General features: G+C 69.5%; 53 protein-coding genes (2 of these 53 only partly in view). 25 read left to right on the forward strand and 28 right to left on the reverse strand.

Annotation, left to right across the window (positions count from 1 at the left end):
* Window positions 1–380 carry the 3' portion of a flavin reductase family protein gene (locus AC2IPW_RS21920; protein WP_289379326.1) on the forward strand. It extends 808 nt beyond the left edge of the window, so 380 of the gene's 1,188 nt are visible here — the last part of the coding sequence; its start codon lies off the left edge, out of view; it ends in the stop codon at window positions 378–380.
* Window positions 381–424: 44 nt separating this feature from the next.
* Here AC2IPW_RS21920 and AC2IPW_RS21925 read toward each other — a convergent pair whose 3' ends face one another.
* From AC2IPW_RS21925 to AC2IPW_RS21935, 3 genes are all read right to left on the reverse strand, one after another.
* Window positions 425–913, reverse strand: a complete 489-nt coding sequence (locus AC2IPW_RS21925; protein WP_003934831.1) for a hypothetical protein — start codon at window positions 911–913, stop codon at window positions 425–427.
* The gene (locus AC2IPW_RS21930; protein ID WP_486375677.1) at window positions 910–3,378 is read right to left on the reverse strand and encodes a molybdopterin oxidoreductase family protein; all 2,469 of its coding nucleotides are present in this window, start codon (window positions 3,376–3,378) and stop codon (window positions 910–912) included. The genes AC2IPW_RS21925 and AC2IPW_RS21930 overlap by 4 nt, the downstream gene beginning before the upstream one ends.
* A gap of 62 nt (window positions 3,379–3,440) precedes the next feature.
* Window positions 3,441–3,884, reverse strand: a complete 444-nt coding sequence (locus tag AC2IPW_RS21935) for a response regulator (protein WP_003934832.1) — start codon at window positions 3,882–3,884, stop codon at window positions 3,441–3,443.
* Between the two features lie 146 nt (window positions 3,885–4,030).
* Between AC2IPW_RS21935 and AC2IPW_RS21940 the strand changes: the two genes are divergently transcribed.
* Complete coding sequence (locus AC2IPW_RS21940) at window positions 4,031–4,405, forward strand: DUF1330 domain-containing protein (RefSeq protein ID WP_289379315.1); 375 nt, start codon at window positions 4,031–4,033, stop codon at window positions 4,403–4,405.
* 9 nt (window positions 4,406–4,414) lie between these two features.
* Here AC2IPW_RS21940 and AC2IPW_RS21945 read toward each other — a convergent pair whose 3' ends face one another.
* The gene (locus AC2IPW_RS21945; RefSeq protein WP_486375678.1) at window positions 4,415–5,506 is read right to left on the reverse strand and encodes an Rv2629 family ribosome hibernation factor; all 1,092 of its coding nucleotides are present in this window, start codon (window positions 5,504–5,506) and stop codon (window positions 4,415–4,417) included.
* 299 nt (window positions 5,507–5,805) lie between these two features.
* Between AC2IPW_RS21945 and AC2IPW_RS21950 the strand changes: the two genes are divergently transcribed.
* The 3 genes from AC2IPW_RS21950 (at window position 5,806) to AC2IPW_RS21960 (ending at window position 10,613) form a co-directional block, all read left to right on the forward strand.
* Window positions 5,806–7,026, forward strand: a complete 1,221-nt coding sequence (locus tag AC2IPW_RS21950; RefSeq protein WP_486375679.1) for a glycosyltransferase — start codon at window positions 5,806–5,808, stop codon at window positions 7,024–7,026.
* A gap of 523 nt (window positions 7,027–7,549) precedes the next feature.
* The gene (locus AC2IPW_RS21955; RefSeq protein WP_486375680.1) at window positions 7,550–9,037 is read left to right on the forward strand and encodes a flavin-containing monooxygenase; all 1,488 of its coding nucleotides are present in this window, start codon (window positions 7,550–7,552) and stop codon (window positions 9,035–9,037) included.
* A gap of 154 nt (window positions 9,038–9,191) precedes the next feature.
* Window positions 9,192–10,613 carry a serine/threonine-protein kinase gene (locus AC2IPW_RS21960; protein WP_486375681.1) on the forward strand — a complete coding sequence of 474 codons (1,422 nt, stop codon included), beginning with the start codon at window positions 9,192–9,194 and terminating at the stop codon, window positions 10,611–10,613.
* A gap of 51 nt (window positions 10,614–10,664) precedes the next feature.
* Here the strand turns inward: AC2IPW_RS21960 and AC2IPW_RS21965 are convergent, their stop codons facing one another.
* Both AC2IPW_RS21965 and AC2IPW_RS21970 read right to left on the reverse strand, forming a co-directional pair.
* Entirely contained in the window at window positions 10,665–11,072 is a 408-nt protein-coding gene (locus AC2IPW_RS21965) for an OsmC family protein (protein WP_003934838.1), read from the reverse strand.
* Window positions 11,072–11,314 (reverse strand): hypervirulence associated TUDOR domain-containing protein, encoded by a 243-nt coding sequence (locus AC2IPW_RS21970; RefSeq protein ID WP_416061984.1) that lies wholly within the window; start codon window positions 11,312–11,314, stop codon window positions 11,072–11,074. Before AC2IPW_RS21970 ends, AC2IPW_RS21965 begins: the two co-directional genes overlap by 1 nt.
* Before the next feature lie 149 nt (window positions 11,315–11,463).
* On the opposite strand from AC2IPW_RS21970, the gene AC2IPW_RS21975 reads away from it, so the two are divergent.
* Entirely contained in the window at window positions 11,464–12,078 is a 615-nt protein-coding gene (locus tag AC2IPW_RS21975; protein WP_486375682.1) for a flavodoxin family protein, read from the forward strand.
* Between the two features lie 36 nt (window positions 12,079–12,114).
* Here AC2IPW_RS21975 and AC2IPW_RS21980 read toward each other — a convergent pair whose 3' ends face one another.
* From AC2IPW_RS21980 to AC2IPW_RS22030, 11 genes are all read right to left on the reverse strand, one after another.
* Window positions 12,115–13,245 carry an ABC transporter ATP-binding protein gene (locus AC2IPW_RS21980; protein WP_486375683.1) on the reverse strand — a complete coding sequence of 377 codons (1,131 nt, stop codon included), beginning with the start codon at window positions 13,243–13,245 and terminating at the stop codon, window positions 12,115–12,117.
* 8 nt (window positions 13,246–13,253) lie between these two features.
* Entirely contained in the window at window positions 13,254–14,561 is a 1,308-nt protein-coding gene (locus AC2IPW_RS21985) for an ABC transporter substrate-binding protein (protein ID WP_486375684.1), read from the reverse strand.
* Window positions 14,562–14,581: 20 nt separating this feature from the next.
* Window positions 14,582–15,469, reverse strand: coding sequence for a carbohydrate ABC transporter permease (locus tag AC2IPW_RS21990; protein WP_003934843.1), 888 nt, complete (start codon window positions 15,467–15,469; stop codon window positions 14,582–14,584).
* A complete protein-coding gene (locus AC2IPW_RS21995) occupies window positions 15,466–16,518 on the reverse strand; it encodes a carbohydrate ABC transporter permease (RefSeq protein WP_486375685.1) in 1,053 nt (350 codons plus the stop codon). Before AC2IPW_RS21995 ends, AC2IPW_RS21990 begins: the two co-directional genes overlap by 4 nt.
* Before the next feature lie 113 nt (window positions 16,519–16,631).
* Window positions 16,632–17,540 carry a L,D-transpeptidase gene (locus AC2IPW_RS22000; RefSeq protein WP_054372542.1) on the reverse strand — a complete coding sequence of 303 codons (909 nt, stop codon included), beginning with the start codon at window positions 17,538–17,540 and terminating at the stop codon, window positions 16,632–16,634.
* Window positions 17,541–17,684: 144 nt separating this feature from the next.
* A complete protein-coding gene (locus tag AC2IPW_RS22005) occupies window positions 17,685–19,364 on the reverse strand; it encodes a 4Fe-4S binding protein (RefSeq protein ID WP_486375686.1) in 1,680 nt (559 codons plus the stop codon).
* A 121-nt stretch (window positions 19,365–19,485) separates the two neighbouring features.
* A complete protein-coding gene (locus tag AC2IPW_RS22010; protein ID WP_003934847.1) occupies window positions 19,486–19,701 on the reverse strand; it encodes a dodecin in 216 nt (71 codons plus the stop codon).
* A 48-nt stretch (window positions 19,702–19,749) separates the two neighbouring features.
* Window positions 19,750–20,958 carry a serine hydrolase domain-containing protein gene (locus AC2IPW_RS22015; protein ID WP_054372544.1) on the reverse strand — a complete coding sequence of 403 codons (1,209 nt, stop codon included), beginning with the start codon at window positions 20,956–20,958 and terminating at the stop codon, window positions 19,750–19,752.
* An 81-nt stretch (window positions 20,959–21,039) separates the two neighbouring features.
* The gene (locus AC2IPW_RS22020; protein ID WP_003934849.1) at window positions 21,040–21,567 is read right to left on the reverse strand and encodes a DUF6764 family protein; all 528 of its coding nucleotides are present in this window, start codon (window positions 21,565–21,567) and stop codon (window positions 21,040–21,042) included.
* 145 nt (window positions 21,568–21,712) lie between these two features.
* Window positions 21,713–22,765, reverse strand: coding sequence for a DNA polymerase domain-containing protein (locus AC2IPW_RS22025; protein ID WP_003934850.1), 1,053 nt, complete (start codon window positions 22,763–22,765; stop codon window positions 21,713–21,715).
* 6 nt (window positions 22,766–22,771) lie between these two features.
* The gene (locus AC2IPW_RS22030) at window positions 22,772–23,854 is read right to left on the reverse strand and encodes an ATP-dependent DNA ligase (RefSeq protein ID WP_486375687.1); all 1,083 of its coding nucleotides are present in this window, start codon (window positions 23,852–23,854) and stop codon (window positions 22,772–22,774) included.
* 101 nt (window positions 23,855–23,955) lie between these two features.
* Here AC2IPW_RS22030 and lppU point away from each other — a divergent pair, with 101 nt between their 5' ends.
* Window positions 23,956–24,567, forward strand: a complete 612-nt coding sequence (lppU, locus tag AC2IPW_RS22035) for an LppU family putative lipoprotein (protein WP_003934853.1) — start codon at window positions 23,956–23,958, stop codon at window positions 24,565–24,567.
* A gap of 22 nt (window positions 24,568–24,589) precedes the next feature.
* Here the strand turns inward: lppU and corA are convergent, their stop codons facing one another.
* Entirely contained in the window at window positions 24,590–25,747 is a 1,158-nt protein-coding gene (corA, locus tag AC2IPW_RS22040) for a magnesium/cobalt transporter CorA (protein WP_486375688.1), read from the reverse strand.
* Window positions 25,748–26,067: 320 nt separating this feature from the next.
* Here corA and AC2IPW_RS22045 point away from each other — a divergent pair, with 320 nt between their 5' ends.
* On the forward strand, window positions 26,068–26,748 hold the full coding sequence (locus AC2IPW_RS22045; RefSeq protein ID WP_486375689.1) for an exonuclease domain-containing protein: 681 nt from the start codon (window positions 26,068–26,070) through the stop codon (window positions 26,746–26,748).
* Between the two features lie 34 nt (window positions 26,749–26,782).
* On the opposite strand, the gene AC2IPW_RS22050 is transcribed toward AC2IPW_RS22045, so the two are convergent.
* The gene (locus AC2IPW_RS22050) at window positions 26,783–27,922 is read right to left on the reverse strand and encodes a serine hydrolase domain-containing protein (protein WP_486375690.1); all 1,140 of its coding nucleotides are present in this window, start codon (window positions 27,920–27,922) and stop codon (window positions 26,783–26,785) included.
* A 185-nt stretch (window positions 27,923–28,107) separates the two neighbouring features.
* Window positions 28,108–29,529: an RtcB family protein gene (locus AC2IPW_RS22055; RefSeq protein WP_486375691.1), complete on the reverse strand. Its 1,422-nt coding sequence runs from the start codon at window positions 29,527–29,529 to the stop codon at window positions 28,108–28,110.
* A gap of 86 nt (window positions 29,530–29,615) precedes the next feature.
* On the opposite strand from AC2IPW_RS22055, the gene AC2IPW_RS22060 reads away from it, so the two are divergent.
* The gene (locus AC2IPW_RS22060) at window positions 29,616–30,032 is read left to right on the forward strand and encodes an archease (RefSeq protein ID WP_416061997.1); all 417 of its coding nucleotides are present in this window, start codon (window positions 29,616–29,618) and stop codon (window positions 30,030–30,032) included.
* Window positions 30,033–30,074: 42 nt separating this feature from the next.
* On the opposite strand, the gene AC2IPW_RS22065 is transcribed toward AC2IPW_RS22060, so the two are convergent.
* Window positions 30,075–30,965 carry a helix-turn-helix transcriptional regulator gene (locus AC2IPW_RS22065; RefSeq protein WP_416063732.1) on the reverse strand — a complete coding sequence of 297 codons (891 nt, stop codon included), beginning with the start codon at window positions 30,963–30,965 and terminating at the stop codon, window positions 30,075–30,077.
* A 149-nt stretch (window positions 30,966–31,114) separates the two neighbouring features.
* Here AC2IPW_RS22065 and AC2IPW_RS22070 point away from each other — a divergent pair, with 149 nt between their 5' ends.
* The 4 genes from AC2IPW_RS22070 (at window position 31,115) to AC2IPW_RS22085 (ending at window position 35,802) form a co-directional block, all read left to right on the forward strand.
* Window positions 31,115–32,770 (forward strand): acyl--CoA ligase family protein, encoded by a 1,656-nt coding sequence (locus tag AC2IPW_RS22070; RefSeq protein WP_416061998.1) that lies wholly within the window; start codon window positions 31,115–31,117, stop codon window positions 32,768–32,770.
* A 71-nt stretch (window positions 32,771–32,841) separates the two neighbouring features.
* Window positions 32,842–33,579 carry a TetR family transcriptional regulator gene (locus AC2IPW_RS22075; RefSeq protein ID WP_003934861.1) on the forward strand — a complete coding sequence of 246 codons (738 nt, stop codon included), beginning with the start codon at window positions 32,842–32,844 and terminating at the stop codon, window positions 33,577–33,579.
* A 157-nt stretch (window positions 33,580–33,736) separates the two neighbouring features.
* A complete protein-coding gene (locus tag AC2IPW_RS22080; protein ID WP_003934862.1) occupies window positions 33,737–34,894 on the forward strand; it encodes an acyl-CoA dehydrogenase in 1,158 nt (385 codons plus the stop codon).
* Window positions 34,895–34,953: 59 nt separating this feature from the next.
* Entirely contained in the window at window positions 34,954–35,802 is an 849-nt protein-coding gene (locus AC2IPW_RS22085) for a 3-hydroxybutyryl-CoA dehydrogenase (RefSeq protein WP_289381160.1), read from the forward strand.
* Window positions 35,803–35,934: 132 nt separating this feature from the next.
* On the opposite strand, the gene AC2IPW_RS22090 is transcribed toward AC2IPW_RS22085, so the two are convergent.
* The 3 genes from AC2IPW_RS22090 to AC2IPW_RS22100 are packed head-to-tail and all read right to left on the reverse strand — an operon-like array spanning window position 35,935 to window position 38,878.
* Window positions 35,935–36,534, reverse strand: a complete 600-nt coding sequence (locus AC2IPW_RS22090; protein ID WP_486375692.1) for a GTP pyrophosphokinase — start codon at window positions 36,532–36,534, stop codon at window positions 35,935–35,937.
* Window positions 36,506–37,840 (reverse strand): MFS transporter, encoded by a 1,335-nt coding sequence (locus AC2IPW_RS22095; protein ID WP_486375693.1) that lies wholly within the window; start codon window positions 37,838–37,840, stop codon window positions 36,506–36,508. Before AC2IPW_RS22095 ends, AC2IPW_RS22090 begins: the two co-directional genes overlap by 29 nt.
* A gap of 42 nt (window positions 37,841–37,882) precedes the next feature.
* Window positions 37,883–38,878: an aldo/keto reductase gene (locus AC2IPW_RS22100; RefSeq protein WP_486375694.1), complete on the reverse strand. Its 996-nt coding sequence runs from the start codon at window positions 38,876–38,878 to the stop codon at window positions 37,883–37,885.
* Between the two features lie 130 nt (window positions 38,879–39,008).
* On the opposite strand from AC2IPW_RS22100, the gene AC2IPW_RS22105 reads away from it, so the two are divergent.
* The gene (locus tag AC2IPW_RS22105; RefSeq protein ID WP_003934867.1) at window positions 39,009–39,578 is read left to right on the forward strand and encodes a TIGR03086 family metal-binding protein; all 570 of its coding nucleotides are present in this window, start codon (window positions 39,009–39,011) and stop codon (window positions 39,576–39,578) included.
* 95 nt (window positions 39,579–39,673) lie between these two features.
* On the forward strand, window positions 39,674–41,368 hold the full coding sequence (ilvD, locus tag AC2IPW_RS22110) for a dihydroxy-acid dehydratase (protein ID WP_193788793.1): 1,695 nt from the start codon (window positions 39,674–39,676) through the stop codon (window positions 41,366–41,368).
* 54 nt (window positions 41,369–41,422) lie between these two features.
* Here the strand turns inward: ilvD and AC2IPW_RS22115 are convergent, their stop codons facing one another.
* Window positions 41,423–41,785 carry an ArsR/SmtB family transcription factor gene (locus AC2IPW_RS22115; RefSeq protein ID WP_054373779.1) on the reverse strand — a complete coding sequence of 121 codons (363 nt, stop codon included), beginning with the start codon at window positions 41,783–41,785 and terminating at the stop codon, window positions 41,423–41,425.
* 98 nt (window positions 41,786–41,883) lie between these two features.
* Entirely contained in the window at window positions 41,884–43,029 is a 1,146-nt protein-coding gene (locus tag AC2IPW_RS22120; RefSeq protein WP_486375695.1) for an MBL fold metallo-hydrolase, read from the reverse strand.
* A gap of 171 nt (window positions 43,030–43,200) precedes the next feature.
* On the opposite strand from AC2IPW_RS22120, the gene AC2IPW_RS22125 reads away from it, so the two are divergent.
* Genes AC2IPW_RS22125 through AC2IPW_RS22145 form a run of 5 tightly spaced genes read left to right on the forward strand, consistent with a single transcriptional unit; the run spans window position 43,201 to window position 49,533 of the window.
* Entirely contained in the window at window positions 43,201–43,710 is a 510-nt protein-coding gene (locus AC2IPW_RS22125; protein ID WP_054373774.1) for a DsrE/DsrF/DrsH-like family protein, read from the forward strand.
* A 19-nt stretch (window positions 43,711–43,729) separates the two neighbouring features.
* Window positions 43,730–43,963: a sulfurtransferase TusA family protein gene (locus AC2IPW_RS22130; protein ID WP_486375696.1), complete on the forward strand. Its 234-nt coding sequence runs from the start codon at window positions 43,730–43,732 to the stop codon at window positions 43,961–43,963.
* 4 nt (window positions 43,964–43,967) lie between these two features.
* Complete coding sequence (locus AC2IPW_RS22135; RefSeq protein ID WP_486375697.1) at window positions 43,968–45,488, forward strand: 4Fe-4S dicluster domain-containing protein; 1,521 nt, start codon at window positions 43,968–43,970, stop codon at window positions 45,486–45,488.
* Between the two features lie 44 nt (window positions 45,489–45,532).
* Window positions 45,533–48,400, forward strand: a complete 2,868-nt coding sequence (locus AC2IPW_RS22140; RefSeq protein ID WP_486375698.1) for a molybdopterin-dependent oxidoreductase — start codon at window positions 45,533–45,535, stop codon at window positions 48,398–48,400.
* Entirely contained in the window at window positions 48,397–49,533 is a 1,137-nt protein-coding gene (locus AC2IPW_RS22145) for an Mrp/NBP35 family ATP-binding protein (protein WP_486375699.1), read from the forward strand. Before AC2IPW_RS22140 ends, AC2IPW_RS22145 begins: the two co-directional genes overlap by 4 nt.
* 18 nt (window positions 49,534–49,551) lie before the next feature.
* Here the strand turns inward: AC2IPW_RS22145 and AC2IPW_RS22150 are convergent, their stop codons facing one another.
* Entirely contained in the window at window positions 49,552–50,214 is a 663-nt protein-coding gene (locus tag AC2IPW_RS22150) for a chymotrypsin family serine protease (protein WP_416062003.1), read from the reverse strand.
* A 44-nt stretch (window positions 50,215–50,258) separates the two neighbouring features.
* Window positions 50,259–51,029, reverse strand: coding sequence for a DUF6319 family protein (locus AC2IPW_RS22155; protein ID WP_003934870.1), 771 nt, complete (start codon window positions 51,027–51,029; stop codon window positions 50,259–50,261).
* Window positions 51,030–51,170: 141 nt separating this feature from the next.
* On the opposite strand from AC2IPW_RS22155, the gene AC2IPW_RS22160 reads away from it, so the two are divergent.
* The 5 genes from AC2IPW_RS22160 to AC2IPW_RS22180 form a co-directional block, all read left to right on the forward strand.
* The gene (locus AC2IPW_RS22160; RefSeq protein WP_003934871.1) at window positions 51,171–52,205 is read left to right on the forward strand and encodes an adenylate/guanylate cyclase domain-containing protein; all 1,035 of its coding nucleotides are present in this window, start codon (window positions 51,171–51,173) and stop codon (window positions 52,203–52,205) included.
* A 656-nt stretch (window positions 52,206–52,861) separates the two neighbouring features.
* Window positions 52,862–54,532: a thiamine pyrophosphate-binding protein gene (locus tag AC2IPW_RS22165; RefSeq protein WP_486375700.1), complete on the forward strand. Its 1,671-nt coding sequence runs from the start codon at window positions 52,862–52,864 to the stop codon at window positions 54,530–54,532.
* A gap of 16 nt (window positions 54,533–54,548) precedes the next feature.
* Window positions 54,549–55,205: a hypothetical protein gene (locus AC2IPW_RS22170; RefSeq protein ID WP_003934873.1), complete on the forward strand. Its 657-nt coding sequence runs from the start codon at window positions 54,549–54,551 to the stop codon at window positions 55,203–55,205.
* 2 nt (window positions 55,206–55,207) lie between these two features.
* Window positions 55,208–56,263 carry a 3-oxoacyl-[acyl-carrier-protein] synthase III C-terminal domain-containing protein gene (locus AC2IPW_RS22175; protein ID WP_054373761.1) on the forward strand — a complete coding sequence of 352 codons (1,056 nt, stop codon included), beginning with the start codon at window positions 55,208–55,210 and terminating at the stop codon, window positions 56,261–56,263.
* Between the two features lie 17 nt (window positions 56,264–56,280).
* Window positions 56,281–57,041, forward strand: the 5' portion of a protein-coding gene (locus tag AC2IPW_RS22180; RefSeq protein WP_054373798.1) for a pyridoxal phosphate-dependent aminotransferase. 247 nt of this gene lie beyond the right edge of the window; 761 of the gene's 1,008 nt are visible here — the first part of the coding sequence; the start codon lies at window positions 56,281–56,283; its stop codon lies beyond the right edge, outside the window.

A 57,041-nucleotide genomic window follows, 5' to 3' on the forward strand; every position in this document is an offset into this window, starting at 1 on the left:
GGGACCGTCTCGACTTCGTCCGCGCACACGGGTTCCTGCTGTCGTTCCTTCCTCGGGAAGGCGGAGCCGCATACGAAGGGATGCGCGACGCCACCCACCGTTATGCGAACGGGAGACTGACCCCGGCGCAGGAGCGGAACATCCGGGAGCGCGTGGTCGAATCGGCGGTCGACTACACCTTGCGCGACCTCGAGGAAGAGGAAACCTACGACATCGGTTCCGTCGTACTGCCGGTTCGCGACCGAGCGGGCGGCTACACGCGCACGCTGCGTTTGGGGCAGCTTCCCCGCCGAGTTTCCGGGACGCGGGTACGCGAGTGGATCGCCCGGGCCCAGGAGATTGTCGACATCCTCGAACGCGGGGCCGGTTCCGACCGGTAACCTGTTCCCGCAGAACGGTAGTCGTTTCCGAAGACGAGCACCGGTCAGCCCGTGACCATGATCTGCGCGGCGCTCTCCTTGAGTTTCGCATTGGCCCAGCGCAGTTGGCGTAGCGTCTGCGGGTGGCAGCGTTCGGCCGTGGCGAGCAGTTCCCGGTCCTGCATGGCCTGCGCGGTCTGGGCCAGTATCTCCCAGTCCAGCGAGACCCCGGCTGCCATCCGGTGGATCTCACGCAGGTCGTGCAGGAGCAGCAGGCCGGGCTCGTGGTGCCGGCCGAGCAGTTCGCTGCCCTTCTGCCGCAGCCGGGCCAGGATGGTGTGATCGTCCTCCGGCTCGGCGTCGAGGTCGAGACCGTAGTCGCGCCCGACCCGGGCGAGCTCGCGCACGTGCTGCTGGGACCAGCGCGCGAGATCGCGCCCGAGGTAGAAGATCTCGTGGTCCACCTTCTGCCGATCCGAAATCTGCAACAACTCCCCTGCCAGGTCGTTCTCAGCTCGGTGCAGTTCGCGGATCGCCATACCCACCTTGTTCACGATGCGCCTCCGCTCGTGTCGACGACAGTCTCGGTCACGGTGGCCGTAGGTCCGCCCTCGGTGTCGGGAACGCCGGCGCCCACCGGACGCGACGCGGTGGTCGTCGGTGCGGCGGACGGCGTGCCGTCACCGGCCAGGAGACGCTCGGCCCGGGCGGCTCCGGTCTTGAACAGGGGCTGTTTCGACGCCGGATCCCAGTCGGTGACGGTCAGTTCGTTGGCGGCCCGGCCCTCGGCGCTGCCCGGCTCGTGCCCGCCGGGGGTGTCCCAGTAGCCGTAGTGGAACGGCAGGAACAGCACCCCGGGGCGGATGCCGCAGATCCGCAGCCGTGCCTCCACCCGGCCGCGCGGGGTGGTGATGCGCAGCAGGTCGCCCTCCGCCCAGCCGTGCCGCTGAGCGTCGGAGGCGGACATCTCCACCCACACCTCGGGGGCGGCGTTCTGCAGCTGCGGCGCCCGCCCGGTCTTGGTGCGGGTGTGGAAGTGGTACAGCGTCCGCCCGGTGGTGAGCAGGTACGGGAACTCCTCGGAGACCACCTCGTGTGGGGGCAGGTATTCCCCTGCCTTGATCACCGCCTTGCCGAGGGGGTTCATCGCCTTGTACTCGGTCGGTTCGAGCGGGGCGCCGGTGACCATATCGCGGCCGTAGCTCTCGCAGTAGTCCGGTGCGCTCCAGAACTTCCCGTCCTCGTAGAGGCGTTCGGTGCCGTCGGGGTGTTCGTCGTTGCAGGGCCATTGGATGCCGCTGCCGCCGCGGAGCTTGTCGTACGAGAGACCGGTGTAGTCGCAGGGCCGTCCCGCAGTGCACTGCTTCCAGCCCTCGAACGCCTCCTCCGGGGTCGACCACTTGACCAGGGGCTGTCCGTCCTTGTCCTGCAGTCCCAGCCGGCGGGCGTAGTCGATGAAGATGTCGAGGTCGGCGCGGGCCTGCCCGGGCGGGTCGACGGCCTTCTCCGACAGGTGCACGGTGCGGTCGACGTTGGTGAACGTGCCGGTCTTCTCCCCCCACGTGGCGGCGGGCAGCACGACGTCCGCGAGTTGCGCGGTCTCGGAGAGGAAGATGTCCTGCACGACGAGGAAGAGCCGTTCCTGGCTGAGGATTTCGCGGATTCGGCCGAGTTCCGGCAACGACACCGCCGGATTGGTGCCGTTGACGTACAGGAACCGGATCGAACCGTCCTCGACGTACCGCATCATCTGCATCAGGTGGGTGGGCGCGGTGTAGTGCGGGATCCGCATCGGATCGATGTTCCACACCCGTCCGAGTTCGGCGATGTGCTCGTCGTTCGCCCAGTTCCGGAACGCGGGCAGGTCGCCGTCGGCCCCGCACTCGCGGGTGTTCTGCGCGGTGGGCTGACCGTTCATCTGCAGCACCCCGCACCCCGGCTTGCCGAGCATGCCACGGATCAGGTGCACGTTGTTCACCTGGACGGCGGCGGCGGTGGCCTGATGCGACTGGTAGAAGCCCTGTAGCACGGTGGACAGCAGCCGTTCGGCGGTGCCCAGGAGCCGGGCGGCCGCCCGCAGGTCGGCGAGCGGGACGTCGCACACCTGCGCGACCTTCTCCGCCGGGTAGTCCTCGAGTTGCTTCTCCAGTTCGGCGAAGCCGACGGTGTGGGCGTCGATGTAGTCGCGGTCGACCCAGCCGTGGTGCACGATCTCGTGCAGCAACCCGTTCATCAGCATCACGTTGGTGCCGGGCCGGGGTGCGAGATGCACGGTGGCCGCGCGTGCCACGGGCGTCTCTCGCGGGTCGACGCAGACGATCGCCGGAGGGTTCGGGCCGGCGAGCCGGTCGAGCACCCGGGTCCACAGCACACTCTGGGTCTCGGCCATGTTGTGGCCGTAGAGCGCGATCACGTCGGCGTGGTCGATGTCGGTGTACGAACCCGGTTGGCCGTCGCACGCGAAGGACTCCTTCAGCGCCGCAGCCGCCGTCGCCGTGCACAGCCGGGTGTTGCCGTCCATGTGGTTGGTGCCGATGCCGCCGTGTCCGATCAGCGCCAGCGTGTAGTACTCCTCGAGGAACAGCTGCCCGGTGGTGTAGAAGCCGATCGAACTGGGTCCGCGCTCCTGCAACAGTTCCTTCGTCCGCCCGGCGACGGCGTCCATCGCCGTGTCCCAGTCCGTTTCCACGAGCGCGCCGTCGCGCCGGATCAGCGGCGTGGTCAGCCGGTCCGGCGAATGGTTGGCCTGCCAGCCGAACAGATCCTTCGGACCGAGACGGCCGTGGTTGACCCGGTCCACCGCCCGGCCACGGACACCGACCATGCGTCCGTCCTTGACGGCGATGTCCAACCCGTCGCCGTTCGAGTGCAGGATCGTCGCCGACTGCACCCACGCCTCGACGTCGTCCTCGTCCACCCCCTCGGCGAGGTACATGTCGACCCTGGTCGGCCACGTCTCACCGGGGCCGTAGGGGGTGCGGGCGCCCCACGGGTCCCGGATCCGGTCTGTACGCGTCATACCGAAGGCGCTACCCACCGCGCGAGAAGCCAAACGTGCCACAGCGGTGCAGATGTGAGGACTCAGCTGCCACGCGGCAGGCGCACGATGTGGAGGAAGAAGTTGTCGATCCGGCGTATCACCTCCGCGAACTGCGGGAAGTCGACCGGTTTGGTGATGTAGGCGTTGGCGTGCAGCCGATAGCTGCGCAGCAGGTCTTCCTCGGCGGCGGAGGCGGTGAGCACCACCACCGGGATGTGCCGCAGTTCGGGGTCCGCCTTGATCCGTGCGAGGACCTCCCGGCCGTCGTACCGGGGCAGATTCAGGTCGAGGAGGATCAGATCGGGCCGCGGCGCGTCGGGATAGGGGTCGCGCCGGAAGAGAAAGCTCAATGCCTGCTCACCGTCGCGTACGACGTGCAAGGTGTTGGCGAGTTTGTGCTCGTCCAGGGCTTCGCGGGTCATCAACTCGTCCCCGGCGTCGTCCTCGACCAGCAGGACGACGATGGGTTCGGCAGGCTGGGTCATGTGGTGGGCTCCTGGACCAGGGGGTGCATGGAACGTTCTCCGACCGTATGCGGTGCGGCAACTGCTGTACTCCGGCCGCCGCGACCGGCCGACATGCCGGGAAGCGAAGACCACGGCGCGTCCGGTGTTGTGCCAGACTCCGGAACATGGCTGTCGATCCACGCGGTGCCGACCTGAAGCGCTTTCTCACCGAGGACCCGGGCGGGCCGGTGGTGATGCTGAACCTGCTGCGGTTCGGCGCCGGTGGTCGCGAACTCTATGCCCGCTACGCCGACGCCCTCCACGAGACGTTCCTGCCGCGCTACGGCGGCGAGGTGCTCTACGCGGGCGACGGGTCGACCGCTCTCGTCGCGGAGAACGGGCAGGACTGGGACGCGGTCCTGTTGGTGCGCTACCCGTCGCGGCGTGCCTTCTCCGAAATGGTCGCCGACCCCGAATACCAGCGGGTCACGGCGTGGCGCACCGACGCGCTGCAGGAAGCCGTCCTGCAGGCGACGGTGCCCTGGCCGACGCAAACCTGACACCTGCGGTCAGTAGCGCAGCAGTGCGCCGATGCCGTCCGCGGGGGTGAGGCGCTCGTCCATCCGGAGCACGGTGGCGCCGGTGGCCACGGCCGCGAACGGCAGAGCTTCGTCGGCGCGGCAGACGCGTTCGCTCCCCGAACCCATCTCGGACAGCGCTCCTGCGTCGGCAGCCACGAGCGACGGATCGTCGCCCACCAGCACCGTGGTGTCGTCGAGATCTCCCAGGATCAGCGTGTCGACCCGTCGTTCGCGCAGCGCCGCCGTCACCTCGGACGAACCCTCGACCGCCAGGCCGGTTCCGGCGCCGGCCCGATAGCGTTCGGCCGCGTCGTCCATTTCGACCAGGCGGCGTTGCGCGAGTTCCTCCTGGATGGACTGGCGGACCCGTTCGCGGTCGGAACCCTCGGCACGAGAGCCGGTCTGCACCTGCACCAGAACATCGCCGGTGCGCTGAGGCACGGTCTCCGCCAGATCCGTGCGGGAGCGGACCTCGCCGATCACGAACACCGGGTCGGCGTGGTGCTCGTCGACCAACTCGGTGATGCGGTCGGCGACGGCAGCGATGTTGCGGCGCCGCTGCTCCTCGACGTTGGGTTCGGGATCCCCGTAACCGGGTGACTGGGCGCCGGCAGCCTTGTGGATCGGGTAGCCCTCTCCGGTGACCGTCTCCTCGTGGAGTACGCCGCCGTGCCGGTCGTAGACGGTCAGGTCGCCGCCCGCGTGGTCGACAGCGGCCACGAGGTAGGGCCGACCGCTCGTGCCGTGTTCCACCAGCGGGAGCAGGTACGGCATGTCGGACAGTCGCACCTCGGTGCGCAGCGGCGGGCGCACGAGCCGCTCGTGCACGAGGACCCCTTCCGGGTTCGCCACGATCGCACGGCCGCCGCTGCCGACCGCCGTCGGTGCCTCGGTCAGCGCGCGCTCGACGTTGTCGAGCACGGCCTGCGGAGTCCCGAGTCGTTCGAGTTGCTCCGAGATGGAACGCCAGGTCAGTTCGGCAACCTTTGCAGCATCCTCTGTCGCATGCGAATCCTCGTAGTACACCGAGGCGAACGGGCCGGTCGCGGTGGTGAAGTCTGCGAATCGATCGGCGTGCACAGCTGCTCCTTCGTCGGTGGCCTTTCGAGTCGTGTGCCCGCGACCGACAGGAGTAAACGTGCCCGCAACGATCCGACGGCAATTCCCTCCACGCGGTTTACCTGCCGCAGAATCGGCAACCCTGCACCTGTGGCGTCCTCGGTGAACGTGCTGTCGTGGCACGTCCACGGTTTCTCGATGCCCCCGCATGTTCGGAGTCCGGACCGGTCACGGGTTCGCGGGTCGCATTCGCTGTCAGGCGGCGCGACGAGGCTGTCGGGCGACGCGACGAGCACGACGATCCGCAGAAGGGAAGGGCCATGAAGATCGCGATGGTGTCCGAGCACGCAAGCCCCTTCACGGCCCCGGGCGAGGTCGACGCCGACGGCCGGAAGGTGCACGTCGCCGAGCTCTCGGCGGCGCTGGTGCGAGCGGGACACGACGTGACCGTCTACACCCGTCGCGACGACCCCGACTTTCCCGAGCGAGTTCGGACCGACGACGGGTACGAGGTGGTCCACGTCCCCGCCGGTCCGCCGGCTCCGCTGCCGGCGGATGAACTCCTCCCACGGATGGGCGAGTTCGGCACCTTCCTCGAACGGGAATGGACGAGGGATCGCCCCGACATCGCCCACGCCCATTGCTGGATGCCGGGGATCGCGACCCAGCTCGCCGCCCGCGCCGTCACGGTGCCCACGGTGCAGACCTTCCACACCCTGGGCGTGGTGGAGAGCCGGCACCGGGGCGGTGCGGAGACCGGGTCGCCGAACCGGATCCGTCTCGAGCGGCTCCTGGCGCGCGGCGCGAGCCGGGTCGCCGCCACCTGCACGGACGAGGTGTTCGAGCTCGCCGCGCTGGGCCTGCCCCGCACCCGCACGTCCGTCGTGCCCTGCGGGGTGGACCTCGCACAATTCGCGCCCACGGGACCCCAGGCTCCGGCGCGTGGGCCGGGGCGCCGCATCGTCGCTGTCGGACCGCTCGTACCGCGCATGGGCTTCGACGTGGCGATCCGGGCTCTGGCCCTGCTCCCCGACACGGAACTGGTGATCGCCGGCGGACCGGCGGACGACGGCACCCCCGACGAGACCGCACGCCTGCGCGCCGTCGCCGGGCACCACGGCGTGCTCGACCGGGTGCGGATGACCGGACACGTGTCCCGGACGGACATGCCGGCCCTGCTGCGGTCGGCGGACGTCGTCGTATGCACGCCCTGGTACGAACCGCTCGGCCTCGTGCCGCTCGCTGCCATGGCGTGCGGCCGGCCGGTGGTCGCCACCGCGGTCGGTGGCCTGCTCGACACGGTCGTCGACGGGGTGACGGGCACGCTGGTGCCACCGCACGCGACCGACGCCGTCGCGGCAGCGGTACACACCCTGCTCACCGACCACGTCCAGCGCACCGCCTTCGGTCTCGCCGGCCACGACCGGGCGAGTACCCGCTACTCGTGGGACCGTTCCGCTGCCGACGCCGTGCGCACCTACGAGAGATGCGTCCCGGCGGATCCGCAGTCGGTGCGGTCCGTCCGCTCCGGAGCGCGCTGAAGCGTTCGGGCACGACGGGGATTCCCGGGTCTTCACAGAATTTTCGCGGATTCGGCCTACAGGTACGCCGCCGAGACGTTACTGTTGCGAACGAGGTTGAGAAGCAGCCGCATTTCGTTACGTAGGCGACTGCTGCTCTCCTGCCCAGCCAGGCGTTGCTCCAGCAGTCGGAAGTGTCGACGGAGGAACAGCAATGGCCCATCTGCTCGCCATCCCGGCCGCACCCCACGGGTGCGATCTCCGAAGCGCGTCACGGCAGGTCCAGCCGTGACGGTCAATGTCGTCCTGCTGCTGTTCGTGCTGGCAGCAGGCATCGGCGGCACCGCAGCGTTGCAGGGGGCGCTGCGGCGCCGCCGCTGAGTGCACCGCGGCATCGCCGCCGAGTTCCCTGCGGCATCGCCGCCGCGTTCCCTGCGGCATCGCCGCCGCGTTCCCTGCGGCATCGCCGCCGCGTTCACTGCGCGTTGGTAGTGTTCTTCGTCAGCTGCCCCGGTCGCCCAGACCCCGGGAACGGAGAAGCGCGATGCACGACGAACACGTCGACGTCCTCATCGTCGGCGCCGGCCTGTCCGGTATCGGTGCGGCCTGCCACCTGCAGGACGAATGCCCGGACAAGACCTTCACAGTCCTGGAGGCCCGCGACGCCATCGGCGGCACCTGGGACCTCTTCCGCTACCCGGGCATCCGATCCGACTCCGACATGTTCACCCTGGGGTACTCGTTCGAGCCCTGGGCCGAGCCCGAGACCTTCGCCGACGGCCCATCCATCCGCGACTACGTCCGTCGCACCGCACGCGACCGCGGCATCGACGAGAAGGTCCGGTTCCGGCATCGCGTGGTCCGCGCCGAATGGTCCACGCCGGCGGCCCGCTGGACCGTGACGGCCGAGCGCACCGACACCGGGGAGCGAGTTCGTCTGACCTGTGGCTTCCTCTTCGTCAATTCGGGCTACTACCGCTACGACGAGGGCTACACGCCCGAGTTCCCCGGCGTGGAACGGTTCACCGGCACTCTCGTGCACCCGCAGCACTGGCCCGAAGACCTGGACTGCACCGGCAAGCGCATCGTCGTCGTCGGCAGCGGCGCCACCGCCGTGACCCTCGTCCCGGCTCTCGCGAGGACGGCCGCACACGTGACGATGCTGCAGCGCTCCCCGAGCTACGTCATGTCACGTCCCTCGATCGACCCGGTCGCCGGCGCGTTGCTCGGTCGGATCCCGCTGAAGCTGGCCTATCCCGTCGTCCGCTGGGCAAACGTGCTGGGCAGCATGGCCTTCTTCCAGTTGAGCCGGCGCCGGCCCGATCTGGTCAAGCGGCTGCTACGCAAGGGTGTGCAGAGCCGCCTGCCCGCGGGCTACGAGGTGGACGTCCACTTCCGGCCGCGGTACGACCCGTGGGACCAGCGCGTCTGTTTCGTTCCCGACGGCGACCTGTTCCGGGCGCTGCGCGAGGGCCGGGCGACGGTCGTCACAGACACGATCGACACCTTCACCGAACGCGGGATCCGCCTGGGATCCGGGCGGGAACTCGACGCCGACGTGATCGTCACCGCGACGGGGCTGAACCTGCTTCTGCTCGGCGGGATGGCCGTGAGCGTCGACGGTCGCGACGTCGAGATGGGAAAGACGCTGGCGTACAAGGGGATGATGCTCTCCGGAGTGCCCAATCTCGCATTCACCGTCGGATACACCAACGCGTCGTGGACGTTGAAGGCCGACCTCGTCGCCGGATACGTGTGCCGCCTGCTGCGGCACATGGACGCACGCGGATATGCCTACTGCACCCCGACCGCCCCCGCAACCACGACCGAGACATCCCCGTTGGTCGATCTCGAGTCCGGGTACGTGCTGCGCAGCATCGATTCGATGCCCAGGCAGGGTCCCGCAGCGCCGTGGCGCCTGTTCCAGAACTACGTCCGGGACCTGGTGATGATGCGCCGCGGACGACTCGAGGACGGCGCCGTGCGCTTCTCCCGGGCAGCACTTCCGGCAACGACGCAGCCGGTGGCCTGAAGCCGCAGGCGAAAGAACCAGCGTAGAAGCGTGGTTCGCGCCCGAGCGCGACACTGCGCACGTCCGCCGCATAGACTTCCGGTGGAGGAGGCGGTCGATCCTTCCGGCGCACGGATCCGCAGCCACAGCTACTTCGAGGGGCGGAGAGTGACAGATGCAAGTTGGTGCCCTGTTCGGTAGGTACCGTCTGGACCGTCCACTGTCGGTGGACGCGACGGGCGAGGTATGGGCCGCGTTCGACACCACCACGGGACGGAACGTCGCGGTGCGGGCGCTGCCGCCGGACGTGACCGAGGACGACGAGTACCGCGCTCGTTTCGAACGCGAAGCCGAGATCGCCGCTCGGATCCGGAACCCTCGTGTGCTCCCGATCAACGACTTCGGGCAGATCGGCAGCAGGCTCTTCCTCGCAACGCCCGTCGTCGAAGGCACCGATCTGCAGACGATGCTCCGGTCCACCGGCGCGATGGACGTCCCGCGCGCAGTCGACGTCGTCGAGCAGCTGGCGTCGGCGCTCGAGGCCGTGCACGCCGCCGGACTGGTCGAACAGGAAGTGACATCGGCGAACGTCCTGGTGCAGGGCGACGGAAACGTCCTTCTCACCGATGTCGGGTTCCCCCCGCATCCCGGCACTGCGACGGGCGTCTACGGCCTGACGACGGTGCTGTACGAATGCCTCACCGGCGGACTCTTCCAGTCCTCGGGTGGACGAGCGGGGCCACCGCAGTCGTCGTCGGCGATCTCGGCCCTTCCGGCCGGCATGGTCGAGGTCATCGCACGCGGAACGGCACCCGAACCCGCGCGGCGCTACGGATCGGCGAGCGAGCTGGCCGCGGCGGCGCGCGCCGCAGCTTCGCCGTCATATCCGACCGGCAGGTCCGTTCCCGCGGTCGCTCCGCTCGCCCGGAACGGGCGCGTCCTGATCCCCGTTCTCGCGGCGATCGTCGCCGTACTCGTACTCGTCCTCGGCGGCATGGCACTCGGGGCCGTGTCGTCCGACGAGGCCGACCCGGCGCCCGTCCCCATTGCGGTGCAGCCGGCCTCTCCGACGACCGCGCCCTCGCCGTCACCGACCACCTCGACGGCCGAGGAACAGGAGCCGGCGCCCCCTCGGGAGGAATCCCAGGTCGCCGAGGTCCCATCGCAGGACGCCGAGGTTCCACCGCAGGACGCCGCCCCCGCGAGGCCGGCCCCTCGATCGGCACCGCCTGCCCCTGCTCCGGCGCCTGTCCCGGCACCGGCGCCGGCAGCGCCGCAGGTCCTGCCCTGCTACCCGGGCTACGAACACACCCCGCCACCGGACGGACCCTGCCTGCCCGCCGGGTCAGGCCCCGCGCCCGCCCCGGCGCCGGCACCGGCGCCGGCAGCGCCGCAGGTCCTGCCCTGCTACCCCGGCTACGAACACACCCCGCCACCGGACGGACCCTGCCTGCCCGCCGGGTCAGGCCCCGCGCCCGCCCCGGCGCCGGCACCGGCGCCCGCAGCGCCGCAGGTCCTGCCCTGCTACCCCGGCTACGAGCACACCCCGCCACCGGACGGACCCTGCCTGCCCGCCGGGTCGGCTCCGGCCGGGTAGCGGCGCTCGTATCCGCAGGGCGCTGTCACCGTGCGTGCCGGCTCGTGCTCGTCACGACGCGTGCGCGCCGGCGAGTCGCACCTGGACCGACTTCGCCATCGGACACCGTTCGACAGCCCGCAACGCGAGGGCTTCCCGCGCATCGCGATCCTCGACACGAGGCAGCCGCACGTCGACCTCGGCGGAGAGATCGAACTCCTGATTGCCCTGTGGAGTGAGTTCCACGCGGGCGTCCACGGCGCACTCCCCCAGGTCGTGATCGCCGGCCGACGCCGTCGCGATCAGGGTCTGGTACACGCACGCCGCCAGTGCCGCCGCATACAGTTGCTCGGGCGTCACCGAGTCGAACCCGGCGGCGTTGTCCGGCGTCGTCACGCGCAGGTCCGGCGAGTGCCCGTCGATGCGCACCGAGGTGTCCTCGGCCGTTGCGGTGTATCGATACGAATTCGGCTCTGCCATCAGGTGTTCCTCCGGTCCGCATTCCGCTTCGAGTGCCGGCGCAGCGCGCCGGCCTTGTGCACGGCATCGCTGCCGCTGTTGTCGCTGCGCACGCGGTACTGCGGATCGTCCTCCGAGGCTCGCACCGTCCGTCCGGCTGCCTCGGTGTCCGCGGTGAGGATCTCCTCCACCACGCCGCTCACGGTGCTGCCGTGACTGTTCCATTCCACCCCGTCGCCGACCCGGAGCTCTTTCTCCTCCACTGCCGTCCTCCCTTCCCACTGGCCGGCCGGTGCGGCTCGTCCCGGCACCGGTGCGGTCACCCGGATGCCCGCACCGCGGCCGGGGAAACCCGCGGCCGGGGAAACCCGCGGCCGGGGATTGACCCTCACCCGACCGGGTAACCGCACCCATGACCACCCTTCGTGCCCTTGCCCTGAACTGCACACTCAAGCCGTCCCCGGCGGAGTCCAGCACCGATCTGATGGTGTCGCATGTACTGTCCGCCCTCGCCCCGCACGGTGTGACCACCGAGTCGGTGCGGGTCGTCGACCACGACGTCCGTCCCGGAATAGAGGCAGACATGGGTGACGGCGACGAGTGGCCGGGCCTGCTCGAACGCATCGCCGCCGCCGACATCCTGGTCGTCGCCACGCCGACCTGGGTCGGCCACATGTCCAGCGTCGCCCAGCGCGTACTCGAACGCCTCGATGCGGAACTGTCGAGCACCGACGACGAGAACCGGCCTCGCATGGTCGGGAAGGTCGCCGTCGCCGCGGTCGTGGGCAACGAGGACGGTGCGCACAAGATCGTCGCCGACCTCTTCCAGGGTCTCAACGACATCGGATTCAGCATCCCGGCCCAGGGCTGCACCTACTGGAACGGGGAAGCGATGTCCGGCACGGACTTCAAGGACCTGTCCGAGGTGCCCGAACCGGTTTCCACGACCACGCAGGCGCTGGCCCGGAACGCCGTGCACCTGAGCACCGTGCTGCGCGAACGGCAGTACCCGCCGTATCCAGGCTGAGCCTGCCCTCCCGCGTGCCCCCGCTTCGACCGAATGTCACACGCGTTCGATCGAATCGACCGCATGTGACATTCGGTCGCCCACACCGAGGCGGGCACCCGTCGTCGCGGAGAAGAAGTAGACCTCACCCGGTTGCGGGAGCAGGTACACCTGTTCCCCCGGGCCGATCGCCACTCGCCGATCCACCCGCACCACAACCTTGCCCGACGCGCTCGACCAGTCTGCCGGCCCGGCCGCCGTCGCATGGACGAAGGCCTCCGCGCCGAGCTGCTCGACGAGGTCCACCGTCAGGGACAGGGTCCCGGACCGCCACGCGCCGACGGGAGTCCAGGCCTCGGGCCGCACCCCCACGACGATCCGTTCGGCGTCGACGCCGGCCGGTACCGGCACTCGCAGAGCGCCGAGCACGGCCGCGCCGTCGCGGACGGGTGCGTCGAGCAGGTTCATGCCGGGCGAACCGACGAACCCGGCGACGAAGGTGTTGACGGGGTTGTCGTACAGGACGCGGGGTGCGGCGACCTGCTGCAGGCGACCGCCGTCGAGGACGGCCACCCGGTCCCCCATCGTCATGGCCTCCACCTGGTCGTGGGTGACGTACACGGTCGTCGTGCCGAGCCGCCGCTGCAGTCCCGCGATCTGCGAACGCGTGCTGACGCGCAGTTTCGCGTCGAGGTTGCTCAGCGGTTCGTCCATGCAGAACACCGCGGGCCGTCGCACGATCGCCCGCCCCATGGCCACCCGCTGTCGCTGCCCGCCCGAGAGGTTGCCCGGCTTGCGGTCGAGCAGCGGCTCGAGTTCGAGCATCCGCGCGACGTCGAGCACCCGCGCCGTCCGTTCCACCCTGCCGACGCCGGCGTTGCGCAGTGCGAAACCCATGTTCTCAGCCACGGTCATGTTCGGGTAGAGCGCGTAGTTCTGGAACACCATCGCCACGTCGCGGGCCTTGGGCGGCAGTCCCGTCACGTCGGCCCCGCCGATCTCGATGCGGCCGTCGTCGACCGCCTCGAGGCCGGCGAGCATGCGCAGGCTCGTGGTCTTCCCGCAGCCCGACGGGCCGACCAGGACCAGGAACTCCCCGTCCGCGACCTCGAGATCGAGGCGGTCCACCGACGGCCGGTCGGCGCCGGGATAGCGGTGGGTGACGGATCGGAAACGTATGCTTGCCAATGCTTTCCCTACAGATTCGGGGTGATCTGACGGTCGATGATCTGCTGCAGCTGCCGCGCGACGTCGCCGAACGCCGTCGTCACGTCGGCGCCCTGCAGCGCGATCTGTTCGAGGCCGGTGCCGATGATCTGGTCGCCGCCCGGAACGAAGACGCGCGCGTAGTCCTGCGACCGGGTGCGTGCGAGTTGGTCGACCGCGGTGCGGGCGTTGGGGTTCTGCTCGAGAAACGCCTTCATCGCGGGATCCTCGGTGGCGGACTTGCGTACCGGCATGTAGCCGATCTTCTGCGAGAAATAGGCGGTGTTCTCTGCGTTGGTGACGAAGTCGACGAACTTCAGCGCGTTGCGCTTCCGCTCGTCGGAGATGTTCGCCGGAATCGCCAGTCCCGCACCGCCGGTGGGACACCCCGGCGTCCCGTCCGGGGCGGGCAGGAACGCGGTGCCGAAGTCGAACGCGGCGTTGGCGGTGATGCCGGACAGGTCGCCTGTCGAGGCGATGGTGGACGCGATGATCCCGGCCGAGAAGTCGTTGGCGATGTCCGTGGACACGCCCGCGTACCTGCCGGTGTGGATCATGTCCTTCAGGAACTGTCCCGCGGCGATCGTCTCCGGGTCGCCGAAACGCAGCCGCCAGCCGTCGGAGTAGGCTCCGCCGAACGTCCAGATCGGTCCTTCGAAGGTCCAGCCGAGGTAGTCCTTGGCATTGCCCCAGCCGTGCGCCAGCTTGCCGGATCCGACCACGCGCTGCAGTTCGGGGCCCCACTCGGCGAACTCCTGCCAGGTGGCGGGCCCGCGGTCGGGAAGACCGGCCTGCCGCCAGACGTCGCGGTTGTAGTAGAACAGCGGCGTCGAGCGGGCATAGGGCAGCGCGAAATGACGGCCCTCGAAGAGGTAGTCGGCCAGCAGCGAATCGACGTAGTCCCCGGTGTCGACGCCGACCTCGGTGAACAGATCGTCGAGCGGTGTGATCGCGCCGGTCAGCGCGTAGTTGAACCACCACACGTCCGACAGGACCACCACATCGGGCAGATCGCCCCCGGACAGGGCCGCGTTGAACTTCTGCGACACCTCTTCGTAGTTCTTGCCGCCGTCGATCAGGTCGACCGTCAACTCCGGGTACCTCGCCTCGAACCGGGCGATGAGCTCCCGCTCCACGTCCTGGGACTTGCCCGGGTGGTTGGACCAGAACTTGACGGTGTTCGCGGCGGTGGCGGGCTCCGACGGTCCGGACGAGCCGGTGCCGGCGCACGCGGCCAGCGCGGCGCTCGCCGCGACGACCCCCGTCAGTCCGAGAAACCTACGCCTGTCGATGTTCACGAGATTGCTCCTAGGAGAGTTCAGCCCTTGACCGCACCGGAGGTGAGGCCCTTGATCATGTGACGTTGCAGCGCAAGGAAGATCACGAGGATCGGCAGCATGGCCAGCACCGTGCCGGCCATCACCGGTCCCCAGTTGGTGACGCCGTCGTTGTTCTGCAGCTGGGTCAGCCCGATCGGCAGCGGCGCCACGGACGCGTCGTCGGCCATGAGAAACGGCCACAGGTATTCGTTCCATTCGTTGACCACGGTGATGAGTGCGAACGCGACCAGGGTCGGCCCGGACACCGGTAGCACCACCCGCCACAACAGGCGGACGTGCCCGGCGCCGTCCATCCGCGCCGCCTCGATGATCTCGGCGGGGATGGACAGGAAGTGGTTGCGCAGCAGGAACGTTCCGAATGCCACACCTGCCAGCGGCACGATGATCCCCTGGAAGGTGTTGCGCCATCCCCATTCCGCCACCAGCGCGTAGTTGGAGATGACGGTGATCTGGTTCGGCACCATGAGCGCGGCGACGATCCCGAGGAACACGAGGTTCTTGCCGGGGAAGCGCAGGAACACCAGACCGTAGGCGCTCAGGATGCCGAGGACGAACTTCACGCTCGACAGCACCGTGGTGATGATCAGCGAGTTCCGCAGGAACGTGCCGAACGGCACCGAGGTGACCGCCTCGGTGTAGTTCTGTGGATGGAACACGCCGGGCCACCAGGTGACCGGCAGCGTGTAGATGTCGGGTCGCTGCTTGAACGAGGTCACCACGATCCAGTACAACGGCAGCGCCACGACGAGCAGCGCCACGACCATCGCGGCGTAGGCGAGTACCCGGATCGTGCGCTCGCGTCGCCGGTACGGCTGCGCCGCTTCCGGTTCCGCGGGCGCGATCGGACGGTCCAGCAGCGTCGTCATTCTGCAACCCCCGCCCGCCGGCCCGACCGAATGTCACATTGGTTCGATGTAATCGAACCAATGTGACATTCGGTCGCATGCGCACGGACACGCCCACGCACGCGCCGGGGACGACGGGCGGGGCGCGGCGCGTCGTCGCGGTCCATCAGGCGCACCTGGTAGACCGTGACAGCCAGCAGCACGAGGAACATGATCGTCGCGACGGTGGCACCGTAGCCGGCCCGGAAGTTCCGGAAGGACTCGTTGTAGACCTGGTAGACCATCGTGGTGGTGCCGGTGCCGAGCGGTCCGCCTCGGGTCATCACGTTGATGATGTCGAAGACCTGGAAGGAGTTGAGCAGTACGGTGATCGACAGGAAGTACGTGGTGGGACGGAGCTGCGGCAGCAGGACGCGCCGGAAGGCGGTCCACGACGAGGCGCCGTCGATCGCGGCGGCCTCGGACAGTTCGGGACGCAGGCCCTGCAGGGCCGCCAGGTAGATCACGAACGTGTAGCCGAGGTTCTTCCACAGGTAGGTGAGGGTGACCATCACCAGCGCCCAGGTCGGATCCTGGTAGAAGTCCGGGGTGTTCAGCCCCAGCCTGCCCAGCAGATCCTGGACGAGGCCGAAGTTGGGGTCGAACACGAACTGGAACGCCACCCCCACCGCGGCACCGGAGATGACGAACGGGGCGAAGAGCGCGGACCGGACAAGGTTGCGGCCCAGCAGTTTCCGATCCAGCAGGAGCGCCAGCGCCAGCCCGAGCAGCATGGATCCCGCGACGGTGGCGACGGTGAAGGCGACGGTGTTGCCGACGATCTGCCAGGTGTCGGCACGGCCGAACCACTCGCGGTAGTTGCCGAGTCCGACAAACGTCGCGGTGGGGCTCGAGATGTTCCACTCGAAGAACGACAGTCGGATGTTGTCGACGAGCGGCCGGTACGTGAACAGGACCAGCAGCGCGAGATTCGGCCCGATCAGCGCGGCGAACAGCGCGTAGTCGCCCCAGGGGCGTCCCCACGGACCCCGGTCGGTTCGGGGCAGTACTCTTTCCGGACTCGAGCGCACTGCGGCAGTGTGTCTGCCGCGAACGAACCGGAGGTTACGCCGGTCTGGCGCCGACGAGTACTCTCGCCACCTTCGCGGTCACGAAGTGCTCGCCGGCGCCGGCCGTTGTGCGACTAGAGGTTCCAGTCGCCGAGGCCGTCCCAGCCGTTGAGGGTGCCGCCACCGGTGTTCTGCACGATCACCGGGTCACCCTTCCGGGCGTTCTCGAAGAACCAGCGGCCGTCCTCGGTGCTCACGTTCAGGCAGCCGTGGCTGACGTTCGTGCTGCCCTGCGCCCACTCGGACCACGGCGCCGCATGCACGAAGATGCCGCTGTTGGAGATGCGGGTCGCGTACTCGACGTAGGTGCGGTACCCCTCGGGCGAGTCCACCGGCACGCCGTACGTGGACGAGTCCATGTACATGTCGCGGAACTTCTCGCCGACGATGTAGGTGCCGTTGGGCGTCTCGTAGCCCGGCTTGCCGAACGACGTCGGCATGGTCTTGACGACCTCACCGTTGCGGGTGACGGTGATGGTCTTGGTGGCGTCGTCCGCGACGGTGATCAGCGCGTCGCCGACGGTGTACGACGACTGCGTGCCCCCGGCGTTCACGGTGACCTGGGTGTGTGCGGGCCAGAACTCGAAGGGACGCCAGCGCACCTGCCGGTCCGACGCCCAGTAGAAGTGCCCGTCGACGGGCGGGTCGGCCTCGACCTCGATGTGCCGCTCGGCGGCGGCGCGGTCGGTGATCGGCTCGTCGAAGCGGATGATGATCGGCTGCGCGACGCCCACGGTCTCGCCGTTCGACGGGTTGATCGACGGCGCAGAGAACGGGGCCGGTTCCGGAGCCTGGCCCGGCAACCGTTCGACGAGTTCCTGCACGCTCGGCAGTTCGGGTCCGCCGGGCCACAGGGGTACCGCGGCGGCGGGTCCCGTCATGGTGAGCGTGGCGGCGCCGACACCCACCAGCGCGGTGACGACACGACCGGACCAGCGTCCGGCGCGGCCGCGACTGCTCGGCCGACCCTTGTTCTCGAACATTCGACAACCCATCGTTCGTTCGTGCCGTCGCACCCACGTCCGCCCCGACAGCGACGACTTGGCGAACCCATTAGACACAGCACACCTGCGGGCGGGCAATTCGACCGCGCCCGTCAGGGCCACCCGCCGGAGCTCGACCCCAGGTCAGGACTCGATTCGGGAGGCAGCGAGGAGATCGTCGACAGCGACGAACTTCACGCGGGAGCGGCCCGCAGCACCGCCCCGGGCGCGTTCCTGCTTGTCGATCTGCTGCCAGCCCCGGTAGTCCACGTATTCCGGCCGGCGCTCGGAGATCAGCGCCGTGAGCTTCTCCCGGTCGGCGACGGGGGCGACGAGGCGGCCGGTCACGAAGTCCTGGACCAGGTGCTCGACGGTCTGGGCGGAGCACTGCTTGTTGGTGCCGATGACGCCGGTCGGTCCGCGCTTGATCCAGCCGGCGGTGTACACCCCGGGCAGGGGCTCGTTCGTTTCCGGGTCCACGACCCGGCCCTCCTCGTTGGGGAGGATGCCGCGCGTCTCGTCGAACGGCAGATCGGCGACGGGATGCCCGCGGTAGCCGACCGACCGCAGGACCAGGCCCGTGGACAGAGTCTCGGTCTGCCCGGTGCGGTGCGCCTCGAGGCGACCGTTGGTCTCGGCGAGTTCGGTGCGTTCGAGGGTGATCGATTCGACCCGGCCGTCACCGTTGAGCGCGACGGGTGCGGCGAGGAAGCGCAGCACGATCCGCTTGTTGCCCTCGCTCGGGGTCCGGCGGGCGAAGCCCTGGACCTGTTCGACCTTCAGTGCGATCCGCGGTTCGACGGCGGGGTCGTCGACGAGGGCTTGGCTGGCCGGGTCGAGTTCGGCTTCGGCCGGGTCGACGACGAGGTCGACGCCCGGGAGCTGACCGAGGGCCAGCAGTTCCGGGTTGGTGTAGGCAGCCTGGGCGGGTCCGCGCCGTCCCACGACGACGACCTCGCGGATGTTCGACGCGCGCAGGGCGGCGACAGCGTGGTCGGCCATGTCGGTTTTCGCCAGCTCGTCCGGGTCGGTGACCAGTGCCCGCGCCACGTCGAGGGCGACGTTGCCGTTGCCGATGATCACCGCGCGTTCACCGGACAGGTCGAAGGTGCGGTCGGCGTAGTCGGGGTGCCCGTTGTACCAGGCGACGAACTCGGTGGCGGCATGCGAGCCGGGCAGGTCCTCGCCGGGGACGTCCAGGTGCCGGTCGCCGGCGGCACCGACGGCGTAGATCACCGCGTGGTGATGCGCGAGCAGTTCCTCGTGGCTGATGTGGGTGCCCACCTCGACGTTGAACCAGCACTGGCTCCTCTTGTGCCCGAGGGCGCTGCGGAACAGCTCACCGACGGACTTGGTGCTCTGATGGTCCGGGGCGACACCGGCGCGGACGAGTCCGTACGGGGTGGGCAGGCGGTCGAAGATGTCGACCTCGACGCGGGCCCGACCGGTCAGCTCCAGCGCGGCGTAGCAGGCAGACGGACCCGAACCGACGATCGCGACCCGCAGGGTGCCGAGTTCGGCGGGGATCTTGGTACGGTCGCGTTCCTCGGGCCAGTCCGGCCCGATCGGGTAGCGCCGGTAGTAGTCCTCGGCGATCTTCAGGTAGGGCTCGTGCTCGGCGGGGAGTTCGTTGTCGGCGTAGATCGCATCCACCGGGCATTCGTCCACGCACGCGCCGCAGTCGATGCAGGTGTCCGGGTCGATGTAGAGCATCTCGGTGGTGGCGAACGGCGCCTCGTCGGGCGTGGGGTGGATGCAGTTGACGGGGCAGACCTCGACGCACGAGGCATCGTTGCAACACGCCTGGGTGATCACGTAAACCACGGTGGATACCTGCCTGAAGTGCCGGGGGTTCGACGACCCACTCAGACTATAACGTGTTCCAATTCCGGTCGAGATCCGGTTCGCTGCACCTGCTCTCCCGGCGTGTCCCCCGCGCCAGGTGTCAGCTGTCGCTCGGCTCGATGCGGAAGCCGATCTTCACGGTCACCTGGATGTGCGCGACGGCCCCGTCGTCGATGTGGCCCCTGACGTTCATCATCTCGAACCACTCGAGATGACGCGTGGTCTCCGCCGCCCGCGCGACGGCCTGCTTGATCGCGTCGTCGACACTGTCCGTCGACGAACCCACCACCTCGATCACCCGGTACACGTGGCTCACAGCTTCGCTCCCTCCGTATCGAACTGCTTCGAACACTCGTGGCCCTCCTCAGGCGCGACGGGCAAGCTCGCGGGCCACCGCGCCCAGTCGGGCGAGCCGCAGATCCCCCAGCGCGATCGGGCCGCTGCCCAGGCGATTCGTCGTGAACGCGAGCGACAGACCGGTGTCGAGGTCGGCGAAGGCGCCCGAACCGCCGACTCCGTAGTGGCCGAGCGCCCCACGCGGCCGCTCCCGGCTGACGAACACCGGCTGGTGGTAGCCGAGGCGCCACGCCATCGGGACGCCGAGCACGTAGTCGCGCCCGCGCACCCGGACCTCGTTCATGGCCTCGACAGTCTCCGGCTTCAGGAACTGCACGCCGTCGATCGTGCCGCCCGCGGCGATCGCTCCGTACATCCGCGCCAGGGCCCGCGCCGAGAACACCCCGTTCCACCCGGGCATCACCGCGTCGTGCACCGACGGATCACGGACCAGTTCGTCGAACTCCTCCGGCATCGCGGCCTCCGCGAGACCGCGGGTCAGGCTCACCCGCGACAGCACCGAGGCGGTCATCCCCCAGTGCAGTCCGGCGGGATTGATCCGCGGGAACAGCTTGGCGATGCGGTGACGCTGGTCCTCCGGAACGCGGAACCAGAAGTCGGGGGTGCCCAGGGGTTCGGCGATCTCCTGCCGGACGACGTCGACGAACGGCAGCCCGGTCACCCGCTGCACGATCTCCGCGACGAGCCAGCCGTAGGTCACCGCGTGGTATCCCGGTCCGCTCAGCCGGCGGGGATCGGGCGGCGCCGCCGCCAGCGCACGCACCGTCGCGTCGTAGTCGACGATGCCCATCCGGCCGGGCCGCAGGTTGCGCACCCGGTGCAGTCCGGCGCGGTGGGTGAGGACGTCCGCGACGGTGACGTGCTCCTTACCGGCCGCCGCGAATTCCGGCCAGTACCGGGCGACCGGCGCGAAGTAGTCGATCAGGCCGCGCTCTGCGAGCCGATGCACCACGGTCGACGCCACGCCCTTGCCGGTGGAGAAGGACAGCGACACCGTGTCGCGGTTCCAGCGCCGGTCGCGGGTGGCCCAGCCCGCCCAGATGTCGAGCACCTTCTCGCCGTCCAGGTAGGCGGCGAGGGCACCGCCGCCGTGCCGGGGCAGCCGGTACAGGTCGAAGAAGCGATCCGCGAGCGGCAGGAATCGCCGGTCGACGTGCATCTCGGTCGGCGGCGGGTCCTGGACCGCCGTCGCGCCCCGCACCGGTCGGGCTGTCATCCGTGGTACCTCCCAGTCGACATCGTGCCGCCAGGCTACGTCGCAGCGTCCGTTCCCGAACGGGTTTTGCCGAACGGTCCGTCAGGGTGCGACGTACCGGAACGTCCCCAGCACGACGCAGCCCCGTCCCGTCGTGAGGTTGACCGCGGTCGCGGCGGACCCTTCGCACAGCACCGGATCGCGCAGGTCACCGATGAACGCCTGGGACTGCGGGCCGGCCAGGACGAGCGCGGCCGCGGGCTCCTCGACGATCCCCAGCGCCAGGGCGTTCTCGCCGAAGCCGACGGCGGCCAGGGGGCCTCCCGCGGCTTCGCCCGCTCCCGCACCCCCGGACAGTCCGGCCGCGAGCACCCGTGCCCCGGTGCGGGCATCGGCGAAGCCGACTCCGCCGTCGCCGTAGCTCCACGCGCCGCTCGGTGCGTCCGCGACCGCACCGCACGCGGTCCGCCCGTCGAGCTGGGTCACCGAGGTCGCCGTACCCGGAGGCGCGGCGCACGTCACCGCCTGGGCGGACGGTGCCGCGACGAGTGCGGCCGCGACACCCGCGACCACCACCGCACCACCGCCGAGCACCCGAACCGACTTGCGTGCATGCGCTACCACCGACACGGTGACTGCCTCCTCCGGCCTCGTCCCCCGCAAACCGAATCCCCTCAGGGGAGTCTACGGAGACGCGCACCGGTTCACCGGGTGGGCGGGCATCGATGCGGTCACGGGACGTCACCGCTCCGGTGACTACGCCCCGGGGAAATGCCTACCCGGGCCGCTTGCGATCCGTGTCGCGCGACGGCTGCACCCGCTTCGGCTCGCCCGGCATCTTCGGGTGGGTGGGCGGGTACGGCAGGTCGCCGAGACCGGCGGCGGCGTCCCGCTCGGCCATCTCGAGCAGCACGTCGAGGGTCTGCGCGGTCTCGTCCATCGCGGCCATCGGGTCACCGCGGCGCTCGAGCAGCCCCGGCACGGTCGCGATCGTGAAATCGTCCGGGTCGGCGTCGACGAGTTCATCCCACGTCAGGGGTGTCGACACCGTCGCGATCGGGGTGCGCCGCACCGAGTACGCCGACGCGATCGTCTTGTCGCGGGCGTTCTGGTTGAAGTCGAGGAAGATGCGCTGCCCACGCTCCTCCTTCCACCACGCGGTGGTGGCCCGTCCGCCGCTACGACGTTCCACCTCCCGCATCAGGGCGATGCCGGCGCGGCGCACGCCGACGAAGTCCCACTCCGGGACGATGCGCACGTACACGTGCAGGCCACGGCCACCCGACGTCTTCGGGAACCCGACCAGACCCAGTTCGTCGAGCAGCGGCCGCAGCACCTCGAGGGCGACCGCACGGGCATCGTCGAAGGCGGTCCCCGGCTGCGGGTCCAGATCGATGCGCAACTCGTCCGGGCGGTCGACGTCCCCGCAGCGCACCGCCCACGGATGGAACGTCACGGTGCCCAGGTTCGCCGCCCACACGACGTCCGCGGCGGCGCGCACCCGCAGCACGTCGGCGGTCCGGCCGGACGGGAACGTGACCTCGCATGTCGCGACGTGGTCGGGCCGACGGGCAGGCACCCGCTTCTGGTAGATCTCCTCGCCCTCGATCCCGTCCGGGAACCGCTGTAGATGCGTCGGCCGCTCCTGCAGCGCCTGCAGCAGCGGCGCCGAGCCGGCCGTCGCGACGGTCCGGTAGTACTCGACGAGTCGACGCTTGCTGCCGGCCTCACCGAGCCGGGGGAAGTAGACCTTGTCGGGGTTGGACAGCCGGACGGGCACACCGCCGACGTCCAGCTCCACCGCGGGAGAACGCTTCGCGTCGGGCACCGGAGATCACACTCCTGTCCGGTCGAGGACGTCGGCGAGGTCATACCGCACCGGCACGTCCAACTGTTCGAAGGTGCAGCTGCGCGGATCGCGGTCGGGCCGCCACCGCAGGAACCGCGCCGCGTGCCGGAACCGCAGGCCGGCCCCCCCGCTGCCCGCCACCTGACTGCCCTCCATCTGGTCGTAGGCCACCTCCAGCACCCGCTCGGGCCGCAGCGGTATCCATCGACGGTCCGCGGCCGTCCGCCACCGGCTCGGCTCGCCCTCGGCGACGACATCGGCACCGACCCGCAGCGGTGCGAGGTCGGCGAGCAGCTCCTGGCGCTGCTCGACGGTGAACGCCGACGCGCCACCGACCATCACCGGTTCGTCGCCGCCGTCGTACAGCCCCAGCAGCAGGGACCCGACCCCGTCGATGCTCTTGTGCGGGCGGTAGCCGATGAGCACACAGTCGGCGGTGCGGGCGTGCTTGACCTTGCGCATCTCCCGCTTGTCGGGCACGTAGGGTCCGTCGAGACGCTTGGCGACGACCCCGTCGAGGCCGGCGCCCTCGAACTCGGCGAACCATCGGCCGGCGATCTGTGCGTCGAGGGTGGCGGCGGTGACGTGGCAGCTCGGGCCGCCACCGACCGCCGCCCGCAGCCGCTCCCGGCGCCGCGCGAACGGCATCTCCATCAGGTTCTCGTCGCCGAGGGCGAGCAGATCGAAGCCGACGAACTGCGCGGGGGTCTGCTCGGCGAGCAGCGCGATGCGGCTCGCCGCCGGGTGGATACGCTCCGACAGGGCCTGCCAGTCGAGCCGGGTCCGGCCGTCGTGCGGGCGCGGCACCACGATCTCCCCGTCGACCACGCACCGGGCGGGCAGCTCCGCCCGCACCGCAGCGGTCAGCTCCGGGAAGTAGCGCACCAGATCCTTCCCACCCCGCGAACTCAGCACCACCTCGTCGCCGGCGCGGAACACCACAGCCCGGAAGCCGTCCCACTTCGGCTCGTACGACCACTCGGGGTCGCCGTCGGTGGGCTGGGCCGGAACCTCGGGCACGGCCTTGGCGAGCATCGGTGCGATCGGCGGTTCGACTGGCAGCTGCACCGGCTCATGGTCGCACCCGGGGCCGACACGTGCCCGTCGGATCTGTGAGAAATCGCCCTACGGTTCCCGTCCGAGGCGGACATTCCGTACGCTCTCCCCCCATGAACCTCATTCGACGGGTGAGCGGCACCGCCGTTGCGTTGGCCGCGGCGGCTCTGGTGCTCGGCGCGTGCGGATCGGACGTCGAGCCCCGGGCGGTGCCCGAGTCCGGGTCCGAGACCACGTCGGCGAGCGCATCGGATACCCGGACGACCACCGGCCGTCCGACCACCACCACCTCGGCACCGACGTCCCCCGGCTCCTCCGGCCTGGACATCGACGTCGAGATCGGTGACTGCGTGCGCCTCGGTGGCACCGTCGACGACGCGACCATCGAGAACGCGACCTGCGGCAGCATGGACTCGAACTACAAGGTGATCGACATCGTCGACTCCAGCGAGCAGTGCGTCTCGGACGCCGACCAGACCTACTACGAGTCCTCCGGCGGAGTCGAGGTGGGCGCCCTGTGCCTCGACGTCGACTGGGTGGTCGGCAGCTGCATGGACATCTCCGGTGAAGACCCGCAGCGCGTCGACTGCGCCGCGCCCGGCCCCGAGACGGAGAAGGTCACCGAGATCCTGCAGAACACCGACAACGTCAACGACTGCTCCGTCTCCGAGGGTGGATTCGTCTACAGCGAGCGTCGTTTCGTGGTCTGCACCGACACGCTCTGAGGTCGCCGTCCGCCGCGGCCGGCTACAACCAGCCGCGGCGGCGGAAGATCGCGTAGAGACCCACGCACGTCATGACCATCATCAGAAGCGCCATGGGATAGCCTGCAGCCCAATGCAATTCCGGCATGGTGTCGAAGTTCATCCCGTAGACCGTGCCGATCAGCGTGGGCGCGAACAGAATCGCCGCCCACGCCGAGATCCGCTTGATCTCCTCGTTCTGCTCGATGCTCGCCCGGCTGAGATTGCGCATCTCCTCGTTCTGCATCTGCGACACCAAGGTCGCGTTGACCGTGAGGATGTTGCCGAGCAACTGCCGGAAGCTGTCGACCTGCTCGACGACCGTCGTCGCGTGGTCGGTGACGTCCCGCAGGTAGCGCTGCAGTTCGTCGTCGGTGCGATACTTGGCGAATCCCGATGACAGACCGGACAGCACCGTGAGCAGCGGCTTGGCCGCCCGCTGGAACTCGATGACCTCGCGGGAGAGCTCGTAGATGCGGCGCGAGACCCGGGGATCCCCGCTGAACACCTCGGTCTCGATCTCGTCGATGTCGTTCTGCAGGCCCGCGACGACCGGCGCGTACCCGTCGACGACGGCGTCGAGAATCGCGTAGAGCACCGCCTCGGGGCCCAGCCGCAGCAGATCGGGCTCGCTCTCCATCCGGTCCCGCACCGCCGACAGGTCGGGCGATTCGCTGTGCCGGACCGTCAGTACGAACGTCGGACCGACGAAGACGTGCACCTCACCGAAGTCGACGCGCTCGGATTCGTCGACGTAGCGGGCGGCACGCAGCACGACGAACAGGGTGTCGCCGTAACGCTCGAGCTTCGGGCGCTGGTGGGCGGCAATGGCATCCTCGACGGCCAGCTCGTGCAACCCGAATTGCTCTGCGGCGGCGTGGAGTTGCGCGTCGGTGGGCCGGTACATCCCGATCCAGGCCATCGACCCGGGCTCGGGTAGGCAGTCGAGGGCCTGCGCGAGTGTCGCCGGCGACGCGACGCGGCGGCCGTCACGGTAGACCGCGCTGTCGACGATGCTGTTCTCCGCCCGCGCCGCACCGTCACGGCCGGAGCTCTGCGCGGCAGCGGGATTCAGGGACGCGCCGAAACCGGCGGACGGGTCGGCGGTCGCCGGGACGGAGCGACGCGGCAGCAGGGCACGGACGGAACGGTTCGGCAGCATGTCGGCACGGCCTTTCGGGGGCACGGAGGGCGACGGCGAGAGTGGTCGCCGTAGGGGCACACACACGCGACGGCAACCGTCGCGCACCGACAGGGCGCGTACGGGCTGCCGTCAGCTGGTACTCGGAGGTCGACTGCGCATCGCGAGTCCCACCTCCTCCACATCACCCGGCACCGCGCCGAGGCTCGACGAACCCCCAGCAGCGTACGCCCTCGTGCCGTGCGGAGCCAGCCGGTCCGGCCCCCGGCGTCGCGCTGCGCCGACGTGTCGGTGGGTGCGGCCACAATCGCCGTGACCGCCCGACCGACGACAGGACCCCGATGACGCACTGGCCCGATCGACCGATCTGCGCGTTCGACCTCGAGACCACCGACCGCGATCCGCGGATCGCGCGCATCGTGACCGCGTCCGTCGTCGTCCTCGACGGTGACACGGTCTCGTCGCGGACGTGGTTGCTCGATCCGGGCATCGAGATCCCCGAGGAGACGTCGGCGATCCACGGTGTGACTACGGAGCGTGCGCGCGCGGAGGGCCTCGAGTACACGACCGGATACACCCGGATCCGTGAGGCACTGTGCGAGGCCTGGGTCCGCGATCACATCGTCGTGGCGTTCAACGCCAGTTACGACCTCACGGTGATCGACGCCGAGGGCCGCCGGCTGGGTCTGCCGGGACTCGAGACGGGCCTGGTGTTCGACCCGTACGTCGTCGACCGCGAGCTGGACCGCGACCGCGAGGGCAGCCGCACCCTGCAGGCGGTCTGCGAGGCATACGGCATCGCGTTGACCGCCGCTCACCAGGCAGAGGCGGACGCCCTCGCGGCGGGGCAACTGGCGCGGGCGCTGTGCACCCGCTTCCCCCAGCTCGCCGACCTGGACATCATGACGGACCAGGCGGCCTGGCACGCGGAGCGGCAACGCAATTTCGCCGAGTATCTCGCGGGTCTCGGGCGCGACGTGTCCGACGTGGACCCGCAGTGGCCGATTCGCGGCGTCGTATGAGTTTTTGTCGTTCAGTGAGTTTCGATTCAGGAGCTCACGACACGGCGGCAAAAGCGGCGGAGACGTACTCCGCCGAACGATCGGAGCCGAGCAGGCCCGGCCCCATCTTGTTCATCACGTACGCAACAGTCATCCTGCGCTCGGTGTCGACGATGATCTGGGACCCGCCCCAGCCACCCCAGAAACAGATCCGTCCCTGCGGCACGAACGGCACCGATTCCGGTGTGGGAAGCCCGAATCCGACTCCGAAGCGGACGGGGACCCCGAGCACGAGGTCCACTCCGTAGGACTGCTCGTCGAATATCGCGTCGACGGTGTCGGCCGAGAGCAGGCGCACGTCGCCGACGCGCCCTCCACACGCGATCACCGACTGGATCCGCGCCAGGGCCCGGGCATTGGAATGCCCGTTGGCCGCGCCGATCTCGGCTCTGCGCCAACCGTCGCTCCACGCCGCCGTGGCGTCGGCGGGCGGACCGGTGAAGGTCCTGACCATCACGCTCGCGGGATCGAGGGTCGCGAGGTCGATCGGCAGCGGGGGCGGGGGGATGACCTCGGAGACCCGCGGGTAGTCCGAGCGGGCCACGCCCAGGCGGAAGTCGGCATCGAGCGGACGGGCAATCTCCTCCTCGATGAAATCGGTCAGTGTCCGGCCGTCGACCCGGCGAACCACTTCACCGATGAGGTGCCCGTAGTTGAGGGCGTGATACCCGGAAGCCGTGCCGGGCTCCCACCACGGCGCCTGTGCCGCCAGCAGTTCCGTAGCTTTGGGGGTGTCGGCGAGATCGTTCATCGTGAACGGCTGGTCCCAGCCGGAGACGCCGGAGGTATGGGACAGCAGGTGCCGGACGAGAATCCGCTCCTTGCCGTTGGCGGCGAAGTCGGGCCAGTACCGCGCCACCGGCGCGTCGAGGTCGAGCCGGCCCCGGTCGACGAGCATCAAGGCGGCCAGAGCGGTGACCGTCTTGCTGCACGACCAGACGTTGGTGATCGTGTCCCGCTCCCACGGCCGCGATCCGTCTGCGTCCCTGGCGCCACCCCAGATGTCGACGACGGGTTCCCCGTCGAGGGTCACGGCGATCGACGCGCCGACGTCCTCGCCCGAATCGAGATTGTGTTCGAGTGCCTCGCGTAGAGCGGAGAACCGGGGGTCACAGACGCCGTGGATGCCGGACATGGACTACTCCTGAGGTGAGGGTGCCAGCCAAAGTTGATTTTGGATTCAACTCGGATGAGTATGCGCACCGCGTTCTGTGATGTCAATCACTGCAGCACTGCACGGATTCCGATCCGGGCGGCGACCCAATGTCACATCGCGTCGATGCAGTCGACCGAATGTGACATTCGGTCAGGGCGGAGCGCTCACCCCTTGACGACTCCGAGCGGCACGAGCCGCGCGACCCGACGGGCCAGGCCCGCCCGCTCGCTGACCTCCGTCACCGCGTCGATGTCCTTGTACGCCTGCGGCTTCTCCTCCGCCAGCCCCCGCCACGAACTCCCCCGCACGAGCACGCCGTGGGACTCGAGCGCGTCGCGCACCGCCCGGCCGTCGGTGTGCCGGGCGGCGCGGTGCCGGCTCTGCACCCGGCCGGCCCCGTGCGCGGTGGAGTAGAACGCCGGGTTCCCGGCGACGCCCGCGAGCACGTACGAGGCGGTGCCCATCGTGCCGGGAATGAGTACCGGCTGCCCCACGTCCACCAGATCCGCGGGGACGTCGGGATGGCGGGGCGGCAGCGACCGCGTCGCGCCTTTGCGGTGCACACACAGGGTGCGGAGGCGACCGTCGACCTCGTGCCGCTCGAGCTTCGCGAGGTTGTGCGAGATGTCGTAGAGGAGGTCGAGGGTCGTACCGGCCGTGTCCTCGAAGACCCGGCGGGCCGCCTCGGTGAGCAACTGCCGGTTGGCCCGGCCGTAGTTGGCCGCCGCCACCATCGCCCCGAGATACGCCTCCCCCTCCGGCGACCGGACCGGAACGCACGCCAGCTGTCGGTCGGGAACGTGAATCCCGTAGCGGCCCATCGCCTTACCCATCTCCCGCACATGGTCGGTGCAGATCTGGTGGCCGAGGCCGCGGGACCCGCAGTGGATCATCACGCACACCGTGCCCACGTCGAGACCCATCGGCCGCGCGGTGTCCGGATCGAAGATCCGCTCGACGGCCTGCACCTCGAGGAAGTGGTTTCCCGACCCCAGGCTGCCGAGCTGACCGAGGCCCCGCTCGACGGCCCGGTCGCTCACCGCGGCCGGGTCGGCGCCGTCCAACACGCCCCGGTCCTCACATCGCTCGAGATCGCGGACGACGCCGTGCCCCTGCTGCACCGCGAATCGGGCGCCGCCCTCGAGCACCTCGTGCAGGACGGTGCGGTTCGGCAGCTCCCACACGCCCCGGGTCTGCATGCCACGCGGCACGACGTGACCGAGCCGGTCCATCAGCGGCCCGAGGCGCGGCGCGAGCGCGGACCGGTCGGCGTCACGCGCGATCAGCAGCCGCACGCCGCACGAGATGTCGAAGCCCACCCCACCGGGGGAGACGACGCCGCCGTCGTCGATGTCCGTCGCCGCGACCCCGCCGATGGGAAAGCCGTAACCCCAGTGCACGTCCGGCATGGCGAACGACGCGGTGACGATGCCCGGCAGGGTCGCGACGTTCGCGACCTGGGTCAGCGCCTCGTCTCCTTCCGCGGCGGGAAGCAGGGACCGGGCCGCGAAGACGATCCCGGGTACGCGCATCGCGCCGGTCCGGTCGATCCGGAACCGGTACGGGGTCTCCTCGACGATCCTCATCACTGTCCGATCCGGGGTGGAGAACGCGACGTCGGCGGCTTCGTTCCACCATAGAATCTGCAGTGCCCGCTGCACAGGAGCGCGTCATGAACGAAAGCGGGTACCGGTCGGTGCCGCACACGGCGGACCTGCGCATCGAGGCGTGGGCACCCACCCGTGACGAGTGCATCGCGCAGGCGGTGCGCGGCGCCGTCGCGAGCTTCGCCGACACCTCCGCCGCCGGGCCGGCCCGGGTGCGCACCCGCCGGCTGGCAGCCGACGGTGACGAGGACCTGCTCGTCGCGGTACTCGACGAGGTCGTCTATCTGCTCGACGCGGCCGGCGAGGTCCCGGTCGACATGGCCGTCGACTCGGGCGCCGGCACGGCGGAGGTGCGGTTCTCGATGGTCGACGCCGCCACGGTCACCCAGGTGGGTGCGGTCCCGAAGGCCGTGTCGCTGCACGGACTGCGCCTCGGGCGCGGACCGGGCGGATGGTCGTGTTCGGTGACCCTGGACGTGTGAACCGGCGACGCGCGCCCGGCCGACGCGCCTCGCTCGGGGCCGCTAGGGCAGCAAACCCTGCCGGCGGGCCTCGACGACCGCTTCGTGCCGGCTGCCCACCTCGAGCTTGCCCATCAGGTTGCGCATGTAGCTCTTGACCGTCTCCACGCTCAGCGCCAGCCGCTCGGCGATCTCGGCGTTGCGGCACCCGAGCGCCACGTACGCCAGCACATCCCGCTCCCGCGCCGACAGCCGCACCGCCGGGGCCGCGTTCCCACCGGTCAGCGTCCGCAGTTTCTCCTCGACCTCACGCAGGCGCGCTTCGATCGCCGGGTCGGACGTCTGTGCCGCGATCTCGCGCAAGGCCAGGTAGCTCTCGGTGATGCCCTCCGATACCGCCGCGGACACGGCCGGCGGAGCGGCGGCGCGGGCGTTGTCGATGAGGGCGACCCGCCGGTCCACCTCGTCGCGAATCTCGATTTCGCGGGCGAGGGTGCGGGCCGACCGCAGCACCTGCTCGACGACCACGTCGCCGATGGGCAGGTTGGTGCGCAGGCCGCCGTACAGGGCAGCGCGGGTGCGGCGGCGCACCACCACCGGCACGGCGACCAGCGACTCGATGCCCTCCCCCGCGACCTCGCGGTCGTACTCGTGGGAGATCTGACGGGAATTGAAATAGTCCGACACTGCGCCCGGCCGCTGCTCGGCGACCACCTTGCCGCCGAGCCCGCACTCCGAGCTGATCACCAGGTCGCGGAGGATGCCACTGCGCGTGCCGACGAACCCGGACAGCAGCATGTCCCCGCCGTGCACGGTGCCGCCGAACAGCACCGGCATCCCCGTCAAGGTCTGCAGGCGGCGCAGCTCGGCGCGCAGCGCGTCCTCGTCGCTCGGCCGCAGCTGCGCGTGCCGGCCCGTCGGCGCAGCAGTCGACGCCCCGAGCCTCGCCGACACAGACCTCACCGGAACCACCTCCGAGACCACGAATACCCACTTCGGAGGGTAGCGGGGGATCTCCCGTGACCCATAACCTCCACCCGTTCCGGTGTTGCAGCGATCACAATGGCGTACACCGACCGAGTGCCGAAGTTCCGGAGGTATCCGTGTCCACCCCGACGTCCACCCCGTCGTCCACCCTCACGTCCAGCACCGCCGCCCGAACGGCGAACCACACCCCGCTCAGCCCGCTGCGGTTCCTCGAACGATCGTCGTCCGTGTTCCCCGATCGCACCGCGATCATCCACGGCGACCGCCGCTACACGTACGCGCAGTTCGCCGACGAGGCACAGCGCTTCGCACGGGTTCTGCGCAGCCGCATCCAGCCCGGCGACCGGGTGGCGTTCCTGGCGCCGAACGTGCCGGAACTGCTCATCGCGCACTTCGCGGTGCCTCTCGCCGGTGGTGTGCTCATCGCGCTGAACTCACGGCTCGCCGGACCCGAGCTCGAGTACATCCTCGGCCACGCCGAGGCGTCGCTGCTGTTCGTCGACTCGGAGTTCGTCGGCTCGGTCGCAGGCGTCGCGGACCGCGTGCCGTCGCTGACCGAGGTCGTGGAGGTGCCGGATTCGACGGTTCCGTACCCGGACGTTCCGGCCGGGATCGTCACCGCCCGGTACGACGAGTTCCTCGCCGCCGCCGACGGCCTCGACAGCACCCCGTTGCACTGGGGCGTCGACGACGAGGAGCAGGTCATCACCCTGAACTACACCTCGGGCACCACCGGCAAGCCGAAGGGCGTGATGTACACGCACCGCGGCGCGTATCTCAATTCCTTCGGCGAGACATTCCACAACGGGTTCGACGGGAAGACGCAGTACCTGTGGACCCTGCCGATGTTCCACTGCAACGGGTGGTGCACGCCGTGGGCCGTCACGGCGGCCGGCGGTACGCACATCTGCCTGCGGGCCGTGCGGGCGGACGCGATCTGGGATGCCGTCGACAACCTCGGGGTCACCAACCTGTGCGGCGCTCCGGCAGTGTGCTCGACCATCGCCGAAGCCCCGCAGGCCCACCGGCTGGACCGGCCGCTGCGGATCACCACGGCGGGCGCGCCGCCGTCGCCGACGGTGATCGCACAGCTCGAGAAGATCGGCGTGACCGTGGTGCACGTGTACGGCCTGACCGAGGTCTACGGGCCGTACACGATCTGCGAGTACCAGGACTCGTGGGACGACAAGCCCGCCGAGGAACGCGCGGCGCTGCTGTCGCGTCAGGGCGTGGGCATGCTGCAGGCGGAGAACGCCCGGGTCGTCGACGCGAACATGAACGACGTGCCCGCCGACGGGCAGACGATGGGCGAGATCGTGCTGCGCGGCAACAACGTCATGGCGGGCTACTTCAAGGATCCGGAAGCCACGGCGAAGGCGTTCGAGGGCGGCTGGTTCCACACCGGTGACCTGGGCGTGATGTACCCGGACGGCTACATCCAGCTCAAGGACCGCGCGAAGGACATCATCATCTCCGGCGGCGAGAACATCTCCACCGTGGAGGTCGAACAGGCCATCGTGAGCCATCCGGCGGTGCTGGACGTCGCGGTGGTGGGCGTGCCCGACGAGAAGTGGGGCGAGCGACCCAAGGCGTTCGTGATCCTGAAGAAGGACGAGACCGTCACGGCGGAGGAGCTCATCTCCTACACCCGCACGCTGCTCGCCGGGTACAAGGTGCCGCGGGAGATCGTGTTCCCGCTGGACCTGCCGCGCACGCCGACCGGCAAGATCCTCAAGTTCGAGCTGCGGGCCGCGCACTCGCCGCAGGCCTGAGGCCGGCCGCGCCGTCGGTCCGGCGGCGCGGCCGTTTCGACTTCGATGCGGCGGATTGGATACTGAGAACCATGGCACTCGGTCCCGACTCCGCCCGCCGCATCGACGCGACCGGCCCCGATCCCGCTCAGTTCCGGGTGCACGTGGTGACGCAGGCGATCCGCCTGTTCTCCGAGTACGGCTACGAGTCGACCACCGTCGAGCAGATCGCGTCGGCCGCGGGGGTGTCGCGCCGGACCTTCTTCCGGCAGTTCCGCTCGAAGGAGGACGTGATCTTCGCCGATCACGAGTCGCTGCTCGAGCAGGTCGCGCGGTACCTGTCGGGGCACTTCGCCGATCCGTGGGCGGCCACGGCCGAGGCCGCCGAGCTGGTGTTCGGGCACTTCCGGGACAAGCGGGAGCTCGCGGTGTGGCGGTACCGGGTGGTGCAGCGGGTGCCCGCGCTGCGTGAGCGGGAGCTGGTCACGACGTACCGCTACGAGCGGCTGTTCACCGACTACCTGCGTTCCGCGGTGCCGTCGGAGTCGGGGGTGCGGATCGTCAGCTTCGCGGCAGCGATGACCGCGACGCACAACTTCCTGTTGCGCGCGATGATCCGCGGCGACGAGTCCGCGACGGCGGAGGAACTGCGCCGCGCGCTGCTCGAGGTGCGACGCTCGTTCGGGGTCGCACCGGGGCAGAGCGAGGCCCCCGGCGTCGCTGCCGCCGCGGACGAACGGGCGATCACGGTGGTGACGTATCCGCCGGGCACCCCGCCGGCGGAGGTCGCCCGCCGGGTGCAGGCGCAGCTCGAGGCGGCACCGGACTGACGCCGGGTGAACCTCCGACCCGCGCAACCATTGACTTGGCACTGAGTGCCGTGCTTCACTTGATGCAATTTCATGACGTCGCGCGCCCTACGTCCGATAGGGTGGATGCGACACCAACTCAGATACTGGCACTGCGTGCCGATAGGAGTCCGCCGTCATGGCCTTCAACCCGGAGTTCGGTCTGTTCAAGCTGAACGAGGAGCACGACGAGCTTCGCGCCGCGATCCGCGCGCTGGCCGAGAAGGAGATCGCGCCCTTCGCCAAGGACGTCGACGAGAACTCACGCTTCCCGCAGGAGGCGCTCGACGCCCTCAACAAGTCCGGCCTGAACGCGATCCACGTGCCGGCCGAGTTCGGTGGCGACGGCGCCGACTCCGTCGCCACCTGCATCGTCATCGAGGAGGTCGCCCGCGTATGCGGCTCGTCCTCGCTGATCCCCGCCGTGAACAAGCTCGGCACCATGGGACTGATCCTGTCCGGGTCCGACGAGCTCAAGGGCAAGGTGCTGCCCGACCTCGTCAAGGGTGAGATGGCGTCGTACGCCCTGTCCGAGCGTGAGGCTGGCTCCGACGCCGCGAGCATGCGCACCCGCGCCAAGGCCGACGGTGAGGACTGGATCCTCAACGGCTCGAAGTGCTGGATCACCAACGGCGGCAAGTCCAGCTGGTACACCGTCATGGCCGTGACCGACCCCGACAAGGGCGCCAACGGCATCTCCGCCTTCATGGTCCACAAGGACGACGAGGGCTTCGTGGTCGGCCCGAAGGAGAAGAAGCTCGGCATCAAGGGCTCCCCGACCGCCGAGCTGTACTTCGAGAACTGCCGCATCCCCGGCGACCGCATCATCGGCGAGCCCGGTACCGGCTTCAAGACCGCCCTCGCCACGCTCGACCACACCCGGCCCACCATCGGTGCGCAGGCCGTGGGCCTGGCGCAGGGCGCGCTCGACGCCGCGATCGCCTACACCAAGGACCGCAAGCAGTTCGGCAAGTCGATCTCCGACTTCCAGGGCGTGCAGTTCATGCTCGCCGACATGGCCATGAAGGTCGAGGCCGCCCGGCTGATGGTGTACACCTCCGCGGCACGCGCCGAGCGGGGCGAGCCCAACCTCGGCTTCATCTCCTCCGCGGCCAAGTGCTTCGCGTCCGACGTCGCGATGGAGGTCACCACCGACGCCGTGCAGCTGTTCGGCGGCGCCGGATACACCACCGACTTCCCGGTCGAGCGCATGATGCGCGACGCCAAGATCACCCAGATCTACGAGGGCACCAACCAGATCCAGCGGGTCGTCATGTCCCGCGCGCTGCTGCGCTGACCCTGCGACAGTAAGTTCACCCTGGTCCAACCTTCGTAACGAGGAGAATCCCCGTGGCAGTGGAATTGATCGGCGTGGTCGGTGGCGGCACGATGGGTGCCGGCATCGCCGAGGTGTGCGCCAAGGCCGGCAGCGACGTCATCGTGCTCGAGACCAGCGAGGAGTTCGCCGAAGCGGCACGCAAGCGCGTCGCCGGCTCGATCGGCAAGGGCGTCGCCCGCGGCAAGATCACGCAGGAGGAGGCCGACGCCGCCGTCGCGCGGGTCCGCGTCACTACCGACGTCTCCGACCTCGCCGACCGCGACCTCGTCATCGAGGCGGCGCCCGAGATCGAGTCGCTCAAGGTCGACATCTTCACCAAGCTCGACGCGGTCGTGAAGCCGTCCGGCATCCTGGCGACCAACACCTCGTCGCTGCCGGTGATCAAGATGGCCCAGGCGACGTCGCGTCCGGGTCGGGTCGTGGGTGTGCACTTCTTCAACCCGGTGCCGGTGATGCCGCTGGTGGAGATCATCTCGGCGCTCACCACCGAGGAGGAGACCGCGAACGCCGTCTTCGACTACGTGAAGAACACCCTCGGCAAGACGACGGTCCGCGCCGGCGACCGCGCCGGCTTCATCGTCAACGCGCTGCTGATCCCGTACCTGACCTCCGCCGTGCGGATGCTCGAGTCGGGCTATGCGACGAAGGAAGACATCGACGCCGCGATGAAGGGCGGCTGCGGCTACCCGATGGGCCCGCTCACCCTCATCGACACCGTCGGCCTCGACATCACGCTCAACGCCGCCCAGTCGCTGTACGACGAGTTCGCGGAGCCGCACTACGCGCCGCCGGCGCTGCTGCGCCGCATGGTCGACGCCGGCCGTCTCGGCCGCAAGACCGGCCAGGGCTTCTACAGCTACAACTGAGCCCCACAGCACGGACCCCCGTCGAATCTCCGGCGGGGTCCGTGCTGTCGCCGTCCCCGCGCGGGGTAGTGCTGTATGCGCCCGTAAGTACCCGCGCGACAAGGTTTTGCGCGCGCAGGTGCACGGCCGGCCCTAGGCCGGCGGCGCCTTCTCCTGCGCCCCGGCGATGCGGTCCTCCATGCGCCGGTGCAGAGCGCCGATCCGCGAGTCGAGGTCGCGGGCACGCTCGGCCGCCGCGCCCAGCTCGTCGAGCATCTCCGGCGGCAGGTGATCGGCGAATCCGGTGTGGAGCCGGGTCGCCACGAACTCCCACGATTCCATGACCCCGGTGCGGATCTGCACCTCGACGCGCACCGCACGCACACCGTCCGACCGTGCCACCGGGACCTCCACGACGAGGCACAGACCCCGGTACCCGTCGGGACCCGCGCGTCTGATGTAGTCCCGGGCCTCCACCACCCGCACGTCCCGCCGGACGGCGAGCAGATCCCGCAGCCGGTACACGTCGGCGTTCACTCCACACGTGATGCGGATTCCGGGGAGCGCGGACGCGTCACCGGCCGTCCACGACTCGACGTGTTCGATCGGGTCGTAGCCGTGACGATCGACGAACTCGTCCCGCACGATTCCGACCTTGGTCCGCAGGTCCTCCAGGGCGAATCCGCCGGACCTGCCGACACCGGCCGGACCCCGCCGGGGGCTGTCAGTCCGCTCGGGTCCGATCCCCGTCATCGCCAGCCTCCTCGACGCGCGTCGGCGAATCCGCCGGCCCTGCGCGACGACCGTCGCGCAGCACCTGCCGCAACGTCCGCGGCGATACGCCCGCCTCGCGGCGAGCCTTGCCGCGGGTGACGAGCACCCCGACGATCGCCACGACCCACACGGGATACTGCGCCAGCCAGGCGACCCGGAACGCCTCGAAGGTGTAGCCGCCGAGACGCTGCAGGATCACCCCCATCGCCTGGATCACCAGCAGGGATGCCAGGAATCCGCCGATGTTGACCATGCCCTGGGCGGTGCCGAGCGCGGTGCTCGGGTTGAACGTCCGCGCATAGTCGAATCCGATCATAGACCCGGGCCCGCCCACCGAGATGGTCACGATCAGGAGGACGAGCAGCCACATCGGGGCCGGCGCCGGCAGCAGCAGCACGATCGTCCACATCACCGCGTTGCTCACCATGATCGACAGCACCAGCCACGAGCGGTGCAGCGGGAACCGGCCGCTGAGGATCCCGAGCACCGGGCCGGCCGCGATCGCCGAGACCACGGAGAGGGTGAGCAGCGACCCGGCCGCCGCCGCGGACAGTCCCTGCGCCGACTGGAGATACGGCACGCCCCACAGCAACGCGAACGTGGTGATGGAGAATTGGGTCCCCATGTGGGTGAAGAACCCCAGCCGCGTCCCCGGCCGGCGCCACACCACCCCGATCTGCGCGAGCACCTGCCGCATCCCGGCAGCCTCGGTCCGCACCACCACGCCGGGCGGTGCATCGCGCACCACGGCCACGGCGAGCACGCACGCGAGCACACCGAGAGCCGCAGCACTCGCGAAGGCCGCGCTCCACCCCGCTCCGTTCAGGATCAGCACGAACGGCAGCGCCGAGAGCACCTGCCCCAGCTGCCCGAGGATTCCCGTGAGCTGGGAGACCAGCGGCACCCGGCGCACGTCGAACCACACCGGAACCAGGCGCAGCACCGAGATGAACGTGAGCGCGTCGCCCGCGCCGACGAAGACCCGGGCCGCGTAGGCGGCGGGCAGGGATTCGGTGAACGCCAGGACCAGCTGCGCCGACGCCATGATCGCCGCACCCGAGGCGATCATCACCCGGGACCCGAACCGGTCGAGCAACACCCCGGCCGGGATCTGCATGCTCGCGTACACCACGATCTGCAGGACCACGAATCCGGAGAGCACGGCCGGAGTGATGTCGAAACGTTCGGTGGCCGCGAGACCGGACACGCCGAACGACGTGCGATGCATGACGGCCACGACATAGGCGAGGACACCGACACCCCAGACCCACCACACCCGTTTCATGATGAAACGACTTTACGCGGCGACGGGTCTACCGGCCGGTAGTCATTCGCGGCCCCACGACACCCAGGTCGGGTCCGCGGCCCGTCCACCGACGACGGTGTCGGCGAGGGCGTCGAGCCGGACGAGCTGCTCGTCTGTAAGCCGCACGTCGAGTGCGCCGGCGTTCTCGGTGACGCGTGCGGCGTAGCGGCTGCCCGGGATCGCGACCGACGGCAATCCGAACTGCCGTGCCTTGGCGTCGAGCCACGCCAGCGCCACCTGGGCGACGGTCGCCCCCGCCTCGTCGGCGACCGCGCGCACCGCGGCCCGCACCTGCAGGTTGGCGGGCAGCGCGTCGGCGTCGAACCGGGGGAAACGCCGGCGCAGATCCCGGTCGCCGATCTGTCCGGCGTCGAAGTCGTCGGTGAGCAGGCCCCGGCTGACCGGCGAGTACGGCACGAATCCGATGCCCAGCTCGGCGGCCGTGGGCACCACGTTCTTCTCGACGTCGCGGGAAACGATGCTCCATTCGGACTGGATCGCGGAGATCGGGTGCACGGCGTGCGCGCGCCGCAGCTCATCGCCGGTGGCCTCGGACAGGCCGATGTGCCGGATCTTGCCGGCCTGCACCAGCTCGGCGAGGGCGCCGACGGTGTCCTCGACCGGCACGTTCGGGTCCACGCGATGCAGGTAGTACAGGTCCACGCTGTCCACCCCGAGCCGGCCCAGGGACTCGTCGATCGCCCGCTTCGCGTACTCGGGGCGACCGTCGATACCGCGGTTGCCGGTCCCCAGCGCGCCGACCAGACCGAATTTGGTGGCCACCTGCACTTCGTCGCCGCGGTCCTTCAGCAGCTTCCCGACGACCCGCTCGCTGGTGCCGTCACCGTAGACGTCGGCGGTGTCGACGAACGTGATGCCGAGATCGACCGCGTGGTGCAGCGTGGCGAGGGCCTCGTCGAGGTCGACCGGGCCGTAGGCGGGCGAGACGGACATCGCGCCGTAGCCCTGGGCACTGACGGTCAGACCGGGGGCGAGGGCGACGGTGGGGATGGGCATGAATTCTCCAGTGCATGTCGGACGAACGGGATGCGCGCCGGGTGCGCCCGCTCGATCCTTCCGAACATCGGCATCCGGCGCACGTCCGGGAAACCCGGTGCCGTCGCCACCACCCGCCTACGCTGAGTCCATGTCGTACGACTGGCTCGAATTGCAGCGCATCGCCCGGCAGGGTTTCGAGAACCGGCTCTCGGCGGTCACCGACTGGTCCGCCCCCACCCCCGACACCGAATGGGACGTCGCCACGCTGGTCCGGCACGTGGTGGACGAGCAACGGTGGGTGCCGCCCCTCCTCGCCGGGAAGACGATCGCCGAGGCGGAGGCCGATCTCCTCCCCCTCGGCGACGACCTGCCGGCCGAGTGGGACCGGCACGCGGTCGACGCGTCCGTCGCGTGGGCGTCCACCGATCCGGACAGACAGGTGCACCTGTCGTACGGGGTGGTCCCCGCGCGGGACTACCTGCGACAGCAGGTGAGCGACATCGCGATCCACACCTGGGATCTGGCACGGGCCGTGGGCGCCGACGAAACCCTCGACCCCGATCTGGTGGCGGCGGTGTGGGAGGACCTGCAACCGCAGCGCGACATGCTGGGCGCGAGCGGGCTGTTCGCGCCGCCCGTCCCGATGCCGGACGACGCGCCCCTGCAGGACCGGTTGCTCGCGCTGACCGGACGCGACCCGCGGGGAGCAGCGCGATGACACCCGAGCCGGAGGCGAGCAGTGTGACCGAGCCGGAGGCGAGCAGTGTGACCGAGCCGGAGGCGAGCAGTGTGACCGAGCCGGAGGCGAGCAGTGTGACCGAGCCGGACGTCAAGCCGCGCAGCCGCGACGTCACCGACGGACTGGAGAAGACCGCCGCGCGCGGCATGCTCCGCGCCGTCGGCATGGGCGACGACGACTGGGACAAGCCGCAGATCGGGGTGGCCTCGTCGTGGAACGAGATCACCCCGTGCAACCTGTCGCTGGATCGGCTGGCGCAGGCGGTCAAGGACGGCGTGCACGCCGCCGGCGGCTACCCGCTCGAGTTCGGCACGATCTCCGTCTCCGACGGCATCTCGATGGGCCACGAGGGGATGCACTTCTCGCTCGTCTCACGCGAGGTGATCGCCGACAGCGTGGAGACCGTCATGCAGGCGGAACGGCTCGACGGGTCGGTGCTGCTCGCCGGATGCGACAAGTCCCTGCCCGGGATGCTGATGGCCGCCGCGCGTCTCGACCTCGCGGCCGTCTTCCTCTATGCGGGATCGATCCTGCCGGGCGTCGCGAAGCTGTCCGACGGCTCCGAACGCGACGTGACGATCATCGACGCCTTCGAAGCGGTCGGCGCATGCGCCCGGGGACTGATGAGCCGGGAGGACGTCGACGCGATCGAGCGGGCCATCTGCCCCGGCGAGGGCGCGTGTGGCGGCATGTACACGGCGAACACGATGGCGAGCGCAGCCGAGGCGCTCGGTATGTCGCTGCCGGGCAGCGCGGCCCCGCCGGCGACGGACCGCCGTCGCGACGGATACGCCCGCCGCAGCGGCCAGGCCGTGGTGAACCTGCTGCGCCGCGGCATCACCGCCTCCGACATCCTCACCAAGGAGGCATTCGAGAACGCGATCGCCGTCGTGATGGCGTTCGGCGGGTCGACCAACGCGGTGTTGCATCTGCTGGCGATCGCGCACGAGGCGCGGGTCGAGCTGACGCTGGACGACTTCTCCCGCATCGGTGCCCGGGTTCCGCATCTGGCCGACGTCAAGCCGTTCGGCCGGCACGTGATGAAGGATGTCGACCACATCGGCGGAGTCCCGGTGATCATGAAGGCCCTGCTCGACGCGGGCCTGCTGCACGGCGACTGCCTCACCGTCACGGGGCGGACCGTCGCCGAGAACCTGGCCGAGATCGCCCCGCCCGATCCGGACGGCAAGGTGCTGCGCGCACTGGGCGAGCCCATCCATCCCACGGGTGGCATCACGATCTTGAAGGGCAGTCTCGCGCCGGGCGGGGCGGTGGTGAAGTCCGCCGGATTCGACGAGTCGGTATTCGAGGGCACCGCCCGGGTCTTCGAGCGCGAGCGGGCGGCGATGGATGCCCTCGAGGACGGCACGATCACGGCGGGCGACGTGGTGGTGATCCGGTACGAAGGCCCGAAGGGCGGGCCGGGAATGCGGGAGATGCTCGCCATCACCGGCGCGATCAAGGGCGCCGGGCTCGGGAAGGACGTGCTGCTGCTCACCGACGGCCGGTTCTCCGGCGGCACGACGGGACTGTGCGTCGGGCACGTGGCGCCGGAAGCCGTGGACGGCGGTCCGATCGCGTTCGTCCGCGACGGCGACCCGATCCGACTGGACGTCGCGAACGGCACCCTGGACGTGCTGGTCGACGAGGACGAACTCGCGTCCCGCCGGCAGGGGTGGGAACCGCTGCCTCCCCGGTACACCCGCGGGGTGCTGGCCAAGTACACGAAGCTCGTCGGGTCGGCGTCGGGCGGGGCGGTCTGCGGCTGAACCGAGTTGCGGTTCCGTCGGGGCGGTGGCGGGTCGGCCTTTCGCGACGACCCTCTACAGATCGAGTCCGAGGTCGACTTCCCGGCTGTCGATGGCGCGCCGCAGCATCGCTTGGTCGGCCAGGTCCTCGGCCAGGAATTCCCGCAGCAGATCCACCGCCTGCACAATCTTCCGGCTGCGCAGCGAGTAGAAGACGTTGTTGCCGGAGCGTCGCGCGTTCACGATCCCGCGCTCGCGGAGAACGGACAGATGCTGGCTGGCGTTGGACTGACTGAAGCCCAGCGCCTCGCACAGGTCACCCACGCTGAGTTCGCCGTCCCGGAGTTCGTTGATGATGAGCAGTCGCTTGGGGTCGGCAATGGCCTTGCAGACTCGGGCGTGGAGTTCCTGCAACTGTGCCGCGATGTCCTGTTCCATCACCCCTCCGAGCGTCGGATGCCGATTATAAGTGCGCGGCAGCGGCGCCCCGGATCACGCCGGCCCGGCACACGACGGCGCCGTCGGGGCCGTGCCCCTCAATGGGCGGCCTTCAGCGAGGTGGCTGCCGCACACTGGTTGCGGCCCACGTCGAGGACCTCGAGTTCGTCGTCGGCGGGGGTGAGTTGTCCGGAATTCACGCGACGGATCGTCTCGTAGGTGTGCGGGGCGGCGGGCAGCGAGTTCACGATCTGCTCGACGAAGCGTTCGACGGCGTGCTCGTTCAGCAGGGTGGCGGTGAAGACGTCCTCCAACGTGGTGACGACCAGTCCTTCGGCGTTGATCTCGTCGCTGCTCGACCAGTGGGCCGGGGCGATCGTCGTTCGTGGGTCGAGGGGCCGCAGCCTGTCGTGCACGCTGCGGAACAGATCGCGCGCCAGTTCCTCGGCCCGGCCGGTCAGATCGGGCCGGCCGAGCCCTCGGACGAAGACGGTGTCCCCGACGAGCAGGACCGAATCGCTGACCAGAAGTGCCGTCGTGCCGGGGGTGTGGCCCGGCAGGTGCATCGTCATGGCCCGGACGACAGTCGACCCCAGCTCGAGTTCGTCGCCGTCGATCAGCGGCCGATTGGGGAACGGGACGGTGCCGCCGGCATCCTCCGGCGGCAGGTGGTACTCGGCATCGAGTCGGGCTGCCAGTGCGGGGCCACCGCTGACATGGTCCGCATGCACGTGGGTGTCCACGACATGCGCGATCGAAATATCCTGCATCCGAGCGAGTTCCAGGTACGAGCCGGTCGATCTGGCGGGGTCGACGACGAGGCCGCGACCGCCGGGCACGCCGACGAGGTACGACAGGCACGCCTTCGCCGGTCTCTGGAACTGCCAGATGCGCACGTCGCCCGGCAGTCCGGTGATCTCGACGGGAACGAGAAGCCGGTTCCACGCCTCGGTGCCGCCCGCGAGGGAGCGGGTGCGCACGCCCAGCGTCTCGAACTCCTCGGCGACGAGTTCGGAGCCGTTGCCCTGTCCGCAGACGACGACGGCGCCCGCCCGCGTGACGGCGGCCTGTTCTTCGAGTTCTTCCATCATGCGGTAGACCGGGACGTGACGGGTGGGCACGGGCCGGGGTCCTTCGATCCTGCCGGCCCGGAAATCCTCGGTGCTGCGGATGTCGAGGATCTCCGGGACGGTGCCCTCCTGGAGCTCGCGAAACAGGTCCAGGGCGGTGACGATATCGGCCACGTGTCCTCCCAGGGACGAAACGGGCGGGTGGTCCGCACACCCCGTGGGACGATTCTCCGAGCCATCTTGCGGTATGCGCATACACGAATGTAGTGTTCTGGATCACATATAGCAACACTCCGCGCGAAGGCCGGACGAGGCCTCCCCCGGCAACCACGAAAGGGCCGGCGCATGTCGGACAACCCGCAGCGTGACGTCGACGACGCCCCGGACAGCATGACGATCGTGGCCTGGAGCGGCGATCTGGACAGAATGTGGCCGACCCTGATCCTGAGCTCCACCGGCGCCGCCTACGGCATGTCCACGACGATCTTCTTCACCTTCTGGGGACTGTTCCCCCTGGTTCGCGACGACGTCCGGATCACCGGCACCGACGCGATGACCAAGGCGCTGGCCGGTATGAACCGGCCGGGAATGCGGCATATGAAACTGTCGAAGCTCCACCTGGGCGGCGCCGGGCCCTGGATGATGAAAAGACTTGCGCGCCAGAAGAATGTGGCCCACCCCGCCGAGCTGGTCGAGATGTGCACCGAGCTGGGCGTGAATCTGTGGCCGTGCGAGATGACCATGGACCTGCTGGGTCTTCGCCACGACCAGCTCATCGAAGGAGTGGGCGAGCCCGTCGGCGCCGCCACCGCACTCTCCGCCATGAGCAGGTCCCGTATCAGCCTCTTCATCTGACCGAACCCAGGAGCGGACCGTGGACTACCAGATCGACGTCGTCGTCGATGCCAAGGGACAGAAATGCCCGATGCCCGTGCTGCTCGCCTCGCGCGCGATCAGGAAGCTCGGGTCCGGGCAGATCCTGCTCGTCGAGGCCACCGACAGCGGATCGAAACGCGACATCCCGTCGTGGGCGAACGACACAGGAAACGAACTGCTGGAGAACAACAGCGAAGACGGCGTCCATCGTTACCTCATCCGGAAGAAGTGAGACGGTGCGCTACGGCTTCGCGATCGATCAGCGCACCTGTATCGGCTGCCACGCGTGCACGGTTGCCTGCAAGACCGAGCACGAGGTGCCGCTCGGTCAGTTCCGGACGTGGGTGAAGTACGTCGACTCCGGAGAATTTCCGCATACCACAAGATCTTTCGGGGTGATGCGCTGCAACCACTGCACCGACGCACCGTGCGTGAAGATCTGCCCCACCGGCGCGCTGTTCAAACGCGACGACGGGATCGTCGATTTCGACAACGAGCGCTGCATCGGCTGCAAGAGCTGCATGCAGGCGTGCCCCTACGATGCCATCTACATCGATCAGGACACCCACACCGCGGCGAAGTGCAACATGTGCGCGCACCGCGTCGACAACGGCATGGAGCCGGCCTGCGTCGTAGTGTGCCCCACCCACTCGATCTGGGTGGGCGACCTCGACGATCCGGCCAGCGGCATCGCCACCCTGGTCAGCACGCATCGGACCGCCGTGCGCTCCCCGGAACAGAACACCGGGCCGAACGTCTTCTACCTCGGTGCCGACCGGGCGGTCCTCGACCCCCTGGCCGCACCGGTCGCCGACAGCTACATCTGGGCCGAACCGGACGCGCACCGACGGGAGATCGCCGTCGACCTACCCAGAGACCCCACGACCAAGGCGCGCACCACGCTGAACACGGCCCATCCGCGGCCGTGGGGATGGCGCGTGACGACTTACCTGTGGACCAAGGCGGTCGCCGCCGGTGCCCTCGCCGTCGCGGGACTGGCGCACATTCTCGGCATCGACCTGGGATGGCTGGGCGACTACGCGGCGCCCGTGGTGGCCATGGTGGGCGCGACGCTCACCGGAGTCCTCCTGATCTGGGACCTGAAGCGGCCCGAGCGTTTCCTCTACATCTTCCTCGAATCCAACTGGTCCTCGTGGCTCGTGTGGGGCGCGTACGCGCTGGCCGCCTCCGGCGGGGTCGCCGCCCTGTGGATTCTTGCCGCCCTGCTCGAATGGAACTGGGCGGCAACGACACTCGCCTGGGCAGCCCTGGCCTCGGGCGCGCTCGTCGCCGGCTACACCGGGTTCCTCTTCGGGCAGGCCGAAGGTCGCGACCTGTGGCAGTCCCCGCTGTTGTTCTGGCACCTGCTGGTCCAGGCCACCATGGTCGGGACCGGGGCGCTGCTCGTTCTCGCGCCGTTCGCGGGCCTGTCCGACGGAGCGGTCGCCTTCCTCGTACGCGTCTTCGTGCTCTCGACCGTGCTGCACCTGCTGATGCTGGGCATCGAGTACTCGGGCAGGCATGCGAGCCGGCAGGCGACCGTGGCCGCGCACATCGTCACCCGCGGCCGCTACGCCCGGCTGTTCCGGCTGGGGGCGATCACCCCGGCAGCAGTGGCGGCCGCGCTGGCCGCCCCGTCGTGGAACGGCTCCGCCGGTGCCGCCCTCCTGGTGGCTGCCGGCCTGCTCGTGCAGATCGCGCTGCTGGCTTACGAAACGGTGTTCGTCCGGGCGGGTCAGGACCCGCCCCTGTCGTGAGCGGCCCACCGGGCACCCGACCACCCATCCGAAGGGAACCTGTGATGAATGCCGAGACGGAGCACACCGCGTCCGGGCCGGTACTGCCCGGACAGCGCACGCACGAGCGGCTGCGCAACTTCCCCCCGGTCGAGAACTGGGACCACCACGTCGAATACGACGCCAAGGCCCACCCGCGTAAGGTGCCGCACGAGTACATGCTGGTGCCCACCACATGCTTCAACTGCGAATCGGCGTGCGGCCTGCTCGCGTACGTGGACAAGTCCGACCTGTCCGTCAAGCGGCTGGAGGGGAACCCCGCCCATCCGGGCTCACGCGGACGCAACTGCGCTAAGGGACCCGCGACGATCAATCAGATCAAGGATCCCGAGCGCATCCTGTATCCACTCAAGCGCGTCGGTACGCGCGGCAGTGGGCAGTGGGAGCGCATCGGCTGGGACGAAGCCCTCGACGACATCGCCGCCCGAATCCGGGCGGCCATCGTCGAGGACCGCCGGAACGAGGTCGTCTACCACGTGGGCCGGCCCGGCGAGGACGGCTTCGCCGAGCGATTCCTGCTGGCGTGGGGGGTGGACGGACACAACAGCCACACCAACATCTGCTCCGCCGGCGCCCGGCTGGGCTACGCCCTGTGGGGCGGATACGACCGGCCCTCACCGGATTACGCCAACGCCAAGGTCATCCTGCTGATCTCGAGCCACCTCGAGACGGGACACTACTTCAACCCGCACGCACAGCGGATCATGGAAGGCAAGGTCCAGGGCGGCGCCAAGGTCGTCGTCCTCGATCCGCGACTGTCGAACACCGCATCCCACGCCGACCTGTGGATCGCCCCGTGGCCCGGCAGCGAGGCCGCGATCCTGCTGTCCGTCGCCTCGTACCTGCTCCGCACCGACCGCATCGACCGGGCATTCCTGCGACGCTGGGTGAACTGGCCCACCTACATGAAGCACCGCCACTCCGACCTGCCCGCCGACGACTTCGACGCGTTCGTCGGCGCGCTGACCGAGGACTACGCGGGATACACCTTCGCCTACGCCGCGCAGGAAGCGCAGGTTCCCGAGGAACAGATCGCCGAGCTCGCCCGGATCGTCGCCGCTGCCGGCTCGGCCCTGTCGGCGCACGTGTGGCGGGCGGCGACCGCCGGCAACCTCGGTGGGTGGCAGGTCTCGCGGGCCCTGTTCTTCCTCAATGTGCTCACCGGCAGTGTCGGCACCAAGGGTGGCACCAGCCCCAACGGCTGGGACAAGATCATCGCACACGGTCCGAACCCGCCCCAGGGACACGAGTCCTGGAACGAGTTGCTCTGGCCCGCCGAGTTCCCACTGTCGACCAACGAGATGTCGATCCTGCTGCCGCATCTGCTTCAGGACGGCCGCGGCACCCTGTCGGTGTACTTCTCGCGGGTCTACAACCCGGTGTGGACCAACCCCGACGGTTTCAGCTGGCTGGAGGCCCTGACCGACGAATCGCTCGTGGGGTGCCACGTCGCACTCACCCCCACCTGGTCCGAGACGGCAACCTTCGCCGACTACGTCCTGCCCATGGGGCACAGCACCGAGCGGCACGACACCCAGTCCTACGAGCAGTACGCCGGCAAGTGGCTCGGATTCCGCCAGCCCGTCACCCGGGTGGCGCTCGAGCGGATGGGCCGGAGCGTGTCCGACTCCCGCGAGTCCAATCCCGGAGAAGTGTGGGAGGAGAACGAGTTCTGGTTCGAGTTGTCCTGGCGCATCGACCCCGACGGCAGCCTCGGCATCCGCAAGTTCTTCGAATCCCCTTACCGGCCCGGAGAGAAGGTCACCGTGGACGAGTACTACCGGTGGGTGTTCGAGAACAGCGTGCCCGGCCTGCCGAAGGCCGCGGCCGACCAGGGGCTCACCCCATTGGAGTACATGCGCAGATACGGCGTGTTCGAGGTCGCCAAGGACACCTACCGGCTCGACGAGCGGCCACTGACAGCCGCCGAGACCGAGGGGGCGGCCCCGGACGAGCACGGGGTGCTACGCAAACCCGTCACCCTGGACTCGACCCCGCCGCTGGTCGGCGAGGCGGGTGCGGTCGGTGTCGTCCACGGGGACGGCAGCAGGACTGCCGGGTGGCTCACCCCATCCCGCAAACTCGAACTGTTCAGCGAGACCATGGTCGACTTCGGGTGGGAGGAGTACGCCACGCCCGGCTACATCGAGTCCCACGTCGGGCATCGCTCGATCGACCCGGCGAACAACGAGATCGTGCTCGTGCCGACGTTCCGGTTGCCCACCCTGGTCCACACCCGCTCCGCGAACGCGAAGTACCTCAACGAGATCAGCAACACGCACCCGCTGTGGACGAATCCCTCCGACGCTGCGCGCTTCGGCGTCGGCACGGGTGATCTCGTCCGGGTGAACACCGAGATCGGGTACTTCGTAGCCCGGGTGTGGGCCACCGAGTCGATCCGCCCCGGCGTCCTCGCACTCTCGCACCACATGGGCCGCTGGCGCACGTCCGAGAACGCCGGCTCACGGTGGGCCATGGGACTCGTCGATCTCGGCAACGACGGAAACGGGGTCTGGCGGTTGCGCTACAAGCAGGGTGTCCAGCCGTTCCGCAGCGACGACCCGGACAGCGAGCGGATCTACTGGGACGATCCCGGCGTGCATCAGAACCTCGCCTTCGCCGTGCACCCCGACCCGCTCTCGGGGATGCACTGCTGGCACCAGAAGGTGCGCGTGGAGAAGGCCCACGCCGACGACCGGTACGGCGACGTGGTGGTGGACACCCGGCGGTCCCGCGAGGTCTACCGCGCTTGGATGGCACACACCCGGCGCGGTCCGAGCCGGTCCGGGCTGCGCCGCCCGGAATTCCTGATGCGTCCGGTCAAACCCCGCCGGCGTGCCTTCCGCGCACCCGGTGCAGAGGAGGAGGCATGAGCCTGCTGTCGCGGAAGACGTATCGCCCGGCGGTCTCTGTGGCCGAGGTGCGTGCCGCACTTGCCCGGGTCGAGGATCCCGAGTTGCACCTGGGACTCGATCACGCGGGCATGCTCGACGAGGTGGTGATCGATCGTTCCGGACGCGTCCGGGTCACCGTCCGGCTCACTACGCCCTCATGTCCGCTGAAGGAGTCCCTCACCGCCGACGTCACCGCTGCCGCCGAGGCGGTTGCCGGCGTGACGGGCGTCGACGTCGTCTTCACGGCGATGAGTGAGTCCGAACGGAGGTGGCTCGCCGCCCTCCTGCGCGACGCGAGACCGCCGGACACTCACCCCTTCGGTCCCGGGTCCGCAACCCGGGTGTACGCGGTGGCTTCCGGGAAGGGCGGCGTCGGCAAGTCGACCCTCACGGCCAATCTCGCGGTGGCGCTGACCGAGCAGGGCAAGCGGGTCGGCATCCTCGACGCCGACGTCTGGGGCTACTCCATCCCGCACCTGTTCGGGGTGCGCCGTGCGCCGGTGGCCCTGCACGGAACGATGCTGCCGGTCGAAGCCTTCGGCGTCGCCCTGATGTCCGTGGGGTTCTTCGTCCGCGAGGACGAGCCGGTCGTCTGGCGCGGACCCATGCTGCACAAGGCGATCGAACAGTTTCTGCGCGATGTGCACTGGGGTGAGCTCGACGTCCTGCTCGTCGACCTGCCGCCGGGGACCGGAGACGTGGCACTCTCGCTGCTCGAACTCGTGCCGGACGCGGCACTCCTCGCCGTCACCACTCCCCAGCCGGCAGCCCGGACCGTTGCCGAACGGATGGGCCGCATGGCACGTGATCTTCGCATGCCGGTTGCCGGCGTCGTCGAGAACATGTCGTCGCTGGTGTGCTCGTCGTGCCACGCGAGTACACCGTTGTTCGGCGCCGGAGGGGGTGAGCACCTGGCCCGAGCCATCGGGGCGCCGCTCCTCGGGCAGGTGCCCCTCGACCTCGACCTGCGCACAGCGGGCGACAGTGGCGTCCCGGCCGTGGTCGCGGCACCCCACACCCGTTCCGTCTCGCAGATCCGGCAGATCGCCGCGGCCCTGCCGGCCCCGCGACGAAGCCTCGTCGGCCGGCCGCTGCCGCTGTCGGTGCCGTAGTCGGCCCGTGCCGGTATGTCAGATTGGCCGGTATCCCGCGCCGACCCCGCCGCGGGCGTCGACGTCCCCGAGGACAGTGACGAAGTTGGTGCCGACCTCCGGGCCGACGCACGGGGTGAGCAGGTACGCGTTGACCATGGCGACGAGGGTCGTGCCGACGACCAACGGCGCGCCGGAGTCGCCCTCGACGACGCACACCTGCGTCCAGGTCTCCTGGGAATTGAACACGTCACCCCAGACCACACCGCACGTGTTGCCGGTGGTGCGGCCCTCCTTGCAGGCCACGTTGGGGAACCCCACGGGGGTGCCGACGCCGGTGATGGTGACGTTGCCGACCCGGTTCACCGGTGCGACCCGACTACGGTCGAACTCGATGACCGAGTAGTCGAGCACCTCGTTGGTGCCGACGATCCGGCCGAGGACCCCGGCCCCGCGGTCCGTCTCGGACTTCACGGTCGTCCCGGGGCCGCCGCAGTGTCCGGCGGTGAAGCCGACGAGCCGGCCGGCCCGGTCGTTGCCGATCGTGGTGAGCGTGCAGTCGAACATGTCCTCGGAACCGTTGCCGAGCGTGATGCCCGAGCCACCCCCGAGCGGAACCGGCGGTGCCGCGACCGCGACCCCCGTTCCACCTGCCAGCAGTGCGACACCCGCGACGATCGCCATCGCAACGCGCTTGAACATGAGCCCTCCCGCCCGGCCGGTTCCGGCCGCATCAGCCGATCAGCCTACCCGGTCGAACCCGACCCCAGGCTCTCCAACGCCTTTCTGGCCGCCTCGAGTTCACGGCTGAGCTGCGCGACGCGTTCCTCCGCCGCCTGACGCGCCGCATCGATCACGGACCGGACCGCCTCGACGGCCGCCTCGTCGCCGAGTTCGAGCACGGCGCGCTCGACGGCGTCGGGGCTGACGGGATTGGCCTTGCTCAGACGTCGGGTGCCCTGCGCGACACCGACCGTCCACTCCTGGTCCGGATCGATCGTGATGGTGACGGTCACCCCCGGCTGCTTCTTGGCCCGGCGCGGCGCCGCCTTGGGCTTCGCGGTCGCGCCGGTCTGCGGTTCGGGTGCGGTTGGCGGCACGGCGGGGGTCTCCTTCGGGGCGGGCGTGGGTGCCGGGGACGACGAGCTCTTCGGGGCGGGACCGCGGGAGGTCCCCGATGCCGCGGGCTGCGCGGAGGTGCGCGGGGTGGAGCGCGCAGTGGTGGAGCGCGGGGCGGGTCGATCCGCGGTCTTGCGGGCCGGCTCCTTCGTCAGGCGCAGTTCCTCGGCCTCGAAGGGCAGTTCGTCGTCGACACCCTTGGGCCGGACGGTGACGGTGCGGCCCGCCACCGACACCGCCCGGGCCGAGGCGCCCGGCGCGATGCCCAGGCTCGGGATGCCCTCGATGAGATAGACGGTGGCACGGCGACCGTTCGCGATGGCGGCGGTCAGCTCGGCGAGCTGCTCGTCGGTGAGGTGATCCGGGCCGGTTGCGCCGGCTCGTCTGCGGGGCGGCATGCGCGTCCTTTCGTGCTGGGTGCAGGAGGCGCGATCACTGTCGCACACAGGTGCGACACTCTCGCGAATTCGTTGCGCACCCGAACCGTGGTGAGCAATGCTGGGTCGGCCGGTCACCTTCGGCGGCCGGGAAGGAGCGACGTGAGCGCGTCGGAGCAACCGGAGCTCGGGAACGAGCTCCTGCAGGCCGTGCAGGCCGAACTCGAGCGGACCCTGCTCGGTGGCGAACGCCGCTACACCCAGAAGGAGAGCGCCGCCCTGGCCGGGGTGGACTACGAACGCGCCCAACGACTCTGGCAGGCGCTGGGGTTCACCGTGGATCCGGACCCGGACGCGCGGACGTTCACGGACGGTGACGTCGCGGCTCTGCGCAACATCGACGCCATCGTGGGCAGCGGCGCCCTGCACCCCGACCTCGAGCTCGCGGCTGCGCGGTCGCTGGGGCAGTCCATGTCCCGGCTGGCCGAGTGGGAGGTGACGTTGATGAACACCCACATCCTGGACCGGCTCGAGACCGAGTACACCGGAGCCTCCCCGTCCGAGGAGGAGATCCGGTCGTTCGTCGACGGACTGCTGCAACAGGTCCTGCCGCTCACCGAGAACCTGCAGCTGTACGTGTGGCGACGGCACCTGGTCGCGACGACCGGACGCAACGTGGTGCGGGCCGGGGGCGAGTCGGCGGGCCGGGTGCTGGTCGTCGGCTTCGCCGACATGGTGGGGTACACCCGCCTGACCCGCCGGATCGACGCCGACGAACTCAACGATCTGCTCGAGGACTTCGAGTCGACCGCGACGGGCATCGTGACCCAAGGTGGGGGCTGGGTGATCAAGACCGTGGGCGACGAGGTGATGTTCGCCGCAGAAGACCCGGTGGACGCGGCACGGATCGCGCTCGCGCTGCAGGAGTCGTCGAGCTCGCGGCCCGACGCCCCGGAACTGCGGGTGGGCATGGCGCAGGGCCCGGTCCTGGCCCGGTTCGGGGACATGTTCGGCTCGGCGGTCAACATCGCGGCACGATTGACCGGCGCCGCGCGACCGGGGACGGTGCTGATCGACTCGACCCTGGCCGGCGTGCTCGAGGGCGACGAGCACTTCCGGTTGCGCCCCCTGCGCGCGCTGCGGGTCAAGGATTTCCACCGGTTGCGCCCCTCGGTGCTGCGGCCGGCTCAGGACTGAGACGCCGGCACCGGGGCAGTCGGAGAACGTCGACTGTCCTGTCGCGCGCTCCGGCGGCGCCACGGGTGGCACCCGATTGCGTACCAGTGGCGCGGCTGCCGATCAGCGGCGCCGGGACTTGCGTGCAGCGGTGCTGCGCCGGCCCGAAGTCCGGGGTCACCGTCCCGGGGCGTGTCACGCGTCGGCGCTCCCTGCGGTGGCGAATGACGGCCACTCCCGGTCGTCCCGAACGGGATCGAGTCGCCCCCGGCACAGCCCCGCTCGGAATCCGAACTGAGCGACTCCGGCACTGGTCCGGCCACCCTCGACTCAGCACACCCGGACATGGGGAATGCGGTGGGCCCCCCTTCTCCGGTCCGGCCGCCACCGGCACGGTTCGTCCCGACCTACCCGCAACCCCTCCCCCTCGGGGTAGTGATTTGCACCCTGGGGTTCCTACTGCAGGTAGCGGCTCCGGCCGATCGTGGTAGGCGATCAGCTGCACACCGACGACGCGTGACGACGGAGGAATTTCGGGTAGGTCCGGAGACTCGGGGCCTGCCCTCCCGCCCACCCCGGGTCGCCCCGGCACACCCGCGGTGGTGACCGAGCCGACCAGCGACAACCGCAGGGAGCGGCAAGCACCCGAGGGACCGGAGTCCCGGAAAGAGCACACGATGGTAGCGAGCGATCGAAGTCATGGACGCGAACAGCGCCGAGTCGTCGATTACCTGGTCGAGGCCGTGGCCGCGCTGGGCGTGCGGAACATCTTCGGGGTGGACGGCGCCAACATCGAGGACCTCTACGATGCGGTCTTCGATGCCGACGTGGACGTCACCGGAGTGGTGGCCAAGCACGAGTTCTCCGCGGCCACCATGGCCGACGGGTACGCCCGCTCGACGAGCGGGCTCGGCGTCGTCGCCGCAACGTCGGGCGGTGGCGCGATGAACCTGGTCGCCGGGCTGGCCGAGTCCTACACCTCGCGGGTGCCGGTGCTGGCCTTGGTCGGCCAGCCACCGACCGCGTCGGAGGGCGAGGGGGCATTCCAGGATTCCAGCGGCCGAGCGGGTTCGATCGACGCGGCGCGGTTGTTCTTCGAGATCTCCCGCTACTGCGCACGGATCGACCAGCCCGAGGACATCGCCGAGCACCTGAAGCGAGCGGTGTCCTCGGCGCTGCAGGGCGGTCCGGCGGTGTTGCTGCTGCCCAAAGACATTCAGCAAGCATCCGTGACGGTGTCCCGGTTCACCCCGCCGACACCCCAGGTGGTTCACGATCACGTCGGGCTGGCCCGGATCGCCGAGATGGTCGCCGCGGCCCAACGAACAGGCAAGATCGTGCTCGTCGTCGGTGACCAGGTTGCGCGCAACGACGCCCGTGCGCAGGTGCGAGAATTGGCCGTCGCGTTGGATGCGGCGGTCGGAGTCGCACCGGATGCGAAGGACTGCTACGCCACCGACGAGCACGGATTCTGCGGGGTCGCGGGCACGATGGGCCACGCCGAACTCGTCGACGCCGTGGAGCATTCGGCGTTGTGCCTGTTGGTGGGCACCCGGATGCCGATGACCGCGCGGGCCGGACTCGACGGTGCGCTCGCCGGGGTGCCGGTGGCCAGCATCGGTGCCGAACCACCCTATCCGCCCACAGTGCACGCGGTGAGCAGGGACCTCCGGTCGACACTGGCCGAGCTCGCGGCAATGTTCGAGGCCGACGACGAACCGGAACCGGTAGGCCCGCAGGCCCTGACGACGCTGGAGGTGCCGGACTCCTCGGGACCGGGGCTGCGCTACCGCGAGGCAGTGGAGGCGATCGCGGCGATGCTGCCGGCGGGATCGGACGTGTTCGCCGACGCCGGGAACACGGGCGCATCCGTGGTGCATCATCTGTCGGTGCCGCGGGGCGGGCGGTTCGTGGTCGCCCTCGGGATGGGTGGCATGGGCTACAGTTTCGGCGCGGGGATCGGTTCGGCGTTCGCGCGGAACAGAAGGACGTTCGTCATCGCCGGTGACGGCGCGTTCTTCATGCACGGCCTGGAGATGCACACCGCGATCGAGCACGACCTGCCGGTGACTTTCATCGTGTTCAACAACAACGCGCACGCCATGTGCGTGACCCGCGAGCAACTGTTCTACCGCGACCGATACAGCTTCAACCGCTTCCGGCCGACTCTGCTCGGCGAGGGCATCGCGGCGATGTTCCCGACGCTGCCGGCATTCGCCGCCCGAAGTGTCAGCGAACTGACCGACGCGCTGGCACACAGTGCACACGCCGAAGGCCCGTCCTTCATTGCGGTGGACTGCGATCCCGACGAGATACCACCGTTCCTGCCGTTCCTGACCCGACCTTGATTCCAGGAGACAAGTCATGACCATCAGCCTTCCCGCCCTGAGCGACATCGCCGAGGATTCGATCCCCGGTGTGCTGCGGATCGAGAATTCCGACAAGGATGCCACCACACCGATCATCATGGACATGCTGCGGTCGGTGTACCCCCACGAGCAGGTGTTCGGCCAGTTCTGTCCGATCAACGCCTACATCGCGGCACCGCCGCGTGAGGTGTACGAGTACCTGGCGGACACCCGATGCCTGGAGGAGTGGACCTACAGCCTGCGCGGGTTCACCGAGACCGACGAGCCCGGGCTGTGGCTCTCTTACGACCGGCTCGGCGACCAGACGAAATGCTTTGTCCGCACCGTCGCGAACCCCGACGCGATGACGGTGGATTACCACTGCGCCTGGGACCAGGGCCGACACCTGTGGATGATCTATCTGATGCGGGTGGTCGACGCGGAAGTGGTGCTGAACACCCCCGGATCGGTGGTGCTGTGGACCAACTGCCACCACCCGTTCTACGACGAGAACCCCTACCCGGAGACGGCGCCGGCGAACCGCCCGGTGTGGGTCGGCGACTTCTGGGACATGTTCTCCGCCGGACATCAGTTGGAAATGGACAACCTCAAGGCCATCTGCGAGTACCGCGCCGCACACGGTCTACCGATCAAGCCGGAGTGGATGAAATGAGCATGACAGCGCACGCGCCGACGACAGCGTCCCTGCCTGCGGTCAGCCTGATCGACGTTGCCGGCTATCTACCGGAGAACCGAGTTCCCACCGAGTATTTCACCCAGTTCTCACGTTCGGACCGGATGGCGAAGAACGTCATGTTCCGCGCACCGAGGTATCGGCACCACGTGGCCCGTGACGAGACCGCGGTGGACATGGTGGAGCGGGCGGTCGCGCCGCTGATCGACAGGCACGGCCCGGACACAATTTCCAACGTGGATGTGCTGCTCACCCACACCCAACTGCCCGACAACCCGGTGCTCGGCTGCGGCCCGGAGGTCGCCCGACGGTTGGGGCTGCGCCCGGACTGGGTGATCGACGTGCACAACGGCGGCTGCGCGTCGTTCGTGCACATGATGGCACTCGCGCGGACCATCCTGCGCAGCACCGACGCGACCACGGCATTGATCGCCACGGTTCAGAACAGTGCGGGACAGGTCTTCACCCAGACCGAGATCCGCGGGCTGGCGCACGCTTCGGTCCCCGGCGACGGCTGCGGGGTCGGCCTGCTGACCAAATCCGACGACGCGCCGATCCTGGGCATCGACTGCCGCACCTACCCGGAGTTCGGTGGGGACATGACCTTCGAAACAGTCCCGGTCTCCGACCGCAAGTACTGGGAATCGGGACCCGGCCAGGTGTGCGTGGGATTCACCGAGTCCAAGATCACCAAGGTGTTCGCCCGCGGCAACCGGCTGGTTCCGGAGGTGTCGCTGGCGGTGTGCGATCGGATCGGGGTGCAGTCCGGCGAGATCGACACCTTCGTCACCAACCAACCCAATCGGCTGTTCCTGCGGAACTGGCGCGAGGCCATGCAGCTGCCCCCGGAAAAGCACCCGGACACCTTCGACGAGTGCGGAAACCTGTTCGGCGCCGGGATCCCGGTGACGCTGGACACCGCCAATCGGGAGGGGCGCATCGGCAACGGATCGTTGGTGCTGCTGGCCGGATTCGCCCACGCCGGCGACTTCGCCGGTGCCGCCGCCGTCCGATGGGGAGCGGGGCCGACACCATGACCGGCAAGACCACAGAGATGACGACACCAGTGGCGGGTGGCGGGAGTCGACCGGCACGCCACTTCGAGCTCGGGCTGAGCGAAAACCCGTTCCCCCCATTACCGTCCGTGCTGGCGGCGCTGCACGAACAGATGGCCCAGGCCAATCGGTATCCGGAGTTCCTGCCACAGCGGCTACCGCAGATCATCGCCGAACGACTCGGCGTGGATCCGCCGCAGGTGGTGGTCGGCGCGGGCGCCACCGGGGTCGCGATGCAGATCATGCAGGCCGTGCTGGGCGACGGCGAAACCATGGCGTTCGCGACGCCCACGTTCGACGGCTACCCGATCATGGCCGACATGATGGGAATCGAGGCGGTGACGGTGCCGCTGGACCGGGCGGGGCGGCAGGATCTGGGCGCCCTGAGCGAGATCGTCGACGACCGGACCGGGCTGGTAGTGGTGTGCCGCCCGCACAACCCGACCGGCACTCTGGTCTCCGCGGTCGACCTGGAGGTGTTCCTCGCCTCGATCCCACCGCGGGTGGTGGTGATCCTCGACGAGGCCTACGTCGAGTTCGTCGACGACGCCGATGCGGTCGACGTGCTCGGCCTCGTTCGTCGCTACCCCAATGTGCTCGTGTTACGGACGTTTTCGAAGGCGTTCGGACTGGCCGGGCTGCGCATCGGGTACGCCTTCGGGGGACGCGAGTTGGCGGCACGGGTGCGACGCTGGCAGCTACCGTTCGGAATGAGCTGTGCGGCGGTGGCGGCGGTCACCGCCTCCTACGCGGCAGAGGA

It is taken from the genome of Rhodococcus sp. NS-SX18 (genome assembly GCF_057367935.1).

What these genes read in the sequence shown, in the direction of transcription:
- AC2IPW_RS21930 (WP_486375677.1), bottom strand. Translation starts at nt 3,378, where the DNA reads ATGACGCGTACAGACCGGATCCGGGACCCGTGGGGCGCCCGCACCCCC.
- AC2IPW_RS21935 (WP_003934832.1), bottom strand. Translation starts at nt 3,884, where the DNA reads ATGACCCAGCCTGCCGAACCCATCGTCGTCCTGCTGGTCGAGGACGAC.
- AC2IPW_RS21940 (WP_289379315.1), top strand. Translation starts at nt 4,031, where the DNA reads ATGGCTGTCGATCCACGCGGTGCCGACCTGAAGCGCTTTCTCACCGAG.
- AC2IPW_RS21950 (WP_486375679.1), top strand. Translation starts at nt 5,806, where the DNA reads ATGAAGATCGCGATGGTGTCCGAGCACGCAAGCCCCTTCACGGCCCCG.
- AC2IPW_RS21955 (WP_486375680.1), top strand. Translation starts at nt 7,550, where the DNA reads ATGCACGACGAACACGTCGACGTCCTCATCGTCGGCGCCGGCCTGTCC.
- AC2IPW_RS21960 (WP_486375681.1), top strand. Translation starts at nt 9,192, where the DNA reads ATGCAAGTTGGTGCCCTGTTCGGTAGGTACCGTCTGGACCGTCCACTG.
- AC2IPW_RS21965 (WP_003934838.1), bottom strand. Translation starts at nt 11,072, where the DNA reads ATGGCAGAGCCGAATTCGTATCGATACACCGCAACGGCCGAGGACACC.
- AC2IPW_RS21975 (WP_486375682.1), top strand. Translation starts at nt 11,464, where the DNA reads ATGACCACCCTTCGTGCCCTTGCCCTGAACTGCACACTCAAGCCGTCC.
- AC2IPW_RS21990 (WP_003934843.1), bottom strand. Translation starts at nt 15,469, where the DNA reads ATGACGACGCTGCTGGACCGTCCGATCGCGCCCGCGGAACCGGAAGCG.
- AC2IPW_RS22000 (WP_054372542.1), bottom strand. Translation starts at nt 17,540, where the DNA reads ATGTTCGAGAACAAGGGTCGGCCGAGCAGTCGCGGCCGCGCCGGACGC.
- AC2IPW_RS22015 (WP_054372544.1), bottom strand. Translation starts at nt 20,958, where the DNA reads ATGACAGCCCGACCGGTGCGGGGCGCGACGGCGGTCCAGGACCCGCCG.
- lppU (WP_003934853.1), top strand. Translation starts at nt 23,956, where the DNA reads ATGAACCTCATTCGACGGGTGAGCGGCACCGCCGTTGCGTTGGCCGCG.
- corA (WP_486375688.1), bottom strand. Translation starts at nt 25,747, where the DNA reads ATGCTGCCGAACCGTTCCGTCCGTGCCCTGCTGCCGCGTCGCTCCGTC.
- AC2IPW_RS22045 (WP_486375689.1), top strand. Translation starts at nt 26,068, where the DNA reads ATGACGCACTGGCCCGATCGACCGATCTGCGCGTTCGACCTCGAGACC.
- AC2IPW_RS22050 (WP_486375690.1), bottom strand. Translation starts at nt 27,922, where the DNA reads ATGTCCGGCATCCACGGCGTCTGTGACCCCCGGTTCTCCGCTCTACGC.
- AC2IPW_RS22055 (WP_486375691.1), bottom strand. Translation starts at nt 29,529, where the DNA reads ATGAGGATCGTCGAGGAGACCCCGTACCGGTTCCGGATCGACCGGACC.
- AC2IPW_RS22060 (WP_416061997.1), top strand. Translation starts at nt 29,616, where the DNA reads ATGAACGAAAGCGGGTACCGGTCGGTGCCGCACACGGCGGACCTGCGC.
- AC2IPW_RS22075 (WP_003934861.1), top strand. Translation starts at nt 32,842, where the DNA reads ATGGCACTCGGTCCCGACTCCGCCCGCCGCATCGACGCGACCGGCCCC.
- AC2IPW_RS22080 (WP_003934862.1), top strand. Translation starts at nt 33,737, where the DNA reads ATGGCCTTCAACCCGGAGTTCGGTCTGTTCAAGCTGAACGAGGAGCAC.
- AC2IPW_RS22090 (WP_486375692.1), bottom strand. Translation starts at nt 36,534, where the DNA reads ATGACGGGGATCGGACCCGAGCGGACTGACAGCCCCCGGCGGGGTCCG.
- AC2IPW_RS22095 (WP_486375693.1), bottom strand. Translation starts at nt 37,840, where the DNA reads ATGAAACGGGTGTGGTGGGTCTGGGGTGTCGGTGTCCTCGCCTATGTC.
- AC2IPW_RS22100 (WP_486375694.1), bottom strand. Translation starts at nt 38,878, where the DNA reads ATGCCCATCCCCACCGTCGCCCTCGCCCCCGGTCTGACCGTCAGTGCC.
- AC2IPW_RS22105 (WP_003934867.1), top strand. Translation starts at nt 39,009, where the DNA reads ATGTCGTACGACTGGCTCGAATTGCAGCGCATCGCCCGGCAGGGTTTC.
- AC2IPW_RS22115 (WP_054373779.1), bottom strand. Translation starts at nt 41,785, where the DNA reads ATGGAACAGGACATCGCGGCACAGTTGCAGGAACTCCACGCCCGAGTC.
- AC2IPW_RS22125 (WP_054373774.1), top strand. Translation starts at nt 43,201, where the DNA reads ATGTCGGACAACCCGCAGCGTGACGTCGACGACGCCCCGGACAGCATG.
- AC2IPW_RS22140 (WP_486375698.1), top strand. Translation starts at nt 45,533, where the DNA reads ATGAATGCCGAGACGGAGCACACCGCGTCCGGGCCGGTACTGCCCGGA.
- AC2IPW_RS22145 (WP_486375699.1), top strand. Translation starts at nt 48,397, where the DNA reads ATGAGCCTGCTGTCGCGGAAGACGTATCGCCCGGCGGTCTCTGTGGCC.
- AC2IPW_RS22150 (WP_416062003.1), bottom strand. Translation starts at nt 50,214, where the DNA reads ATGTTCAAGCGCGTTGCGATGGCGATCGTCGCGGGTGTCGCACTGCTG.
- AC2IPW_RS22155 (WP_003934870.1), bottom strand. Translation starts at nt 51,029, where the DNA reads ATGCCGCCCCGCAGACGAGCCGGCGCAACCGGCCCGGATCACCTCACC.
- AC2IPW_RS22165 (WP_486375700.1), top strand. Translation starts at nt 52,862, where the DNA reads ATGGTAGCGAGCGATCGAAGTCATGGACGCGAACAGCGCCGAGTCGTC.
- AC2IPW_RS22170 (WP_003934873.1), top strand. Translation starts at nt 54,549, where the DNA reads ATGACCATCAGCCTTCCCGCCCTGAGCGACATCGCCGAGGATTCGATC.
- AC2IPW_RS22175 (WP_054373761.1), top strand. Translation starts at nt 55,208, where the DNA reads ATGACAGCGCACGCGCCGACGACAGCGTCCCTGCCTGCGGTCAGCCTG.